At 53.3% G+C, this 54,834-nt stretch carries 51 protein-coding genes; 30 read left to right on the top strand and 21 right to left on the bottom strand.

The genetic code is table 11. The features are described 5' to 3' along the window. Positions 1–361: 361 nt before the first annotated feature. The 8 genes from JW984_03295 to JW984_03330 form a co-directional block, all read right to left on the bottom strand. Positions 362–1,546 carry an acetyl-CoA C-acetyltransferase gene (locus JW984_03295; GenBank protein MBN1572205.1) on the bottom strand — a complete coding sequence of 395 codons (1,185 nt, stop codon included), beginning with the start codon at positions 1,544–1,546 and terminating at the stop codon, positions 362–364. Between the two features lie 338 nt (positions 1,547–1,884). Beyond that, entirely contained in the window at positions 1,885–3,036 is a 1,152-nt protein-coding gene (locus JW984_03300) for an acyl-CoA dehydrogenase family protein (protein ID MBN1572206.1), read from the bottom strand. Positions 3,037–3,060: 24 nt separating this feature from the next. After that, positions 3,061–3,687 carry an OB-fold domain-containing protein gene (locus JW984_03305; GenBank protein MBN1572207.1) on the bottom strand — a complete coding sequence of 209 codons (627 nt, stop codon included), beginning with the start codon at positions 3,685–3,687 and terminating at the stop codon, positions 3,061–3,063. 18 nt (positions 3,688–3,705) lie between these two features. Further along, positions 3,706–4,917, bottom strand: a complete 1,212-nt coding sequence (locus tag JW984_03310; protein MBN1572208.1) for a thiolase domain-containing protein — start codon at positions 4,915–4,917, stop codon at positions 3,706–3,708. A 361-nt stretch (positions 4,918–5,278) separates the two neighbouring features. Further along, entirely contained in the window at positions 5,279–5,686 is a 408-nt protein-coding gene (locus tag JW984_03315) for a cobalamin B12-binding domain-containing protein (protein ID MBN1572209.1), read from the bottom strand. Between the two features lie 43 nt (positions 5,687–5,729). Then, entirely contained in the window at positions 5,730–7,430 is a 1,701-nt protein-coding gene (locus tag JW984_03320) for a methylmalonyl-CoA mutase family protein (protein MBN1572210.1), read from the bottom strand. Positions 7,431–7,641: 211 nt separating this feature from the next. After that, a complete protein-coding gene (gene cobO / locus JW984_03325) occupies positions 7,642–8,175 on the bottom strand; it encodes a cob(I)yrinic acid a,c-diamide adenosyltransferase (protein ID MBN1572211.1) in 534 nt (177 codons plus the stop codon). Further along, the gene (locus JW984_03330) at positions 8,172–8,612 is read right to left on the bottom strand and encodes a MerR family transcriptional regulator (protein MBN1572212.1); all 441 of its coding nucleotides are present in this window, start codon (positions 8,610–8,612) and stop codon (positions 8,172–8,174) included. Before JW984_03330 ends, cobO begins: the two co-directional genes overlap by 4 nt. An 802-nt stretch (positions 8,613–9,414) precedes the next feature. Between JW984_03330 and JW984_03335 the strand changes: the two genes are divergently transcribed. The 14 genes from JW984_03335 (at position 9,415) to JW984_03400 (ending at position 23,110) form a co-directional block, all read left to right on the top strand. Next, entirely contained in the window at positions 9,415–9,621 is a 207-nt protein-coding gene (locus JW984_03335) for a DUF2065 domain-containing protein (protein MBN1572213.1), read from the top strand. Positions 9,622–9,840: 219 nt separating this feature from the next. Then, entirely contained in the window at positions 9,841–10,950 is a 1,110-nt protein-coding gene (queA, locus tag JW984_03340) for a tRNA preQ1(34) S-adenosylmethionine ribosyltransferase-isomerase QueA (GenBank protein ID MBN1572214.1), read from the top strand. Between the two features lie 381 nt (positions 10,951–11,331). Then, positions 11,332–12,450: a tRNA guanosine(34) transglycosylase Tgt gene (tgt, locus tag JW984_03345; GenBank protein ID MBN1572215.1), complete on the top strand. Its 1,119-nt coding sequence runs from the start codon at positions 11,332–11,334 to the stop codon at positions 12,448–12,450. After that, positions 12,451–12,780 (top strand): preprotein translocase subunit YajC, encoded by a 330-nt coding sequence (gene yajC, locus JW984_03350; protein ID MBN1572216.1) that lies wholly within the window; start codon positions 12,451–12,453, stop codon positions 12,778–12,780. Between the two features lie 274 nt (positions 12,781–13,054). Next, positions 13,055–14,680, top strand: coding sequence for a protein translocase subunit SecD (gene secD, locus JW984_03355; GenBank protein MBN1572217.1), 1,626 nt, complete (start codon positions 13,055–13,057; stop codon positions 14,678–14,680). 12 nt (positions 14,681–14,692) lie between these two features. Further along, complete coding sequence (gene secF / locus JW984_03360; GenBank protein ID MBN1572218.1) at positions 14,693–15,631, top strand: protein translocase subunit SecF; 939 nt, start codon at positions 14,693–14,695, stop codon at positions 15,629–15,631. After that, positions 15,571–16,302, top strand: coding sequence for a glycosyltransferase family 2 protein (locus JW984_03365; protein ID MBN1572219.1), 732 nt, complete (start codon positions 15,571–15,573; stop codon positions 16,300–16,302). Before secF ends, JW984_03365 begins: the two co-directional genes overlap by 61 nt. Positions 16,303–16,398: 96 nt before the next feature. Then, entirely contained in the window at positions 16,399–17,751 is a 1,353-nt protein-coding gene (locus JW984_03370) for a radical SAM protein (GenBank protein MBN1572220.1), read from the top strand. A 327-nt stretch (positions 17,752–18,078) separates the two neighbouring features. Continuing rightward, on the top strand, positions 18,079–18,954 hold the full coding sequence (locus JW984_03375; protein MBN1572221.1) for a hypothetical protein: 876 nt from the start codon (positions 18,079–18,081) through the stop codon (positions 18,952–18,954). A gap of 288 nt (positions 18,955–19,242) precedes the next feature. Further along, a complete protein-coding gene (locus tag JW984_03380; GenBank protein ID MBN1572222.1) occupies positions 19,243–19,692 on the top strand; it encodes a hypothetical protein in 450 nt (149 codons plus the stop codon). Between the two features lie 136 nt (positions 19,693–19,828). Beyond that, positions 19,829–20,530 (top strand): polysaccharide deacetylase family protein, encoded by a 702-nt coding sequence (locus JW984_03385; protein MBN1572223.1) that lies wholly within the window; start codon positions 19,829–19,831, stop codon positions 20,528–20,530. Beyond that, positions 20,527–21,195 carry an outer membrane lipoprotein carrier protein LolA gene (locus JW984_03390; GenBank protein MBN1572224.1) on the top strand — a complete coding sequence of 223 codons (669 nt, stop codon included), beginning with the start codon at positions 20,527–20,529 and terminating at the stop codon, positions 21,193–21,195. The genes JW984_03385 and JW984_03390 overlap by 4 nt, the downstream gene beginning before the upstream one ends. 321 nt (positions 21,196–21,516) lie before the next feature. Continuing rightward, positions 21,517–22,512: a hypothetical protein gene (locus JW984_03395; protein MBN1572225.1), complete on the top strand. Its 996-nt coding sequence runs from the start codon at positions 21,517–21,519 to the stop codon at positions 22,510–22,512. 127 nt (positions 22,513–22,639) lie between these two features. Next, a complete protein-coding gene (locus tag JW984_03400; GenBank protein ID MBN1572226.1) occupies positions 22,640–23,110 on the top strand; it encodes a hypothetical protein in 471 nt (156 codons plus the stop codon). Between the two features lie 106 nt (positions 23,111–23,216). On the opposite strand, the gene JW984_03405 is transcribed toward JW984_03400, so the two are convergent. The 4 genes from JW984_03405 to JW984_03420 form a co-directional block, all read right to left on the bottom strand. Continuing rightward, positions 23,217–23,855 (bottom strand): corrinoid protein, encoded by a 639-nt coding sequence (locus JW984_03405; GenBank protein MBN1572227.1) that lies wholly within the window; start codon positions 23,853–23,855, stop codon positions 23,217–23,219. A 51-nt stretch (positions 23,856–23,906) separates the two neighbouring features. Next, positions 23,907–24,326, bottom strand: coding sequence for a cupin domain-containing protein (locus JW984_03410; GenBank protein ID MBN1572228.1), 420 nt, complete (start codon positions 24,324–24,326; stop codon positions 23,907–23,909). Between the two features lie 181 nt (positions 24,327–24,507). Then, positions 24,508–25,971 carry a trimethylamine methyltransferase family protein gene (locus JW984_03415; GenBank protein ID MBN1572229.1) on the bottom strand — a complete coding sequence of 488 codons (1,464 nt, stop codon included), beginning with the start codon at positions 25,969–25,971 and terminating at the stop codon, positions 24,508–24,510. Positions 25,972–26,089: 118 nt separating this feature from the next. After that, positions 26,090–27,601 (bottom strand): radical SAM protein, encoded by a 1,512-nt coding sequence (locus JW984_03420; protein MBN1572230.1) that lies wholly within the window; start codon positions 27,599–27,601, stop codon positions 26,090–26,092. A gap of 506 nt (positions 27,602–28,107) precedes the next feature. Here JW984_03420 and ilvB point away from each other — a divergent pair. The 4 genes from ilvB to JW984_03440 all read left to right on the top strand — a co-directional run bounded on the left by ilvB (position 28,108) and on the right by JW984_03440 (position 32,881). After that, on the top strand, positions 28,108–29,736 hold the full coding sequence (ilvB, locus tag JW984_03425; GenBank protein MBN1572231.1) for a biosynthetic-type acetolactate synthase large subunit: 1,629 nt from the start codon (positions 28,108–28,110) through the stop codon (positions 29,734–29,736). A 55-nt stretch (positions 29,737–29,791) separates the two neighbouring features. After that, entirely contained in the window at positions 29,792–30,289 is a 498-nt protein-coding gene (ilvN, locus tag JW984_03430; protein MBN1572232.1) for an acetolactate synthase small subunit, read from the top strand. Positions 30,290–30,572: 283 nt separating this feature from the next. Continuing rightward, entirely contained in the window at positions 30,573–31,127 is a 555-nt protein-coding gene (gene ilvN / locus JW984_03435; protein MBN1572233.1) for an acetolactate synthase small subunit, read from the top strand. Between the two features lie 65 nt (positions 31,128–31,192). Continuing rightward, positions 31,193–32,881, top strand: a complete 1,689-nt coding sequence (locus tag JW984_03440; protein ID MBN1572234.1) for a long-chain fatty acid--CoA ligase — start codon at positions 31,193–31,195, stop codon at positions 32,879–32,881. Between the two features lie 335 nt (positions 32,882–33,216). On the opposite strand, the gene JW984_03445 is transcribed toward JW984_03440, so the two are convergent. The 7 genes from JW984_03445 to JW984_03475 all read right to left on the bottom strand — a co-directional run bounded on the left by JW984_03445 (position 33,217) and on the right by JW984_03475 (position 44,259). Next, a complete protein-coding gene (locus JW984_03445; GenBank protein MBN1572235.1) occupies positions 33,217–34,359 on the bottom strand; it encodes an SO_0444 family Cu/Zn efflux transporter in 1,143 nt (380 codons plus the stop codon). A gap of 437 nt (positions 34,360–34,796) precedes the next feature. Further along, complete coding sequence (locus JW984_03450; GenBank protein ID MBN1572236.1) at positions 34,797–35,645, bottom strand: formate dehydrogenase accessory protein FdhE; 849 nt, start codon at positions 35,643–35,645, stop codon at positions 34,797–34,799. Between the two features lie 129 nt (positions 35,646–35,774). Continuing rightward, a complete protein-coding gene (locus JW984_03455) occupies positions 35,775–36,398 on the bottom strand; it encodes a formate dehydrogenase subunit gamma (protein ID MBN1572237.1) in 624 nt (207 codons plus the stop codon). Between the two features lies 1 nt (position 36,399). Continuing rightward, a complete protein-coding gene (locus JW984_03460) occupies positions 36,400–37,188 on the bottom strand; it encodes a 4Fe-4S dicluster domain-containing protein (GenBank protein MBN1572238.1) in 789 nt (262 codons plus the stop codon). Between the two features lie 21 nt (positions 37,189–37,209). Further along, the gene (gene fdnG, locus JW984_03465; GenBank protein MBN1572239.1) at positions 37,210–40,311 is read right to left on the bottom strand and encodes a formate dehydrogenase-N subunit alpha; all 3,102 of its coding nucleotides are present in this window, start codon (positions 40,309–40,311) and stop codon (positions 37,210–37,212) included. A 437-nt stretch (positions 40,312–40,748) separates the two neighbouring features. Continuing rightward, positions 40,749–42,713 carry an aldehyde ferredoxin oxidoreductase family protein gene (locus JW984_03470; protein MBN1572240.1) on the bottom strand — a complete coding sequence of 655 codons (1,965 nt, stop codon included), beginning with the start codon at positions 42,711–42,713 and terminating at the stop codon, positions 40,749–40,751. Between the two features lie 265 nt (positions 42,714–42,978). Further along, positions 42,979–44,259 carry a hypothetical protein gene (locus JW984_03475; protein MBN1572241.1) on the bottom strand — a complete coding sequence of 427 codons (1,281 nt, stop codon included), beginning with the start codon at positions 44,257–44,259 and terminating at the stop codon, positions 42,979–42,981. A gap of 30 nt (positions 44,260–44,289) precedes the next feature. Between JW984_03475 and JW984_03480 the strand changes: the two genes are divergently transcribed. After that, positions 44,290–44,439, top strand: coding sequence for a hypothetical protein (locus JW984_03480; GenBank protein MBN1572242.1), 150 nt, complete (start codon positions 44,290–44,292; stop codon positions 44,437–44,439). Positions 44,440–44,442: 3 nt separating this feature from the next. On the opposite strand, the gene JW984_03485 is transcribed toward JW984_03480, so the two are convergent. After that, on the bottom strand, positions 44,443–44,601 hold the full coding sequence (locus JW984_03485; GenBank protein MBN1572243.1) for a hypothetical protein: 159 nt from the start codon (positions 44,599–44,601) through the stop codon (positions 44,443–44,445). Between the two features lie 149 nt (positions 44,602–44,750). On the opposite strand from JW984_03485, the gene JW984_03490 reads away from it, so the two are divergent. The 9 genes from JW984_03490 (at position 44,751) to JW984_03530 (ending at position 52,064) form a co-directional block, all read left to right on the top strand. Then, positions 44,751–45,638, top strand: a complete 888-nt coding sequence (locus JW984_03490; protein MBN1572244.1) for a glycosyltransferase family 2 protein — start codon at positions 44,751–44,753, stop codon at positions 45,636–45,638. Next, a complete protein-coding gene (locus tag JW984_03495; GenBank protein MBN1572245.1) occupies positions 45,607–46,614 on the top strand; it encodes a ParB N-terminal domain-containing protein in 1,008 nt (335 codons plus the stop codon). The genes JW984_03490 and JW984_03495 overlap by 32 nt, the downstream gene beginning before the upstream one ends. Positions 46,615–46,616: 2 nt before the next feature. Beyond that, positions 46,617–47,717 (top strand): DNA photolyase, encoded by a 1,101-nt coding sequence (locus JW984_03500; GenBank protein ID MBN1572246.1) that lies wholly within the window; start codon positions 46,617–46,619, stop codon positions 47,715–47,717. After that, the gene (locus JW984_03505; protein ID MBN1572247.1) at positions 47,704–48,078 is read left to right on the top strand and encodes a YkgJ family cysteine cluster protein; all 375 of its coding nucleotides are present in this window, start codon (positions 47,704–47,706) and stop codon (positions 48,076–48,078) included. The genes JW984_03500 and JW984_03505 overlap by 14 nt, the downstream gene beginning before the upstream one ends. Positions 48,079–48,201: 123 nt before the next feature. Further along, positions 48,202–48,549, top strand: coding sequence for a hydrogenase maturation nickel metallochaperone HypA (hypA, locus tag JW984_03510; GenBank protein ID MBN1572248.1), 348 nt, complete (start codon positions 48,202–48,204; stop codon positions 48,547–48,549). Between the two features lie 47 nt (positions 48,550–48,596). After that, entirely contained in the window at positions 48,597–49,427 is an 831-nt protein-coding gene (locus JW984_03515) for a restriction endonuclease (protein ID MBN1572249.1), read from the top strand. Positions 49,428–49,452: 25 nt separating this feature from the next. Next, on the top strand, positions 49,453–50,121 hold the full coding sequence (gene hypB / locus JW984_03520; GenBank protein ID MBN1572250.1) for a hydrogenase nickel incorporation protein HypB: 669 nt from the start codon (positions 49,453–49,455) through the stop codon (positions 50,119–50,121). Positions 50,122–50,196: 75 nt separating this feature from the next. Further along, complete coding sequence (locus JW984_03525; protein ID MBN1572251.1) at positions 50,197–51,750, top strand: CoA-binding protein; 1,554 nt, start codon at positions 50,197–50,199, stop codon at positions 51,748–51,750. Positions 51,751–51,761: 11 nt separating this feature from the next. Beyond that, positions 51,762–52,064 carry a transcriptional regulator gene (locus tag JW984_03530; GenBank protein ID MBN1572252.1) on the top strand — a complete coding sequence of 101 codons (303 nt, stop codon included), beginning with the start codon at positions 51,762–51,764 and terminating at the stop codon, positions 52,062–52,064. Between the two features lie 180 nt (positions 52,065–52,244). Here JW984_03530 and JW984_03535 read toward each other — a convergent pair whose 3' ends face one another. Beyond that, positions 52,245–52,631, bottom strand: coding sequence for a hypothetical protein (locus JW984_03535; GenBank protein ID MBN1572253.1), 387 nt, complete (start codon positions 52,629–52,631; stop codon positions 52,245–52,247). A gap of 301 nt (positions 52,632–52,932) precedes the next feature. Here JW984_03535 and JW984_03540 point away from each other — a divergent pair, with 301 nt between their 5' ends. Together JW984_03540 and JW984_03545 are read left to right on the top strand one after the other, a co-directional pair. Continuing rightward, positions 52,933–53,391 (top strand): pyridoxamine 5'-phosphate oxidase family protein, encoded by a 459-nt coding sequence (locus JW984_03540; protein ID MBN1572254.1) that lies wholly within the window; start codon positions 52,933–52,935, stop codon positions 53,389–53,391. 29 nt (positions 53,392–53,420) lie between these two features. Continuing rightward, positions 53,421–54,284, top strand: a complete 864-nt coding sequence (locus tag JW984_03545) for an MBL fold metallo-hydrolase (GenBank protein ID MBN1572255.1) — start codon at positions 53,421–53,423, stop codon at positions 54,282–54,284. Positions 54,285–54,834 lie beyond the last annotated feature (550 nt).

A 54,834-nucleotide genomic window follows, 5' to 3' on the forward strand; every position in this document is an offset into this window, starting at 1 on the left:
AAAGAAACGAGATACCAAAGGAAGCCGCCTAAATCGGCGGCCCCGAGAGGACATACTGTACGGAAGGTGCTTGACTTTTACAGTTTAGAGAATGGTGGGCATATGAATTTCGTAATTTAAGAAATAAAATTGTACATGGAAGTATTGTAAAAAAAGTTGATTTAGTAAATCGAAAAAGAAATTATATCTTCGATTTATCTTTTGGATTTTATTTAGAATGCCTGAAGAAGACTCTAGAAAAAGAAAGAATATATAAATATAATCGAGCAGATAGAGCTTTTTGGGAAAAAACTATCGAAAAAATATAAAGAAAAAAACGGCGGGCACTAACCCACCGTTTTAAAAAATGGTTATAGCTTCTTTACATCTCCACGATAATCGCCGCGCCCTGGCCGCCGCCGATGCATAAAGTTGCAAGCCCCCTCTTAGCATTCCTCTCCTTCATGGCGTAGAGGAGTGTGGTGAGTATCCTCGCCCCGGAGGCGCCGATCGGGTGGCCCAGGGCAATGGCCCCGCCCTTAACGTTGATTATGTCCTTCATCCCCTCCATGCCGAGGTCCTTTATGACCGCCAGGGACTGGGACGCGAAGGCCTCGTTCGCCTCGATGAGGTCCATGTCCTCGATCTTGAGCCCCGCCTTCTCCAACGCCTTCCTCGTGGCCGGGATCGGGCCGGTCCCCATGATGGACGGATCCACGCCGTGGGAGGCGTACGATACGATCTTGGCCATCGGGGTGATGTTGAGCTCCTTTGCCTTTTCCGCGCTCATGACGATGAGGGCGGCCGCCCCGTCGTTTATTCCGGAGGCGTTTCCGGCCGTTACCGTGCCGTCCTTTTTGAAGGCGGGCTTTAGTTTCTGAAGTCCATCCATTGTCGAGCCAAGGCGGGGGTGTTCATCGGTGTCGAAGATTTTCGGATCGCCCTTCTTCTGGGGGATCTCCACCGGCACGATCTCGTCCTTGAACTTGCCCTCCTTTATCGCCCTTTCAGCCCTAAGCTGGCTTTCGAGGCCGAACTCGTCCTGCTCCTCTCTCGTCAGCTTCCACTGCTCCGCAATGTTCTCCGCGGTTATCCCCATGTGATAGCCGTTGAATATCTCCCAGAGCCCGTCGTGTATCATGATGTCCACAATGTCGCCGTCGCCCATGCGGTAGCCCCAGCGGGCGTTTCTCAGGGCGAAGGGGGCGTCGGTCATGTTTTCCGTTCCTCCCGCAAGGACGATCTCGGCGTCTCCCGCCTTGATTACCTGTGCGGCGAGGGATACCGAGCGAAGCCCCGAGGCGCAGACCTTGTTTATTGTCATGGCCGGGACCTCCTTCGGGATACCGCTTCCCATCGCGACCTGTCTGGCGACGTTCTGTCCCTGGCCGGCCTGCAGGACGCAGCCGAAGATCACCTCGTCGATATCGGCGGGACTTATCCCCGCCCTTTTAATAGCCTCTTTTACGACTATGATCCCGATCTTTATCGCTCCCTGATCTTTGAGGCCGCCCCCGAAAGATCCCACTGGGGTTCGGACGGCCGAGACTATTACAATATCTCTCATAAAAGACCTCCCTTTTTCAATTCAGCTCCTTGATTAAACAATTTTGTTCACTCTATACTATATCGAAATATTTTTTTGATTAAATATCAAGGTAATTTGATTAAGTCAAACTAAAAAACTATTTGCCGATATGATCCCATACTCCCCAATATTAAAATGAGGGGGAGATACACCCCCCCCTCATCTCCTCTTTTGATATGTAAGGACGATCTTCATCCCCCTTCCACGACCTTGAGCCCACTCCCGCCGTTACTATTGACCGACGGCCCCCTTACAAATTAAAACCCGTTTGCCCGTTTGATATGTTGACCGGTTGACCGAAGCAGGGTGGCCGACTATCAGAGCCCCAGGTGCCTCGATATAACTATCCTCTGAACCTCGCTTGTCCCCTCGCCGATCTCAAGGAGCTTCTGGTCACGGAAGAACCTCTCGACCGGATACTCCTTCATCAGCCCGTATCCGCCGTGAATCTGAACGGCCTCGGTGGCGACCCTTCTCATAACCTCGCTGCAGTAGAGCTTGGCCATTGCGGCGAGCTTGCTGAAGTCCTTTCCCTCTTCTCTCAGCCAGCATGCCTTGTAGAGCATGTTCCTCGCGGCCTCGATTTCCATCGCCATATCTGCAAGCTTGAAGGCGTTGATCTGGAATTTCCCAATCGGCTGGCCGAACTGCTCCCTCTCCTTTGCGTATTTAAGGGCCTCCTCGAAGGCGCCCTGGGCGCCGCCTAAGCCCATCGCGGCGATGGAGAGCCTTCCGCCGTCGAGCGTCGAGAGCATCTGCTTGAATCCCTCGCCCTTGTTTCCGAGGAGGTTTTCCTTTGGGACGGTAACGTCGTCGAAGTAGAGCTCTCCGGTGTCGGACGCCCTCCACATCATCTTGTTGGTCATCTTGACCTTTTTGAAGCCGGGCGTGTCCGATGGGACGAGGATGCAGGAGATCTCCTTTTTGCCGTGGGGCGTTGTTCCGGTAACGGTCTGGACGATGGTTACGCCGGCCATCTCGGACGTGGAGTTCGTTATGAATATCTTGGAGCCGTTGATGACCCAATTGCCGTCCTTGAGGACGGCGCTGGTCTTCGATGCCCCGGCGTCCGATCCCGCGTTAGGCTCCGTCAGTCCGAATGAAGCCAGAATCTCGCCGCCGCAGAGCTGCGGGAGCCAATCCTTTTTTTGCTTTTCGTTTCCGAAGTAGTAGATTGGGCCGATCCCGAGGGAGTTGCCCGCCGCCACGGTGGCGGCCTGTGAGCCATCCACCCGGGCGAGCTCCTCTACGGCTATGATATAGGAAATATACCCCGCATTAGAGCCGCCGTATTTCTCCGAGACGAACATCCCGAACAGCCCGAGCTCCGCCATCTGTTTTGTGATCTCTATCGAGAAATGGCCCTTTTCGTCGAGCTCCTCGGCCTTAGGCTTTATTACCTCTTGGGCAAATTCCCTGACCGTGTTTCTGAGGATATTTTGTTCTTCTGAAAGTTCGTAATTTAGCATGATTATCTATCTCAAATCTGTTTGCTATGCAGGCTCATACCACATAAGGAGCATCGGATGAATCACCGGCTCTTTAGTGTAGACCACCTTTACCGGCATCCCCGTCTTTATCTTCGTCCTTTCCGTTCCCCAGTTTCTCAGCTGGTGCGTAAAGAGGCTGTCCGCCCCGTCCATCTTGACCATGGCGAGCACGTAGGGGGTCTCGACATCCATGAAGCCCGGAACGAACTCGCTCACCGAGAAGCTGACGAGGGTTCCGGTGCCGGGAAGCTCCTTCCATTTGCATATCTCGAGACAATCGGGACACACGGGCCTGGGGATTGCCCAGACAAAGCCGCACTTGGGGCACTCGGTCGCGAAAAACTTCTTGTTTTCCAGCTCGATGAAGAACTTGGAGTACTTGCCCAGGCTGTGTCTGTAGGTTATTTCCATATTCCACTCGATCCGCATGATCTCGCGGAAGTCCTTCCACGGGTCCTGATCCTCCCTGTTGATCGGATTGTAGCTCAGTTTTGGGCCGATAGGATCGTCCGCCGTGAAGACCTGTAGTTTGGTTTTGACCATCCCCCTATCCTTCGGATCGATGTCTTCTATCTTTGGAAGCTTAGGGTAAAGGGTCTTTTCGGGATCTTGAAAAACGTTCTTTGCCATCTTATTATCTCCTCTCTTTTAGTCGACACGACGGAAAATGTTGACCGCCACGTAAGTTCCCGTGCCGCCGTGGGAGTCCATCCCCCCCTGGCCGTTGGTGAGCTTGACCTGACGCTGGGGGTGGGCCTCTTCCCTTAACTGGGTGAGTACTTCTATGCCCTGATTTATCCCCGTGGCGCCCACCGGGTGTCCCATGCCGATAAGGCCACCGGAGGTGTTTATCGGAATCTCGCCGCCGATGTCGAAGTAGCCCTCCTCGTAGAGCTTTCCGCTCTGACCGTATCCGCAGAGTCTCAAATCCTCACAGCTTACAAGCTCAACGCCGGAGTAGGCGTCGTGGACCTCGAAGCAGTCAAGCTCCTTGGCCGGGTTTTTGATGCCCGCCATCTTGTAGGCCTGCTCGGAGGCGAACTTCTTCGCCCTGAAGTGGGTGATGCCTGGATACGGGAACGGCCTGTCGGCAAGGCGCATGTAGTCGGTCCCGGAGCCGGTGCCCACAAGCTCGATCCTCGGCTTTCTGTACCACGATGTGGAGTGCGTCTTTGCCCATTCCTCGGTGGCAAAGATAAGACAGGACGCGCCATCCGAGAGGAGACAGTTGTCCAGAATCTTATAGGGTGAAGTGATAAGGGGCGAGTTCATCACGTCGTCCACAGTGATCTTCATGGGGCTCTGGGCGTACTCGTTGTACATCGCGTTTCTGTGGTTCTTTACGCTGGCCAGCGCAAACTGCTCCTCCTTGGTGCCGTACTTTTCCATATGGGAAAGCATCATCAGCGCGTAGTATGCGATGTAGAATCCCGCCACCTGAACCTCCCAGTCGGTGTCGGACGCCAGGGCGATGAACTGCTGGGCAACGTCCGACGGGACGTGGCGTCCCATGTTCTCCGACCCGTACACTATCATGGAATCGCAGAGGCCCGCCTTGATGTAGGCGTAGGCGTTCCTGATGGCGAGTCCCCCCGTGCCGCCGCCGCCCTCGACCCTGACGTTCGGCTTCGGGCACATGCCGATGCAGTCGTGAAAGATCGCCCCCTGTTTCAACTGCTTGTCGAAGTGGTCGGAGAAGTAGCTCGTGGTTGCGTGTTCGATGTCGGCTATCTCTACTCCCGCGTCTTTAACGGCTTCCATGGCCGCCTCGACAACCCAGTCCCTGATATTGCCGTCCGGGCGCTCGGCGGCCATCTTGGAAATACCGCCGCCCAGAACGAAAACCCTTCTGTCGCTCATAAAAATCCTCCTCTAATAGAACTTCTGTTTTTCCTAATCATCTTATAACTGTATCTCTCAGTCATTTCGAGTTGCGCGATGAGAAATAATTCAGCGTTGAAAAAGACCAAAGCATTACTCGCCTCGCCCTAAACGACTGGGAAACCGTCTTAAGGCCCGGTTCCCCTCCCTCCCCCCTTCCTTTCCCCATTCCCCACTCCCGGCCCTTAATTTCCGCATATTAACAAATTCCGGGATCGACCTCATACTGTGGATTTCAAGGCCCCAATATATTGAGCAAGTATTTTATCAGTGCCCATAACTAAATGATATAACTATAACTGTCCAATTGACGCCCTTTTGTCTTTGGGGCCTTCAGGTTTCATCCCCTGGGCCTTACGTTTCCCCTTATCCACTCGACTATCTTGTCCGTATCGTCGCCGGGTGTGAAGATCGCGCCGACACCCATCTCCTTCAGCTTCATAATATCGTCGTCCGGGATTATCCCGCCGCCGAAGACCGTGATGTCGTCGGCGCCCTCCTCCTTCAAGAGCCTGATCACCTCGGAAAAGAGGTGATTGTGTGCGCCGGAGAGGATCGAGAGCCCCACGCCGTCCACGTCCTCCTGCACTGCGGCGGAGACTATCATCTCCGGGGTCTGGTGAAGGCCGGTGTAGATCACCTCCATCCCGGCGTCCCGAAGGGCCCTGGCGACCACCTTGACGCCCCTGTCGTGCCCGTCGAGGCCCGGTTTCCCTATTAATATCCTGAGTTTTCTATCATCTTTCAATTACATGACCTCCTGAAAAAAACGGCGGATTTTTCTCCACCGTTTATATATACCCCGGATCTTTGTACTCCCCGAAGACCTCCTTTAGGGTGCCGGTCATCTCCTGAAGGGTGGCGTAGGCCTTTACGGATTCGAGGATGTGGGGCATGACGTTTTCCGTTCCCTCGGCGGCCTTCTTGAGCTTTGCCAGCTCCTCCTTTACCTTTGCGTTGTCCCGCTTTTTTATAACCTCGTTCAGGCGCTGTTTCTGCTCCCTCTCCACCGATTCGTCTATCACGAGGGTGTCTATCTCGCTATCTTCTTCCATGACGTATTTGTTGACGCCCACCATGATCTTTTCTCCCCTCTCCAGCTGCCTCTGATAGTGGTATGCGGCGTCCGCTATCTCTCTTTGGGGGAAACCGTTCTCTATGGCGGAGATTATCCCGCCCATCTCGTCGATCTTGTTTATGTAGTCAAAGGCCTGCTCTTCCATCCTGTTGGTCAGCGCCTCTACAAAGTACGAACCGCCGAGGGGATCGGTGGTGTTTGTGACTCCGCTCTCGTCGGCTATTATCTGCTGCGTTCTCAGGGCGATGGTTACGGCTTCCTCGGTGGGGAGAGAGAGGGTCTCGTCAAGCGAGTTTGTATGTAGCGACTGGGTTCCCCCCATGACCGCCGCCAGGGCCTGGATCGTTGTCCTGATTATATTATTCATCGGCTGCTGAGCGGCCAGCGAGCATCCTGCGGTCTGGGTGTGGAAGCGAAGCATCATCGACCTGGGGTCTTTTGGATTGAAGCGCTCCTTCATGATCTTCGCCCACATCCTCCTGGCAGCCCTGAACTTTGCCACCTCCTCGAAGAAGTCGTTGTGGGAGTTGAAGAAGTATGAGAGCCTTGGGGCGAACTCGTCGACGGTAAGGCCGGCCTTGAGGGCGGCGTTGACGTAGCCTATCCCGTCGGCCAGGGTGAAGGCCAGTTCCTGGACGGCGGTGGAGCCCGCCTCCCGGATGTGGTAGCCGGAGATCGATATCGTGTTCCAGCGGGGCACCTTGTCCTTGGCAAAGGCCAACAGGTCGGTTATGATCCTCATCGACTCCCTGGGCGGGAATATCCAAGATTTCTGGGCGATGTACTCCTTCAGGATGTCGTTCTGTATCGTCCCCCCGATCTTGCTTGACGAGATCCCCTGCTTTTCCGCCACGGCGATATACATGCAAAGGAGAATAGAGGCGGGGGCGTTTGTGGTCATGGACGTTGTGACCTTGTCCAGAGGGATGCCGTTAAAGAGATCTTCCATGTCGGCCAGGGTATCTATCGCGACGCCGCACTTTCCCACCTCCCCCATCGAGCGGGTGTCCGAGGAGCATATCCCCATGATTGTGGGCATATGAAATGCGACGGACAGCCCCGTGGTTCCGTGGGAGAGGAGGTATTTGTACCGTTCGTTGGTCTCCTTTGCCGTGGAGAAGCCGGCAAATTGGCGCATCGTCCAGAGGCGCCCCCTGTACATCGTCGGATACACCCCCCTCGTGAAGGGGTACTCCCCCGGGAATCCGAGGTCCCGCAGGTAGTCGAAATCGGGAAGGTCCCAGGGGCCGTAGAGCCGATCTATCTCGGCGTCGCTTACCGTTGTGAATCTTTCGGGCCTTTCGGGATTTTTTTGAACGAATTTGTTCAAGACTTCCTCTTCCCAGCGGGCCTTCTCCCGGGCGATTACATTGGGATCGCCCTTTTCCTTGTCCTCTTTTTTGTTTACCGCCATAATGTCCTCCCGACCAACAGAAGGTGATATTTATTGGATACCGTTAATTTTACCCCTATATTTTAAAACGCCATAATATATATTGTATATTGTGTTCCCTATATGCCGTCCACCAACAATTTGCACGACCCCCGGCCATCCACTTGTCCCCCGGCCGTTCACTATAAACGAATCCCGATCTTCCCCCCTGACATCTTTCCCGGCCCCGAGACTATCTCTCTATCCCCACTCTCGCCTCGACCCCGGCGTTATAGGGGTGTTTTACCTCTACCATCTCGGTTACGAGGTCGGCCATCTCGATTATCTCTTTCGGGGCGTATCTCCCCGTGAGGATAAGCTCGACTTCGGGGGGCTTTTTATTGATAAGCTCCAAGACATCATCGAGCCTTATCAGGCCGAAGTCGAGGGCGACGTTGATCTCGTCTAGGACAACGAGGTCATAGTCGCCGCTCGTTATCAGCTCTTTCGCGAGCTTCAACGCCTTCTCCGCCATCTCTATGTCGATTTGGGCGGGATTCTTCTTATCGACGAAGTCGGGTCGTCCCATCTGCCTTATGGTGATCGTCTCCGGCATCTTTTCGGCCGCTCCGAGCTCGCCGTAGTAGATATCGCCCTTCATAAACTGCACTATATAGGTCTTCAGGCCGTGGCCGCTTGCCCGAAACGCAAGGCCCAGCGCCGCCGTTGTCTTTCCCTTTCCGTTACCGGTGTATACCTGGACAAGCCCACGCCTTGGCTTTTTCATTCCCCTTCCTTTTCGAGCTTCTCGCGCATTCTCTGCTGGAATTCCTCGACCTCGGTTTTTAAGAGCTTCAATTCTTCTATCCTGTGATCGATCTCCCTACTGTGGTAGTCGAAGAGCTCGATGATGCGGGGGAACACCTTGGAGTTCTTCCTGTGGATCTTGTAGATGGCGTTGAGCTCCTGCATCTCGGCGAGGGTCAGGCCCAGCAGCTTGAGTTTTTTGATGAACCTCAGCCTCCTGAAGTCGCTCTCCGAGTAGATCCTTTTTCCTCCCTCCTTCCTCTTTACCTGATCCATGAGGCCGATCTCCTCGTAGTAGCGAATAGTCCTGGGGGAGATGTCGAGCCTCTCGGAGAGCTCGCTTATCGACATGTGGTTGTTTTTCGACTCCTCGTCGCCGCCCTCTTTTATAACACCGGCCGCAGATTTTTCGGCCATCTATAAGGTCCCCTTTCTGATCCTTTAATGCTAAAAACTCTCTTATTGTTCCGCGGGGATTTTTTAAAATTAGTAAAACTTGGGCAATCCGTCCATCGCCCGTTATCACTGTAGATACCGCCCCCCTCTTTTAACGGCCTCTTCCCTTATACAGGCACGCTTTCCCGTCCCCCTCCCAAATAGTGTTTGTCCCACTTTACCGGCAGCGTTCACCCCCCCTCGGCCCCCCCCTTTTACAGCCTCTTCCGTGTGCGGGAGTAATTTCCCGACCCCCTCTTCCCAAAGTTCGCGCGAAAGTATTTTCGCCCCCTTCTTGTGTGGGAGAAATTTCCCTGCCAACCTTGACCTAATCCGTGCGAAAATCTTGCCTCCCTCTTTGCCCCTGCTCCCCCCCGCCCCGCAGTTAATTATTTCCCCGATCCCCCACTTCCCAATCATCGCGAAGATCTTTTCGCTCCCCCTTTGTGCAAGGATATTTTCCCGATCCCCCCGTTCCGCAGTTAATTATTTTCCGACCCCCTCTCCTTGTGCGGGAACAATTTCCCGACCCCCCCTCCCTGCCACGTTACGTAAACTGGCAAACACATGTAAGGTATTTATCAAGAAAGGGTGGTGTTGTCAAGAAAAAAGTTGATTGACTCTTCAATCAACTTCCTTTTTTGTAGGCGACGGGGTGTTGTTTTTTCGATTTATGAGCCGCATCCGACGGACAAAATCCTTTATATTATTTGTGATCGGTGATATGGTGTTGGGAGAGGATGATGTTTTCTTTGGCCATAGATATTTATTTGAAAGGCTGTATATGGATTTGGATTACAAGCTGATCATAGTCGCCCTGGGCCTTATGTTCATCATTGAGGGGATTCCCTATTTTGCCTTTCCCCATCTCGTAAAGCGTTTGATGATTGAGGCGCTGAAGCTCCCCGACAGGGTGCTTCGGATATTCGGATTTATCGCCCTCGTATTGGGCCTTTTATTTATCTATTTGGGCAGCAGGGTGCTGGGTTAGGGGGCGATATTGCAGTATTTGGTTTGTCATGATTGATGGATGCCACAAATATCAAACAATCACCTTGACATTTCCTTGAAAATGTGCTTTTATCAATAAGTTTACTGTATTATCGTCGGATTTTTAAGGGTAAGCGTTGAGGGGACGGGGAAGAGGGCGGTTTGGAGAGTTCTGACTTTGACTTCTGCCTTTGAATATGGATATGATCTTCCCGATGGGATGATAGCCCAGGTGCCCGCCGAGACTAGGGGGGGATCGAGGCTGATGGTGCTGGACAGGCAAGGGAGGAGCGGGGTGGGTCATTATTCGTTTTCGGATATAGGGAAGTTTCTTAAGAAAGGGGACCTCGTTGTCGTCAACGACAGCCGGGTCGTGCCGGCGGTTGTTCACGGCCGGAAGGTCACGGGGGGTAGGGTGAGGCTGTTGTTTCTCGGCGATGGGGGTAACGGTCTGGGGAAGGGTGAGAAGAGTTATCGTGGCTACCGCTGTTTGATCTACGGGAAGAGGGTGAGGAGAGGGACTAAGCTGCTGCTGCCGGGCGGGGCCGAGGTGGTCGTGCTGGGTAGGGGGGAGGAAGAGGGAGGGGACGGCTTTGGCGGGGGGTATTGGGTGTCTCTTGCGGGGGGGGTCGGGGAGGACAGGGGGGCTTTGTTTGAATATCTCGAAAGGTGGGGGAGGACGCCCCTGCCGCCCTATATAAAGCGATCCGGCAACGGAGCGGGAGGTGAGGGGAAAGTTGGGAGCGATGATATAGAGGAGCTGGACCGCAGGCGTTACCAGACGGTGTACGCCGGGCCGCCCGGATCGGTGGCGGCGCCCACGGCGGGGCTCCACTTCGACGAGGGGGCCATCGCGGAATTGGAGGGGCAAGGGGTCGAGTTTGCGAAGATCACCCTCCACGTGGGCCTGGGGACGTTTCTCCCCATAAGGTCTTCAAGGCTGGAAGACCACGTCATGCACGGGGAGGAATACGAGATAAGCTGCGGGACGGCCGAGGCCGTAAACAGGGCGAGGGCGGAGGGGCGGAGGGTCGTCGCCGTAGGCACGACGACCGTAAGGGGGCTGGAGAGTGCTGTTAATGAGAATGGGGAGGTTAAGGCAGGGAGGGATGTGACGTCGCTGTTCATAACGCCGGGTTACAGGTTCAGGGTCGTGGACGTTCTTCTGACTAATTTTCACCTACCCCGGTCGACCTTGGTCGTTCTGGTCTCCGTATTTTGCGAGGCCCCTGGAGTCTCGGGAAGCGAGATGATCCTAAGGGCCTACAGGGAAGCGATAGAGAAAGGGTACAGGTTCTACAGCTACGGCGACGCGATGCTGATCATCTAACGTGGGGTTGGTCAATAATTTTAGGGGGGGCCGGATGTTTATCGGGGGAGGGGTGCTGGATGTTTTCAGGGGGGGTGGCGGGCAGGATATTTTGAAATGCTCAATATATTAACTGAACAATATTAAAGATCAGTCGGATTAATATTTTAGACACCTGATCGGGGTTGTGGGAAACAGGCGATTTTTTTGGGGGGGTGGCGGATATTTTGGCTGGGGTCGGGCGGAGTATTTTTGGCGAATGAAGTGTTTTTTTGTTGGGCCGTTTTTTAATTAATAGAGTTATATAGTAAGGTGGTTATTTGGGGTGGAGGGGGAGAGAGAATAGAGGATTTTAAATATAGATATGTGTCGGGGTGCGGCGAGATACGGCAAGTGGGGCCGATGTTCTCTTACAGGATAACTCATAGGAGCGGCGAGTGCGGCGCCCGCATCGGGGAGCTTGAGACGCCCCACGGCCTAGTCAAGACGCCGGTCTTTATGCCTGTCGGCACCCAGGCGACGGTCAAGGGGATGAGTCCCGACCGCCTCCGTGAACTGGGGGCCGAGATAGTTCTTTCAAATACGTATCACCTTTACCTGAGGCCGGGGCACGAAGTGATAGAGAGGCTCGGGGGGCTTCACAGGTTCATGGGCTGGGACCGGCCGATCTTGACCGACAGCGGGGGATTTCAGGTCTACAGCCTGGGGGAGCTGAGGAAGCTCTCTGAGGAGGGGGTAAAGTTCCAGTCGCACCTTGACGGCTCGACCCACGTCCTCACCCCGGAGGGAGCGGTCTCGATACAGGAGTCGCTCGGGGCGGACATCATAATGTGCCTCGACGAGTGCACCTCCTACCCATCCTCCTACGAGGACACGAGGAGGTCTATGGAGTTGACGTTGAGGTGGGCCGAGAGGTCGAAGGGGGCGAAGGACGGGAATAAAGACAGGCAGGCGCTCTTCGGCATCGTTCAGGGGGGGATGTACGAGGATTTGAGGCGGGAGTCGGCTGCGGGGACCGTGGATATCGGCTTTCCCGGATACGCCGTGGGGGGGCTCTCGGTGGGGGAGTCGAAGGGGCTGATGTACGAGATGGTGGAAATAGCCCTGTCGCTTCTGCCCGAGGAAAAGCCCCGCTACATCATGGGCGTGGGCACGCCGGAAGATTTGGTCAATTTGTCTGGAATGGGCGCGGACATGTTCGACTGTGTGATGCCCACGAGAAACGCCAGAAACGGCACCCTCTTCACGTCGAAGGGGAAGGTTATAATAAAAAACGAAAGGTACAAGGATGACGGTGCCCCAGTGGACGACGACTGCACGTGTTACACCTGCAGGAATTTCTCCCGGGCGTACCTCAGGCATCTTTTCATGGCGGGGGAGATTCTCTCGTCAATATTGAACACCCTGCATAACCTCCACTTCTACTTCTCCGTCATAAGGGGAATCAGGGAGGCTATTTATGGTGATAGGTTTTTGTCATTTAAGAGGGATTTTTTTAACAGAATAGAGGGAGATTTGTAAATGGTACCCTTGGAAATTTTTTTCGCCCTTGCACAGAAGGAGGGGGCTGAGGGCGGGAACGCCCTTATCCAGTTCGCGCCGATAATACTCATCTTTGTTGTCTTCTATTTCCTCCTCATCAGGCCGCAGCAGAAACGCCAGAAGGAGCATCAGGGCATGGTAAACGAGCTGAAAAAGGGAGACAACGTCATCACCGCGGGGGGAATCCACGGAACCGTAACTGGGGTTGCTGATAATATCGCCACGGTCGAGATCGCCAACAACATCAGGATAAAGGTCACGAAGTCGTCGATAGCGGCGGTAAAGAAGGAGGGGCAGCCCATAAACTGATAGGCCGATTTCAGCGGCGGGGGCGTCATGGGCCGAGGGAGAAAGGGAATTATTTCATTCCGCCGTCTGTTTCGTCCAACTCGTCGCTTGGTATATAGGAAGCAACTGGAAAGGTCAAACCTCTTCAGCAATGGAAAAAGGAGATATCTATTTGCTGAATGTTGATGTCACCAAAATATTAGTATTGTAATATCGCGGGTGATATTAGGGGCAATTTTTCAAATCGATAATCGGGACTGATCTGTCGATGGAAGATTCCCCTCAGGAGTAAAAGATGATAAAGGATTTGAATATCAGGATTGCGATTATTGTCGTGGTGGTCTTGGTATCCGTCGTGTACCTGACCCCCACCTTCTTCTTTGATGGGGGCGGGAAGGTGCCCGATTTCTGGAAGAAGGCCAAGATACTCCCCACGAAGACCCTGAACCGGGGGCTCGACCTCGAGGGGGGGATGCACATGCTTCTCGGCGTCGACCTGGAGGAATCGCTGATCAACACGATGGACAGGATGACCGTCGAGATAAAGACTTATCTCGACAAGGAAGAGATCCCGTACCGTCACGTGGAGAGACACGGAACGGACGGCATCCGCATCGTGCTGACAGACCCGGAAAAACAGGACGACCTGAAGGCGTATATCAACAAGACCTACAGGTTCTTCGAGATTGTCGAGACCTCCACGCTGGGGGGTGAATTCGAGGTAACCTATAAATACAGGGAGAAGGATCTTCTGGCCTTCAAGGACAGGACGGTGGACCAGACCCTGGAGACTATCAGAAACAGGGTGGACGAGCTGGGCCTGGCCGAACCGGAGATCGTGCGGCAGGGTGACTACGACATCCTCGTTCAGCTTCCGGGCCTGGCCGACGCCGAAAAGGCCAAGTCCCTTATCAAGAAGGTGGCGCTTCTGGAGTTCAAGCTGGTGGATGATAAGAACGACCTCGCCGAAGCCTTGAAGGGAAACGTGCCGGAGGGATCGGAGATCTTGTATCAAAAGATAAAAGACAGGGACACGGGGGAGCTGCTGGAGACCAAACCCTACCTAATCGAAAAGAAGACCCTTATGACCGGAGAGGTGATCACCGACGCGAACATCAGCATAAGCTCATCGGGGAGGGGGTATCCCCACGTGGCGATGAATTTCGATTCGAGGGGGGAGGCACTCTTTGAGAAAATATCCGGCGACAACGTGGGGAGGAACCTCGCCATCATCCTGGACAACTCCGTCTATTCCGCCCCGGTAATTAAGACGAAGATCTCGGGCGGTTCCGCCATCATCGAAGGGAGCTTCACCAAAGAGGAGGCGAGCGAGCTGGCGATTGTCTTGAGGGCCGGCGCCCTCCCCGCAAAGATCACAGTACACGAGGAGAGGACCGTGGGTCCCTCCCTGGGGGAGGACTCGATAAGAAAGGGCTTTATGGCGACTTTGATCGGCAGCGCCCTCGTTATCATAGCCATGGTCCTCTACTACGGGGCCTCCGGGCTTGTGGCCGACCTGGCGCTGTTTTTAAACATGATAATAATCCTGGCCGTTATGAGCGCCCTCCAGGCGACGCTGACCCTTCCCGGAATCGCGGGAATTGCCCTTACCATCGGCATGGCAGTGGACGCAAACGTACTCGTCTTCGAGAGGGTCAGGGAGGAGCTGAGGCTCGGAAAGACCCCGAGGGCCGCGCTGGAGGGGGGCTATTCCAAGGCCTTCCTCACGATTATGGACGCCAACGTGACGACCCTCATCGCGGCGCTGGTCCTGTTTCAGTTCGGGACGGGGCCGGTAAAGGGGTTTGCGGTAACCTTGAGCATCGGTATCCTTACAAGCCTCTTTACCGCCATATTCGTTTCGAGAACCATATTCGATTTGGTAACTTCCCGCTTCAGGATTAAGAGACTGAGCGTATAGAGGAGGAACAAAATGGAACTGATAAAGCCGGGAACCAAGATAGATTTCATCGGAAAAAGAAGATATGCGTACCTCTTCTCTCTGATCCTGATTGCTGTCAGCGTAGGCTCCCTAATTCTTCACGGAGGGCCGAACTACGGAATAGATTTCGCCGGAGGAAGCCTCATTCAAGTCAAATTCAACAAGGCGGTGGGCATTAAGGATGTGAAGAACGTCCTTTTAAAGATGGGGCTTAAAGAAGCCATAGTCCAGAACTTCAAGGAAGGGGAGGAAAACGAGTATATCATTCGCGTCGTGAGGACCGAGATGGATATCACCACCCTCTCTGAAAAGGTGAAGGAGAATATGGACAAAAAATTCGGGTTCGGCTCAGTGGATCTGCGCCGGGTGGAGATGGTCGGCCCCAAGGTGGGGGAAGACCTGAAGAAGAAGGGGCTCTACGCCGTCCTTCTCGCCGTTGTCGGGATACTCATATACGTTTCGGTGAGATTTGAGTTTAGATACGCCCTGGGGGCCGTCATTGCGTTGGTCCACGATGCCACTATCACCCTGGGGGCGTTCTCCATCCTCAACCTCGAAGTCTCCCTTCCCATTGTGGCGGCGATCCTCACGGTAATAGGGTATTCGATCAACGACACGATCGTCGTCTTCGACAGGGTCAGGGAAAACATGAGAAAGGCGAGGAAGACACCGGAGGACGAGGTGATGAATGAGAGCATAAACGAGACCCTCTCTAGGACCATCATGACTTCGGGCATGACTCTCCTAGCGGTCTTGGCCCTCTACTTTTTTGGCGGCGGCGTTATTCACGATTTTGCCTTTGCCCTGATCGTGGGAATCGTAATAGGTACTTACTCAACAATATACATTGCATCCCCGGTGGTCTTGATATGGAACAAACTGTTTCCGCAGAAAAGCCCGCTCCAAAAAGGGAGGCGAAAGAGGAGATAGCGGCTCTTATTCCGGCCTACAACTCGGAGGACACCGTTGGAAGGGTCGTTGACGGAATAAAAGAATATGTTCCTCACGTCGTTGTCGTGAACGACGGCTCGACGGACAAGACCGAAGAGGCCGCCGCAGAATCCGGCGCCGTTGTGGTAAATCACAAGGCCCGCCGGGGAAAGGGGGAGGCTCTAAAGACGGGATTCGCAGCGCTGATGGAGGGGGGTTACGGGGCGATCCTCACCATGGACGCCGACCTCCAGCACGATCCAGGGGATATTCCCCCATTGATCGAAAAATATCGGGAGGGAGGCTTCGGGATCGTCATCGGATCGAGGATGGCGTCGAAAAAGGATATCCCGAGATACCGCCTTGTTCCTAACCTCGTCGGAAACTTTTTCCTCTCGAACGCCTCGGGAAGAGATATCGAGGACAGCCAATCCGGAATGCGCATATATTCGGCGAGGCTCTTGAAGGCGATAAATCTCACCACCTCCAAATACGATACCGAGGCCGAGGCGATAATAAAGGGAGGAAAGGCGGGTTTCGACTTCGCCTTCGTGCCGATCAAGGCAATCTACGCCGAGGACCAAAAAACCTATTTCAGGCCCGTTGTTGACACATACCTCATATCCATAGTTTATCTCAGAAGTCTTTTTTGGAAGCGTGGAACGGCCTAAAATATAATAATAATTGTTCTTAAATAAGTATTTTTCCTTGACCGTAGTCCCAAATCGTAATAAAATCGGGAATAACTACAGAGGTTGATTTCTGACATGTCAATTTACGATGAAATAAGAAGGTTCGTTCTCGTTCAGACCATCCACCACGGGATAGGTGTTCTGTCCAAGTTCTCCGACAGGGGTCTTATAAACACCACCTACTGGATGGAGAAGATCACGAAGAGGGATCACTATAAAAGGGCCATAAGGAGGATAAGGGAGCTTTTCGAGAGCGGTCATCCGAGCTTTATCGTCTTAAAGAAGGTCCTTAAGGAGACGCACCCCCGCCACAGGAAGCGTCTGGTCAAGGCCTTCATAATAAACCAGCTCTTGATCGGGAGCAACCGCAGAAAGGAGTTTTCCGAGACCCCAGGGGGCTTCTATCCCCCCGGCCTTATGGTCCTCTCCCCCACGATGAGGTGCAATCTCAACTGCTTCGGCTGTTACGCCGGCAGTTACGACAGGAGCGAGGAGCTGTCTTTCAAGACCCTCGACCGGATCCTCAACGAGGGGAAGGAGATCGGAATGTTCTTCGCCGTTGTGTCGGGCGGGGAGCCTTTCTTCAGAAAGGACCTGATGGACCTCTTTGAAAAGCACCACGACGTCGCCTTTCAGGTCTACACCCACGGGGGGCTCCTTGATAAGGACCTCGTCAAGAGGATAGCGAGGGCGGGAAACATCCTTCCCGCCATAAGCATCGAGGGCTTCGAGGAGGAGACCGACAAAAGAAGGGGGAAGGGACACTACAAAAAGGTCATGGAAGCGATGAGGCTCTTGAGGGAGGAGGGGGTCCTGTTCGGCTTTTCCTCGACCCAGACCAGGCTAAACGCCTCCTTCATAACGAGCGAGCCCTTCATAGACCACATGATCGATGTGGGATGTACCGTGGGGTGGTACTTCTCTTACATCCCGATCGGGAGGGAGCCGAACCTCGAGCTCGTCCCCACCCCAGAGCAGAGGGACAACCTAAGGAGGTGGGTGCTCCACGTAAGGAACACCAAGCCGATCCTCGCGGCCGACTTCTGGAACGACGGGCCGGTCGTGGGGGGTTGTATCGCCGCCGGCAGAAAATACTTCCACATAAACTCCAAGGGGGACGTGGAGCCCTGTGTCTTCGCCCACATCGCCAGCCACAACATTAACAACACGACCCTGAAGGAGGCCCTGAACTGCGACCTCTTCAAGTTCATCAGGGAAACCCAGAGAAATAACCCAAACCTCTTAAGACCCTGCATGATTATAGACCATCCCGAGGTATTAAGGGAGGCCTCTTCAATGGACGGGGTATACTTTACGCACAAGGGTGCCGATAATATCGTATCGGAGATAGCTGATTTTCTGGACAGCTACGCCCTGGAATACGCCGAATTCGCCGAGAAGGCATGGGAGGGGTATGATCACCCATAAATCACTGGGCAAGGTGGGGGTTGGGAATGATTGTTGGGGGAGTTGGGTGATAATTGGGGGGCTGGGCGATAATTATGATTTGGGGGTCAGGGGGAGGATGATGGTTGGAGGATTGGGAGGTGGCAAGGAGAGATGATTGGGGGATGACGTTTTAGGGAGTGAAGATTGGGGGGCGGGGGGGATGGGAGTTGATGGGAGTCGCTGTTTAGGTATAGCGGGAATGAAATTAAATTTTAACCGATAAACCATACAACTTTTCTAAATATGCTAAAGGGGGATCGTCTCCTCCTATTTATTTTGTTCTTTTAACGGAGATATTTTCTAAATATGAGCATTTTTTCTGAGTCGGGCCTTGGGCCCGTCGAGTTGTCTTTGATAAAGGGCGGTGAAAGAAAGGCCCGGGGTTTTCGGGCTTTTATTTTATTTACAGTACTCGCCCTCTTTTTCACCTCGTGCACCCTCAAGGTGGCTAAACCCACATCCGATATTCCGCCGTATCTGAGCGCGGAGGAGATGCTTGAGGCCCTGAAAACCGCCGGGGCAAAGGTCGAAAATATAAAGGGTGTAATGACAATCCGTGTCCTGAACGCGGAGGGCAAATCGGAAAACAGCATGAGCGGGTATGTGGCCTTCGCCCCTCCGGACAAGATGAGCTTTTCATACGTGGGCCCTCTGGGGATGATATTTTTTGCGGCAGTCAGAAACGGGGACAAGGTGATCTTCTATCTCCCCCAGCAGGGAAGGGCCTATGTGGGGAGTGTAAGCGAGATGAAGGCGGGGCCGCTGAACAACACCCTTCTTATAACACCGTTTTCGATCCCAAAGGGCGAGATCTTTTTCGTCGAGCACCAGGGTGCCGTAAGCACTATCTACGGGCTCGAGAGGGTTGAGGAGAGGTGGGAGATCTCCGAGAAGCTGGTTGTGGACAGGGAAAAGATGAGACCCATGGAGAGGCTGTTTTTCATGGACGGGGTGGAGGCGGTTCGGATCACATATCTCGAATATGCCGAGATCGACGGTGTTCCCGTCCCAACCCTCGTTTCCATAAAAAATACGGGAGGGAGTGAAAAGGAGGGCGAGATCAAGATCGGCCTAAAGAATGTCGAGCTGAACAAGACGCTGAACCCAGAGGTCTTTGACACAGAGGTCGGAGAGGGGTGGATTGTGGACGGGATCGGCAATTTTGTCATCCCGAAATTTTAAGAAGCATCTAAACGGGTACGTCGGGGGATGAAATTAGCCTCTCTTCTTCTGCCGTGGCCGCAAAAATCCAAGGGTTGGGAGGCCGCTCTTTACCATCGGCGGTTAAAAAATACCAAAATGTGTAACCAAGAAGGCCGCACATCTTTTCCATTTACGATACGGCGCGGGTAAGCACGCACGGAACGACGGCGGCCTACTTTTTAAAGTTTTTGGCTTGAATTTTTTATAAAAATCCATTATTTTGACACTAATATAGGAATTTCAAAACTTTGGATCAGGAGAGATATTATGAAATTAAAGAAGATTTTGCTTTTACTGTTTATACTGTCGATCGCCCTCGTTACGGCCGTTAACGCTTATGCGCAGCGGACGGCGTCCCAGACCCATACCTTCGCTCTGGAGAAGTGGATTACGATCAATCTGAGCGTTGAGGGCATTTCGGTAAAGGAGCTCAGGTTTTTCAACGATACCAAGACCACCGGGGGCACCTTCGGGATAAACCCGACAAGCGGGCCTTACATGAATTTCGTTGTCTACAACGATGCGTACCACGAGGTGGACTACGGTATAGCCGTTGCGCTCTTCGACAAAAAGAACAATCTGATTACGGCCGAGTCGTATACGCACCCCGGCGAAATCGACGCCGGAGAGAGACATGAGGGGACAATCATCTTCGGCCCCGTCAACAGGAGATACCACGAGGCTTCCTATTTTAAAATAGCCCTGGAGATCTACTGATTTTTAGGTTGAGAAACCACTATTTAAATTAGTTCCTATCTTGTTTTATATAGCTATTCTCATAATAGGGACGGCGGCATTTGTCCTGTTTGTCTTGCTCCCGGCCCCAATGACCCTTTTCCATGTCGTTGGGGCTGTGTTCCTTTTCATCCTCCTTGCCTGGTTTTCCCTGTCGATATTTGTGGTTCAGGTCCCATTCTTTTATCGGGCCTTGACCGGGGGAGACAGGGGCCGGCCCCGTGTAGCGCTCACGTTCGACGACGGCCCCCACCCGAAATTCACGCCGATGGTCCTTGATGTCTTGAAAGAGTACAATGTGAGGGCGACCTTCTTCCTGGTGGGGGAAAAGGTCATAGAAAATCCGGATACGGTTAAGAGAATAGTCGGCGAGGGCCATTGTATCGGGAATCACTCGATGTCCCACGTACATCTTCTGGGCCTTATGAGGACGGCAAGGCAGATGAAGGAAATCGAGGGGTGCCGGAGGGCGATTACGGACACGGCGGGGACTTCGTTCCCTTGGTACCGTCCGCCAATGGGATACAAGACGCCGTCCACCTTCTGGGCGGCGAAGAGACTCGGCCTTGCCGTCGTGGGATGGCACATCAAGGGTTGGGACACGTTCTACACCGACCCGGAGAAGATCGCCTCTTCCGTGCTTAAAAGGGTCAGAAACGGATCGATCATCCTCCTCCACGACTCTTCCACTCTGAGAGAAAGGCCCATCGATCGATCGCCGACCGTCGACGCCCTTCCCGATATTCTGTCGGGATTGAAGGAGAGGGGTCTCAGGCCGGTGACTCTGGACGGGCTCTTCGATACGGGAGAAGAAAAATGAAGAAGATCTTGGTTTCTGTCCTTTTGCTCCTTTTCGCAGCCGCTCCCGCGGCCGCGGGCAATACCGATGAGGTCGACGACCTCTTAAAGGGGATGGAGGCGTTCTGGGCTGAGGTGGATACGATGGTCTGCAATTTCACCCAGAAAAAGAGGCTCCCCCTCTTCGATGCCGAGATAGTATCAAAGGGGAGTTTCGCCTACAAGAGGCCGGGGACGATGATATGGCGCTACGATCCCCCCGAGGAGACCGTGATGGCCGTAAAGCCGGGGGTCGTTACGATCTACTTCAAGGAAAACAACAGGGCAAAGGTAATTCACCTGGGTAAGGACGAGAATTACCCCCAGGCTATGACCTTCGGCCTCGGCGGGACGGCGGATCAAAAGGGACTTAAGGAGAAGTTTGACGTGGCCTTGACGAAGGCGGGGGACAAAAGAACGCTAACGCTGATTCCCAAGGAAAGAGGGGGGGGCGATCGATTTGAAAAGATCGTCATTACCATAAGGAAGGACTTTACCCCCATATCCACTGTAATCCACTTCTCCGCCGAAGATGTTACAGCCTTCGATTTTAAGAACGTTGTGATAAACGGCCCTGTGGATAAAAAGACCTTCAAACTGGTGCTCCCGAAGGGGGTTGTGGTCGAGGAGGTCGGCTCGGGCAAGTGAGATGTAAATGGTTCTACAGGATATTCGATATTGAACTCCTCCATGCGTTGATTCCCCTTCACTTTTTTAGTGAAAGCCTCTTTCTTCGCCTCCCTTAAAACCTGTTCCGATCATATTTAGATTGTTTGAGTAGAGAAAGCCCCGTCTTTTCGTTTTTTTTTGCCCGATTTCACTTTTTCTGTTCACGTTTACCCCCTTTTTTTCGGAAATGAGACTTTTTTAGACAGGTTTTGCCCAAAAAGGTGTTGACATAATTGGATATTTTATATATAATTCTATAAAATTTATGTATAAATTTTACGTAAAATAAAGGGAGGAGGAATGATGAGGGTAAAAACATTTCTGATCGCTGTCGCTGTCTTGATTATTTTTGCCCCGATTTCTTACGCCTGGGACAACGAGGTGCACACGCAGATGGTAAAAGACGCTATAGCGCTGTGTCCCAAGGAGCTGAAAACTTTCCTCAAGCAGCATATAGACTCTGCGATATACGGCTCCCTGGAACTGAACATCACCCTTTCAAGTCCCACCGCCTATGGGTACAATTACAGGAAGAGCTACTACGTTCCGGAAGGGGAGAGGGGAACGGCCCCAGACGAGGCGAAGCTCGTATCTAATTCGGTTATTGAGCTTCTGTCAAAAAGGTCTCCCGATGAAGACCTCGTAGCCCGTCGTATGGGCCTGGCATCTTCCTATATAGCGGACTCCATTCAGCCGAAGAGGTACATCGGGGTCGCCCCCGATTACCCCCTCGATTATATCGTCAACGAGAAGAGGCTGACCGTTACCTACAACGGACACAACGCGGTCGAAGATTTCTCCGAGGATCTGAAAACTCTCGTAAGGGGCACCTGGGACAAGGAGCTTACGGACGAGCAATATTACGACCTCGCGGTCAATTACATCGTGGACGCATGGGTGACGATCTGGGAAAAGGCCGGCCTTCCCCCCGGCGAGATTGTCGCCACGGGGTCACAAATAAGGCCGATTCCGAAAGAGGTCAGGGAGGCGAATAAGGAGCCTTTGAAACCGGCCACATATTTCGACCTCAAGAATCTCGAAAAGGCAAATATTTACAAAGATACTGATTTGAAGAAGTATGAGAAGGAGGAGGGATTTAAGGTCGATATGGAGGGTGAGGGGAAGGTAGAGGGGGAGGAGGAGACGGTAATGAAGCCTCCTGAAAAGACAGTAGGAGAGGAGGAAGGGACGGGCGAAACCGGGACCAGTGAAGAAACCGTGGAAACCGAGACCGATACGGGAACAGAGACCGAGACGGAAACGGAGACCGGCACGGAAACGGAGCCCGTCGACTGATACATGTCAATGCTAGAAAGCCTTAAATAGATTTACCCGGTATCGGATCAGCCGGAAGAGGGACGGGATTTTTTATTGTGCGTCCTGAAAATCCCGATTATTCCAAAACTTAAAAGGGATATTCGATATGCGTAAAATAGCCTCGATCATTTTTGCCCTATCCATACTTTTATCCTCATTGACCTTTTCAGCGGCCGAGGAAGGGACGAAGGGGACCGGCGACAAAACCTATTACGACGAGGTCGTGAGGATATTGGGAGTTCTCAGCGATACCTACGAGAGGGAGGACATTTCCTCCTTTATGAACAAGGTTTCCAAGGATTACGATGGAGACTATCTCGCTTTAGAGGAGGATGTCACCAACGAATTCGACAAATACGACAATTTCACAATAAACATCAAAGTGGACAGGGTTTCTTCAAGCGAGGATAAGGGCCTTGTTTTCGCCGATACCCATTGGGACAAGCGTCGGGTAGGAGTCGATGAAGGCAAGGAGTCTGTCAGTCACGGAACAACGCAGTTCATTTTCAAGAAGGATCCGGAAGGGAAATTTCTCCTCAACGGGATGACGGGGAGGGCCGTTTTCGGAGAGCATTAAGGCCGAACTTGAGGGCTATAAACAAAAAAGCCGCCCTTTATGACGGGGGCGGCTTTTGTTGCTTTCGGGACTGAATTCCGAGGCATCAAGCGATTGTCGTCTCTCGCTATTTCAGAAGCGACTTCACCAATTCAACTCCAGACTGGGCGTCCTCCCCGTAGCCGTCCGCGCCTATCTCATCCGAGTATTTTTTGTTCAACGGGGCGCCGCCCACGATTATCTTGTACTTGTCCCTCACTCCCCCCTCGGAAAAGACGTCGATGACCTCCTTCATGGCGGGCATCGTGGTGGTGAGCATGGCCGACATCCCGATGATGTCAGGATTGACCTCCTCCGCCTTTTCGAGAAACTTTTCCGGGCTCACGTCCACCCCGAGATCGACTATGTCAAAGCCATTCCCCTGGAGGAGTGCGGCGAGGATCTTCTTGCCTATGTCGTGGATGTCCCCGGCAACGGTCCCCAGCATTATCTTTCCCCTGGTGCTGTATTCCCCCTCCTTCAGGTTCGGCTCCAGCAGCCTGTAGGAGTTCTCGTAGGCCTTGACGCAGAGGAGCACGTCCGGGAGGAAATACTCCCCCTCGCTGAAGAGCTCTCCCACCTCGTCGAGGGCCGGGACAAGGGAGTTATTTAAAATATCGACAGCGGCTATCTCCAAATCGAGCGCCCTTTTCGTCAACACCTCCGTGTCGTCGAAGTTCATCTCAATTACCGCATCTTTCAACTGATCAAGGATTTTGTCTTTCATCTGAAGCTCCCTATAATATCTTAACTCTAAAGTTGAGTGATTTGTTATGCACTATTCCTCGAATTCTTCGCATTCCAATTTAAAACTTGGTGTATGCACTAAAATCAATATAGCTTCGCTCGAATTCGTATTCATGTAACTAAAACGTTTCCCTTTCGGGATGATGCATACATCACCGGAAGAAAGGTTATTGGACTCTTCATTTACGGTGAAATTCACCTTTCCTTTAACAACATAATAGTACTTGTCTGACCGATTCGACCAGGAAAGTTTGTGACTGACACCGGTAGGAACAGTAATCTCAGCAAAAGAGGAGCTATTCTCTTGTCCTGCTGTATAATCAATTATCTTGAGCTTGTCGAATTCGATCGGTTTTATTGCTTCGTGTTTAATAATCATATCCTTTCCATTGTAAAACATTGCGAATCGCCTCATTCTCATCCCCGTCTGAACCTTCCCTCCTCTTCTCATGTTGACCTGGAGACAGAAAAACCTTTCAAGTCCTTTGTTACGATTTCTCTCGGCCCGGCTTTCTTAAAAAAAGGTTCTCAAGCGACCGCGACCGTCTTCACCGATACGGCGACAAACTCAAAGCCGCCCTTTTACCATCCTCCCCTTTCAACCTGACAAGCTCTTCGGGAGTTGTGAGCCTTTAGACTTCCCACTCGGCGGCGTAGAATTCATCCAGCGACCGGTTCTTTACCATCTCGCAGTAGTCATCGAGCTCCTTTTTGAGCTTCGGGTCGATGTCCCTCGGCTTATGCTTTTCGAGGATATTGAGCGCCTTTTCCCTGGCCATGTCGATCATATTGACCTTCCCCTCCTTCTCCCAGATGTCCCTCTTCTCTATGCTCGCGAGCTTCGGGATGAAGTGCTCCTTCCTGAAGTTCTGCTGGGTGTGTCTCTCGGAGATGTAATTTCCGTCCGGCCCGACACTCCTGATTACGTCCATGGCAAGGGTGTTGTCGTCGACGTCGATCCCCCTTAATGCCCTCTTCACCGTCCCTATAAGCTCGTCGTCGACCACCGAGATTTCGTGGGAGCCGCCGGTGGTCGATTCGATGGTGCCCACGCACGTGATGTAGTTCGCGCCCGACATCGCCGCGAGCATGATCGACCTGACCCTCTCGACCCCGCACTGGATGTCGAGGGTCTTCGATTCGGTGGCTCCCGCCACCACCCTGCACGGGATGTCGAGGTGATGGGCGAGCTGGGCGCTGGCGGCGCTGATCATGCCGGTCTCGACGGCGCCCAAATAGACGGTGCCCCGCCTCATCTCCGCAATCGTCGAGACGCTCCCGTAGAGGACCGGATTTCCGGGATTGACGACCTGCGTCATGACGATGTGGGAGAGAATCTCGGCGTTGTGCTGGGTCAGAAGCCCCGCAAGGCTTGCGGGCGCCGTGGTTCCGGCCATCGCCTCGGGAGACGGGATTACCGGCTGGCCGTGCTCCGCGAGTATCATCATCCCCTCGACCTGGATCTGGGAGGTGGAAAGGGGGCTTTGGATGCTCACGATGGAGATGAAGGGATGCTTCTTCTTGATCGCCTCCTTTCCCCCCATGACGATTGCCGTCATCTCCATCATGTCGGTGGTGGGCATCACGCCGTATGCCCCCATCCCGAAGGACTTGGTGCAGTTTTCGGCCCATCCCCTTATCGTCTCCGAGTGGATTGTCTGCATAGGAATGTCGTGGGGCCAGTAGTCCATCTGATTGGAGACTATGTTGTCGAGATAGTCGAAGAGTATGACGTGATCGATGGTGTCCTTAAGGGTGGTCGGGCGGTACTCCCCGGTCTTGAGGTCGTACATCCCTATGGCCGTGCCGAGCCCGCCGAATATCTGGGTGTCGGGATTCACCACCCACTCGTTATCGGGGTCCGCCCCGCAGACCACAAACTCCCTTGGCACCTTCTTCAGGTAGTCCTCCACAACGCCCTGGGGAAACTTTACAATCTTTGTGGCCTCGTCGACCTTGCAGCCCGCGTCGGCGAGCATCTGCCTCATCTTCTTGACCTCGACCTTGATTCCCACCTCCTCCATCAATTCAAAGGAGAGTCCGTGAATCCGCTTGACCTCGTCCTCGCTGAGGACCTGAAATTTCGTGCTCTTCATATATTGACTCCATGGCTTTCTATATATTGAACCGTTTTATGCCGTCTTTTTCCCGTTTGCCTCAATATAGTGACCCGATATAGGATGTCATTGCCCCCTTTTTTTACAGCATGATACATCATAAATCGAATTTGTCTAATCCTTTTTTCCTCAGAAGCGCCTTTTTTGCGACGTACCGGATGTGTCCCAGGGTGGCCTTGAGGAGCCGCAGCCGATCGAACCGGTTTTCTTTCAGCATCACTTTGAACGTCTTCCACTGTTTCGGATTCTTGTAAAAGCTCTTCAAGAGATCGTTGTATCCCTTGACAAGGCTCTCCCTGTCGATCGTATCGGGCCAGAACACGAAGTTCATGGCGTTCATCTTCTCCCAGTCCTCGTCGAAAGCCCCGTATTTCTCGATATCCTCGTAGGCCTCGCACCCCGGATAGGGGGTGTACTTCGAGGCGTTTATGAGGGCAAACGGGAGGTCGGATATAAAATCCTTGGTTCGCTCTATACTCTCTCTCGTCTCCCCCGGGGCGCCCACGATGAAGAGCCCCTTTACATATATCCCGGCCTCCGTGGTCATCGAGACCGCGCGGGCGGCCGTCTCGGGCGACAGCGTCTTCTCCATCGATTCAAGGAGGGTCGGGTCGGCCGTCTCGATCCCGTAGTTTATCATAAAGGCCCCGGCCCTCTTCATCAGCCTTAATAGCTCTGGCGTTACGAGGTCTGTCCTTGCGTCGGAGTTCCAGGTGATCGGAAACGGAAGCCTCAAGATCTCCTCTAAAAGCCCAGTCAGATGATCCCTGTCCACGGTGAAGTTGTCGTCGTAGAAAATGATGTGATCTATCCCGTGATCGACCTTAAGGCGCCTTATCATATCTATGATGTACTCGACGCTGTGATGGCGGTACCTGTTCCCGAAGACGGCGCGGTCGCAGAAGGTGCACGAAAAGGGGCATCCCCGGGACGTCACGAGGGTTGCCGCGAGTCTCCTCGGCGAGTGAAATATCGGCGGAGAGTAGAGTCGGGGAAAGCCCGGAAGGAGCTCGAAGGGTGGCGGAGGGATGGTGTCGAGGTCTTTGATCAGCGGCGGTCGCTCGTTGATCCTTATATCTTTTCCGTCCCTGTAGATTACTCCGGCGATTTTCTTCGCCTCGGCGTTCAACCCCCCGTTGACGAGCGATTTGAAGAGGGACGCTATGGAGTCCTCCCCCTCCCCCATAAGGGCGCAGTCGAAGGCCGGAAACCGGGTGAGGGTCTTTTCCGGGACGGCGGTGACGTGGGGCCCGCCCAAGACCGTGACCAGGTCGGGAAAGGTTTTCTTCAACCCCTTTGCGACCTCGTGGGCGAGGCCTACCGTGGAGGTGTATCCGGTAAGGCCGAGGACCTTGGGCGACCAGCGGCGGACACGATCGACGGTCTCGGCGGCGTCGAGTCCCAACGCCTGGGCATCCAGAACCCTAACGTCTATCCCCTCTTTCAGGAGGACGCCGGCGATATAGAGTATCCCGAGCTGGGGAAGTGAGTTCAGGATCGGGAGGCGGTACCTCGTCTCCTTGTTGACGACCCCGGCCGGGGGATTTACGAGGACCACCCTTTCCCTCCGGTCGGGACTTTCAGCGCTTTTTCCTGCTCGACCGCCCATTTTGTTTCTGCCTAAACCTCTTTATAAAAACGGTTGTTGAGCTTTTGATGGAAGGAGGATGGCTCGAGTGTTAAATGAAAAACCCCCACCTCCTCCCCCGCCCCGATTACCCTATTACCGCCGCCCCCTTCAGCGTTGCGGATGCCGTTAACGGCCTACCTTCTGCCGCCTCGATGGAATCCCCCGCCTCCGCACTGCCAAAACGATCTCTTTTCTCCCGGCCTCTTTCCGTTTACAAGCTTCCCTTCCGTATGCAGGAGGGATTTTGTGATCCTTTCCTCCAATCGTAATAAAACAAGGCCTTCGGGATTTTATCGGAGGGTCTTGGTGTCTCTGGGAGTATAACACATTTGTGACATTTTTAGAACATATTCGATTCTTTTTATCCCGAATGAAAAAAATGGAACCGGAAAAAATACCTTGAATATTGAGGGTGTATACTATAAAATCATAAAAATGTTGTTTGGATGTAAAGTATTTTTAGGATTTGGTGGGATATGGCTAAGATGAAGGGGGCGGACATTCTCCTTAAAGGGCTGTTGGACCAGGGGGTAAGGGTTCTTTTCGGTTATCCGGGAGCGGCGACTCTCCCCATTTACGACAGGATGGACGACTATCCCATCCGCCACATACTAGTGCGCCACGAGCAGGCGGCGGCCCACATGGCCGACGGCTACGCCCGGGCGTCCGGGGAGGTGGGGGTGTGCCTGGCAACGAGCGGCCCAGGGGCAACAAACCTCGTCACGGGAATAGCCACGGCCTATCTCGATTCCTCCCCGATAGTCGCCATCACCGGGCAGGTGGAGAGGCGCTTTATCGGCACCGACGCCTTCCAGGAGGTGGACATCGTCGGAATAACCATCCCCATAACAAAGCACAACCAGCATATTCTGACGGCGGCCGAGATCACCCCGGCGCTGAAGACGGCGTTTCTCCTGGCCAAGAGCGGGAGACCCGGCCCGGTCCTCCTCGATATACCGAAGGACGTCATGCTGGAGGAGGCGGAATACGACCCCGACGTCGACGTTACGCTGGAGGGATACAACCCCATTATCGCCGGCCACGGCGGCCAGATCAAAAAAGCGGCAACCCTTCTGGCATCGGCCAAGAATCCGGTAATCGTGGCGGGGGGCGGGGTTATCCGCTCCGGGGCGACAGACCAGCTCATTGAGCTTGCCGAACTCCTCGGCGCGCCGGTCATGACCACCCTCATGGGAAAGTCGGCCGTGCCCCAGTCCTTCAAATACCACCTTGGGATGATAGGGATGCATGGCGCCAAGGTAGCGGTGGATACCCTTAAATCGGCGGATGTCATCTTTGCCGTGGGCGCCCGATTCGGGGACAGGGCGGTCTTGTCATATGAGAAATTCACCGACCTCGCCAAGTTCATCCAAATAGATATCGACCCCGCCGAGATAGAAAAGACCGTTAAGGTGGATATCCCGATAGTGGGCGACGCAAAGAACGTGCTCACGGAGCTGATCAAAAGGCTTAAGGAGGACGGGTCGGTTACGGAGAGAAAGAAGAAAAAGCCGGTGAGAAATCTTGAGACATACGACAGCGACAACGGCATGAGCATCCCCGCAATAGTCGAGATCCTCTCGGAGATGGGGGGCGATTTCATCGTGGCCACTGACGTAGGCAGACACCAGATCTGGGCCGCCAAGTACTACAACAGTCCAGGGCTCGACAGGGGGGGGTTCATCACGTCCGGTGGTTTGGGGACGATGGGCTTCGGCTTTCCCGCCTCCATGGGGGCCAAGATGGCGCGCCCGGAAAAGAAGGTCGTCCTCATCACGGGGGACGGGAGCTTTATGATGAACATTCAGGAGCTCGCCACCTCCTCCCACTACAACATCCCGGTGGTCGTAATAATAATGAACGATCATCACCTGGGGATGATCCGCCAGGTTCAGGACATCTTCTACGACGGGAAGTATATGGAGTGCGAGTTCCCCCCCAACGTGGAGTTCGTCGATGTGGCCAGGGGCATGGGACTTGACGGGGTGAAGGTTACCGATATTAAGGACGTCAGGGGGGCGATAGAAAAGGGGCTTGAGTCGGACTCGACGTTTGTGATAGATTGTATAATCGAGTCCCAGGAGAACATCCCCTATCAGTCTTACGACAACTGATCGGGCTTAATCGTTTGGTTCTTTTAGGTTTTTTTAGGGGCATAAGGGCAACGCCGTGCAGAAGATAATCTCGATATTGGTGGAGGACAAGCCGGGCGTTTTGATGCGCATCGCCGGACTCTTCTTCAGGAGGGGCTTCAACATCGAGGCCCTCTCAGTGGGGAGCACCGAGATACCCGGCAAGAGCCGCTTTACCATCACCGTGGACGGCGACGAAGCCGTCCTGGAACAGGTGAGAAAGCAGGTGCAGAAGCTTCTCAACGTCCACAGGACGGCGGAGCACGACCACAAGAACTCCCAGCTTCGGGAGTACGCCCTTATCAAGATAAACTTCTCAAAGAAGATAAAGACGGAGGTACTGCACCTCGTCGAGTTCTTCGGGGGGAGGGTGATAGACATCTACGACGATGTGGCGATCATCGAGATAGCGGAGGAGGAGTCGAGGATCGACATGCTCTTCGAGCGGCTGGAGCCCTACGAGATAATCGAGTCCCTGCGCACGGGGAAGGTCAGCATGTTCAGGGGAAAGAGGTCGATTAATCCCCAGAGGTAAGGGGGGATCTCGGCGGGTGGGGGTTGGGAAGATTTTTTATGCAGGGGGGGTTGGGGGGTTGGGGGGTTGGGGGGTCGGGGGGTCGGGCATTTTTTATGTAGGAAGGGTCGGGTATTTTTTATATAGGGGGGGTTGGGCATTTTTGTGGATGAGGCAGATCGAGCAGGGAGGTAGATTGGATGAGGAGGCGGATCGAAGGGGAGGGAGGGGGATGTCGGATTTTTTATAAGTTTGTTTAAAGCGTAAACACAAAAATACAAACAATATTTCCAGGTCTTAAGTCATGGAGAAGAAACTTGAGAGGGTTTTGAGGATATATCCGAAGGAGGAGGAGCAGGAGTTTACCATCTTCATCATCTGCGAGAATAAGCCCGGGGTGACCGCAAACGTCAGCAACCTCATCAGCAGGAGGGGATTCAACATCACCTCATTTATCGGCGCCAGCACCCAGACCGAGGACGTCTACAAGATCATCATCAAGCTTATGGCCACCCCCACGGGACTCAAGGGAATCGTAAAGCAGATAGCGAAATTGATCAACATCATAGAGGTAAGGGACTCCCTGAAGGAGGAGTTTCTGGAGTACGAGATGCTTCTTGTGAAGCTCAAGTACTCGGTCGAAAAGCACGGGGACATCCTACAGGTCGTCAACCATTACCACGGCGAGATAGTCGACCTTCACGACGACAAGATAACCATCGCCTTTAACGGCACACCCGAGAAGGTGGAGACGATCTTCGCCCTGATCAAGCCCTTCGGTTGTCTCGATGTGGTCAAGTCGGGGATAGCGGTGATGAGGAAATACGAAAATAACGAGTCAAGTATTCACTCCGACTGATTTATTAGGCCTTTGTTCGGTTAAAATATTGGTTTGATTTATTAACTTTTTTAAGAGGGGATTGAATGGAAACAAAAATGTGGCACAAGTCTTATGCAGAGGGCGTTCAAAAGAGCATCAAGTACGAAAAACTCACTATATCGCAGGCCCTGACGAGATCTGCCGAGAATTATCCAAATGTGGTGGCCCTGAACTACATGGGCAACAAGATTACTTACAAGAAGCTGAACGCCATGGTAAATCAGTTTGCCAGGGCGCTGTTGGACCTTGGAGTCAAAAAGGGTGACAAGATCGCAGTTTGTCTTCCGAACCTTCCCCAGACGGTCATAACCAACATGGCAATCTGGCGGGTCGGGGCAGTGGCGGTTCAGAACAACCCCCTCTACACGGAGAGGGAACTCACCTATCAGCTCAACGACTCCGACTCCAGGATGATAATCACGATGGCCCTTCTGGTTCCCAGGATTGAAAAGATAAAGGGGGACACCAAGATCGAGAAGACTATAGCCTGTCATATAAACTCATATCTGCCGTTTCCCAAAAAGCAGCTCTTTCCCTACGTCAGAAAGGCTATGTACAGAAAGATCACGCCCACCGACGACCTCCTGGTCTTCAAGGACGTGATAAAGAAATACTCCCCGGCGCCCCTCGAGGACAAGAGCAAGTGGGAAGAGCTGTCGACGCTCCTATACACTGGAGGTACCACCGGGGTAAGCAAGGGGGTCATGCTCTCTCACGAGAACATAAGCGTAAACGTCCAGCAGCTTCTCGGGTGGTTTCCAGATATAGGCCCAGGCGATGTAAAAATGGTGGGTACGTTCCCGATCTTTCACACGGCTGGTTTCACGGCGATCCAGAACCTGAACATATGGCAGGCATGGGAGCATATTATGATCCCAAGGCCGGAACCTAAGGCGATTATCGATCTTCTGAAATCGGAGAAGCCGAACTGGCTCCCCGGCGTGCCTACGATCTTCGTGGGTCTCCTGAACGAGCCGGAATTCAGGAATATGGACCTCACCTTTATCGACGGATTCATATCCGGAGCGGCGCCCCTGGCGACGGATACCATAAACGACCTCAAGGCGCTGACCGGAGCGACAATCTGCGAGGTCTACGGCCTTACGGAGACGGCGCCGCTGGCCACGGCCGGCCCCTGGGGCGGGAAGCTCAAACCCGGCACCGTGGGAGTCCCCGTCGCCGACACGGACATCAAGGTCGTCGATATCGAGAAGGGGAAGAAGGAGATGAAGATAGGGGAGCCGGGGGAGGTCATCATCAAGGGACCGCAGGTCATGATGGGATATTACAAGAAGCCCAAGGAGACGGCTGAGGTCATGAAGGACGGCTGGTTTTACAGCGGAGATATCGGAACCTTCGACGAAGACGGATACCTCACAATAGTGGACAGGAAGAAGGACATGATAATCGCCGGCGGATACAATATCTACCCGCTGGAGATCGACGATATACTCTTCGACCACCCAAAGATCATGGAGGCGTGCACGGTGGGCGTTCCCCACGGATACCGCGGCGAGACAGTAAAGGCCTTCATCGTGGTTAAGGGGGGCGAGACCCTGACGGAGGAGGAAGTAACGAAATATTGCAAGGAAAAGATGGCCGCCTACAAGGTCCCGAAGATAATCGAGTTTGTCGATGCCCTTCCCAAATCCGCGGTGGGCAAAATCCTGAGAAAGGAGCTGAGGGCACGGGAGCTTGAGAAGGCAAAGAAGGAGAAGGAAGGGGGAAAATAGTCCCATCTTAATACGATTTTGAGTGCGGGGCGGCTGGTTGTAAGGCTGGTGAATTGGTAGGCCGGCTGGAGGATTGTTGTGAAGGCTCTCACGATTTGTAATTGTTAGAGCGGCCGGTCGGGTGGTTGGTTGATAGCGTGTCGAAACAACCGATGAGGGTGAGAGGGGCCGGTTGAAGGATTGGTGTTTATAAGGGGTAAGGGAGTGGGGGGGGTCCTTAAATCCTCATCCTATTAAAAATGATAGAAACAGTTAAGGGAGACGGCGTCTTATAACAAGGGCCGTCCCCCATTTTTTTGTCGACAAGGGCTAAATTTCAATTCCGGTCTTTTTCATCAATGGTGGTGGTGGTCGTGGTCACCCTCACAGTGGATATGCTCAACGGAGCAGGTGGAGTCGCAGCTTCCCTTCCTCCTCGCGTACTTGTTATATACGGCGATAATGAGGAGGATGGCCGAGACGGCGGCAAGCACGGCCTTGACCGGCTCGCCGATGAACTCCGACGCCTTCCCGGCGTAGGCCCCGGGAGTCACGCCCAGGGCGGAGTATAGCCGGTCGGTCAAGAGCCCCATCGACACCGCCACGACCGATATAGTCGCAAGGTAGATAGCGGCGGAGCGCTTCCCCAGCGTCCCCGCCACCACCGACAGGGAGGCGAGGTTCGTGGCCGGCCCGGCGAGGAGAAACACCAGCGCCGCCCCCGGGCTTACGCCGGAGAGGATCAGGGCCGCCGCAATGGGGGTCGAGGCCGTGGCGCAGATATACATCGGAATCCCCGCAAGGAGCATTATCAGCATAGAGTGCAATCCCCCGCCAAGGTATCTCTCCATCAGCCGCTCCGGGGCGAGGTAGGTTATCGCCCCGGCAAGAACCACGCCGATGACAAACCAGAGGGCAAAGTCCTCGAACAGCTCGCCGAAGGAGTATTTTACCGCAGCGGTGAGCTTCTCGAAGAGGGTGTGGTGGCTCCTGTGGATTTCTATGGGACAGTTTATCCCGTCGCAGCAGCCGTCCACCTTGCATGTGATGTCGATCTTTTTCGGATCGGTCTCGGGTTCCTCTCCCGAGGTCAGGTTGTCGGCGATCCCGGCTATGGTTGCGGATATGAAGGCCGAGATCGGCCTTATTACCGTCATCAGGGGATCGATCAGGGCGTAGGTCACCGCGATCGAGTCGACCCCAGACTCAGGAGTGGAGATTAGAAAAGATAAGGTGGCCCCACGGGTGGCCCCCTGCTTTCTCAACGATACGGCCGCCGGCAGCACCCCGCAGGAGCATAGGGGTACCGGGATTCCGAATATCGAAGCCAGAAGGACCGACCTCACCTTGCCCTTCCCGAAGTGCCTGTAGATCGTCTCGGGATTCAGGAAGATGTAGATCAGTCCCGCAAAGAGGGAGCCGAAAAGGACGTAGGGGGCGGCCTCCTTCAGTATCCACCAGGAGGCCTTCATGATTCCCGACAACATTTCTACAATCATAATATTCCCCCCATCTTTTAGCCCCCCGAATTAGGCACAATTCTTTTTTGGATATTGTGTAAATACAATATGCTAAACATTAGGCGTATCTAAAATTGTTAGCTAATATTCTATAAGTCTAATATATATAGTTTAGCCTAACTTCGTTGACATGTCAAGACTTTTTTAGAAGAGGGATAAAAAATCGGTTTTTGGAATTTCCTTTGAAGTTTAATCTTATAGGAGATTTCCTGTAAATCTTGCTTGAGATGCAGGCTTCTCTTCTACTTGGATAGGATTGAGCGCTCGGTCGGGTGGAAATCGGTTAAGATTCTTTTTCCTCAACCGGACGACATTGAAAAATAAGATCGATTAGGTCAATTGGTCAATTCCCGGACAAATCGGAAAACCGTTCTCAAATAGCCGGATCAAATTTCCAGCTTTTTGCCGGTCTCTTTTTAATCTCCCTTTTTTACCTCGTAGTCCGTCAATATGAGCCCGACAAAATCGACACTCTCGCGCTTGTACCCCTCCTTCTTTGCAACTATGTCGAGCCCCATTGTCGTTAGATCTTCCAGCTGGGGAAAGACGACCGTTTTTTCCCTCTTGTCCACCGATTTTATGTAGTGTTTGCAGGAGTCGCAGACGTAGACACGGTGTATCTCGTCGTTTTTTGCAAAGAAGTATTGGAGTTTTTTCTGGTCTTCCTCGCCGCAGTGGACGCAGACCAGCCGGGGGAAGTTCCAGCTCTGGGAACAGCGGCCGCAGTACAGGAAAAGCCTGTTTTCTTCCCCCTCGATCGCAGAGATGTTGGGGGGCGCGCCGCATATGGGGCAGTAGGATTTGCCCCAGGAGTCGAGTGCTTTTTTTGGCGGATCGGCCAGCTTGACGCCGTTGATCAGCGGCAGAAGAGTCTCGCCGGCGGCGAAAAGTATCACGGGCCTAAGGTGCGAAAAATCTTTGGGGAAGTCGTATTGACCCATCAACACCCCCTCGAGGAGCTCTCTGAACAATTCCTCTCTCTCGAACAGGGCGTTGACTGCAGACGCAAAATCGCTGTTCCTCGTCAAGAGGATTTCCACTATATTTTTAAACCTCTTAAACAATGTGCCGAGGTCTTTGGGGAGAGTCCTTTTATCGATGGCCGGAAAGCCCTCCTTGAGTTTGTCCCAGCTTATGCTTTTTCCGTTTACCGGTATGGTGTCACAAGAGAGCTCCGAGAGCTTCAAAAACAGATCCAGAACCTCGACTATCTCCGGGTGTTTCTCCTTCGACTTTTCTATGGCTCTCCTTTCCTCTCTATTCATATTCATTTTCTCTTTGCTGTTTGTGTCTTTTTCCTTCATGATTGATTGTGTCCGTTTTTTATCTGCTTTATAGAATAAAATAGAGGGCGGCAAAAAAACCGCCCTCTATTTGTGTTGTTGTTTTTTTACCTAAACAGTCTTGCTCTTTCCCTTCTTTTTATACCAGCCCGTCATGTGGGTCTTTGCCCATGCTTCCGTCACCTTGCCGTCGAGCATGGCGTCGACCGATCCCGTGGTCCCGATGGTTCCCAGGTAGATATGAGTCATGGCAAAGCCTCCAATAACCATGACACCGAAGGCGTGGAAAACCATCACCCAGCGCAGGAAGGCGGAGCTCAAGTGTCCCGCTCCCAGCCAGAGGATGAATCCCGTAACGACCATTACGAGGCCGTAGACCGCAACGGTGATGAAGAAGAGTTTCTGACCCGCGTTGTACTTGTAGGGCTCGGGGATCTTGGCGTCCCAGAGGTACCCGCCGGCGGCCTTGAGCCAGACGATGTCGTCGCTGTTCAGCGAGCCGGCGTCCTTCTTCCAGATGGTTATCGCCCAGATGAGGGAGACGGTGAAAAACAATCCTAAAATCCCGTGGATGGCGATGACCGCTCTGTATCCGCCGAAGATAGATGCCAGGGGCTCGAAAGACCTGAAGGCCATCATCAGCCCCGTCGCAACCAGCAGGAGACATGAAACGGCAAGCACCCAGTGAACGACCCTTTCTGTGGGTGTTGTAACTATTACTTTTTTTCCAGCCATGCTAACCCTCCTCTCCTTTGGGCCGCTTCGGGCCTTTGATTACGTAATGGAGCAGAGCCGCGCCGATTACCGCGCCCATTGTGAAGAGTCCGAGGGGCTTGGCGACGTTCTTCCACAGCTTGACGGAGAGGGGCACGCTCGGCGATTTGACCAGTCTGTCGTAGTGCCCTTCCTTTTCCGTAAGGACGTACATGACATGGGTTCCCCCGACGTACTTGTCGCCGTAAAGGGATGCGTCTTCGTATCCCATCGCCACAAGCTCCTTCACCCTCTCGTTGCCCTTCTTGATCATCTCCTCTTTGGTGCCCCAGGAAAGGGTGCCGGTGGGACAGGCCTTTACGCAGGCCGGAACGAGGTTGTTCGTTATCCTGTCCTCGCAGAGGGTACACTTATAGGTCTTCTCGGATTCCCTGTCGTACCTCGGGATGTTGAAGGGACACGCGATGGTGCAGTATTTACATCCTATGCAGAGGTCCTGGTTGAGCCTCACGGCGCCCATCTCCCCGTAACTCAGGGCGCCCGTGGGGCAGACCCTTACGCAGGAGGCGTCGGTGCAGTGCATGCAGCCGTCTTTTCTGAAAATCCACTCTAAATCGCCGTTTTCCTTTACCCCTTCCTGAAAGCGGATAAGGGTCCACGTGTTGTGCTGGAGGTCCTGGGGGTTCTGGTAGCTTCCCACGTTTTTCGTCTGGACCGCGGGCTGGGAGTTCCAGTTTTTACAGGCCACCTGACAGCTCCTGCACCCCGTGCACTTCGAGAGGTCAATGAGCTTTGCCATCTCGTCTCGCATTATTGATTTTGTCGCTGCCATTTACGCCCCACCTCCTTTCGCCTTTTCTACGTTGACAAGAAACGCCTTGGTCTCCGGTATCCCCGTGTTCGGATCACCGATTCCCGCCGTTAACAGGTTTGCCGCATCGCCGAAGGTGAAGACCTCCGGCACCGGCGCATATGAATCGCCGTTCTGACCTTTTTCCGTGGTTCTCCACCCGAAGTGCCAGGGAATGCCGACCTGATGGAGTTCGTTGCCCTGAACCTTCATCGGCTTGAATCTCTTCGTAACGATCGCCACCGCCGTAAGCTCGCCCCTGGCGGACGATACCTTTACAAGGTCTCCGTTTTTGATCCTCTTGAGCTTTGCCAGCTCCTCCGACATCTCCACGAAATTAGAGGGCTGCATCTCCGCGAGCCACGGCTGCCAGCGCGTCATGACGCCCGTCTGCCAATGCTCCGAAACCCTGTACGTTGTGGCGATTATGGGGTAGTTCGGATCACAGACTTTGGCGTATACATCCTTGTCGGAGTCGTAGATGTGAACCGTGGGATTCATAAGCTGATCAGGATTTATCAAGTTCTTCTCCACCGGGCACTCCAGCGGCTCGTAGTGGGTCGGGAAAGGACCCTCCGCCAGGCCGGGGCCGAATATCGATGCAACTCCGTCAGGCTTCATGATGAAGGGGAGCTTTGTTCCCTCCGAATTCATCGGAGGCCATCCGCCGTCCGGAACGTCCCCCACCCACTTGGTGATAGGGCCGGTCCACCTGATGACCGGTTTTAAGGGCGCCCACGGGTTGCCGTTCAGGTCAACGGATGCGCGGTTGTAGATGATCCTGCGGTTGACGGGCCAGCACCAGGCCCATTCTGAGTAAAGCCCGATGCCCGATTTGTCGACGCCGTTTCGCCTTGCGGCCATGTTCCCCTTGACGGTGTACGAGTTGCAGTAGAGCCAATTTCCGCTGGAGGTGGAGCCGTCGTCCTGTAAAAATGCGAAGGACGGGACGAGGTCCCCCTTCTTGAATATGGTGCCGTCTATTACCTTGTCCTTAAGGAAGTAGCCGTTAATCTCTTTTGCGACTTCGTGGATGTCGACTTCCTTGATCTTGCCGTCGATCCCCTTCTTGCCGTAATCCCATGTCAGCAGGGTGAAGGCCTCCTTGAGAACGGAGTTGCTTGCCTCCATCTTCTCCTTGATCTTGTAGTAGAGCTCCGTAATGATCTCGCTGTCGGGAAGCGCTATTCCGGGGGGATTTACCGCCTTGTAGCGCCACTGCATCCAGCGGCCGGAGTTGGTGATGCTTCCCTCCTTCTCAACGGAGCCTGCGCAGGGAAGCATGAAGACCTCGGTGTTGATTTTAGCGGGGTCCATCCCCGGGCCCTTCCAGAAGGAGCCGGTCTCGTTGTCGAAGATGTTGACGTTGACAAGCCAGTCCAGCTTGGCAAGCGCGGCACGAACCTTGTTGGAGTCGGCGCCGGAGCAGGCGGGGTTCATACCCCAGGCTAATAGTCCCTTGATATTATCCTTGTAGATCTGATCCCATATTTCCAGCCACGAGTAGTTGGCGCCGGGATCGAGCTTCGGAAGATAGAGATAGGCCTGTTCCGGGGTGACGTTGAGTCCGTAGTGGGCCGTCATCAGGCTTGTGATATACTTCGGATAGTTGGTCCACCAGCTTGCGCTAAGCGGGTCATTAGAGGTTACGCTTGCCACCTTTGCCTTCTTGTAGTCGTCAAGGGTGGGCCAGCCGGTATTCGGCGTTGTCAAATATCCGGGAAGGATGTGAAACAACAGACATTGGTCGGTGGAGCCCTGCACGTTCGACTCCCCGCGCAGCGCATTCACGCCTCCGCCGGCGATTCCCATGTTGCCCAGGAGGAGCTGGATTATCGCCATGGTCCTGATGTTCTGAACGCCCACGGTATGCTGGGTCCAGCCCATCGCGTACATGATGGTTCCCGCCTTGTCCTTGACGCCCGTCTCCGAGTAGATCTCGTAGATCTCCTTGAGCTTTTCCACTGGGGTTCCTGTAATCGAGGATACGGTCTCCATGTCGTAGCGGTCATACTCCTTTTTTAGAAGCTGAAACACGCACATCGGATTGGATAGGGTCTTGTCCCTGACCGGTACGCCGCGGCCGTCCTTAACGAAGCTCCACGTGGACTTGTCGTACTTGTTTCCGTTGAGTCCTGAAAACACGCCCTTGTTTTCCGCCGGAAGCTTAAAATCCGAATTCACGATAAAAGCGGCGTTTGTGTACTCGGAAAGATACTCGACGAAGTGCTTCTTGTTTTCGATGATGTACTTGATCATCCCGCCCAAAAAGGCGATGTCGGTGCCCGACCTTAACGGCGCATAGTTGTCGGCCTTCGCCGAAGTCCTCGTGAATCTCGGGTCAACGGAAAGGATGGTCGCACCCTTCTCCTTTGCGCGGGTTACCCACTTGAAGGAGATGGGGTGGTTTTCGGCAGCGTTGCTGCCCATAATTAAGATACAATCACTGTTTCCGATGTCGATCCAGTGATTTGTCATTGCGCCTCTTCCAAACGACTCTGCCAGAGCCGCTACCGTGGCGCTGTGTCAGATACGAGCCTGATGCTCTATATACACCAGGCCCAATCCCCTAAGAAATTTTTGGTAAAGGTAACACTCTTCATTGTCCATGGCGGCGCTGCCGATCGAAGCGATCCCGAGGGTGCGGTTCACGGTCTGGCCCGATTCGTTTTTCTCGGTGAATGTCTTCTCGCGGGTCTTGACCACCCTCTCGGCGATCATGTCGATGGCGTCCTCCCAGGACAGCTCCTTCCACTCCTTTGCCCCGGGCGCGCGATAAAGGGGCACCTTCAGGCGGGCTTCGTTCACGGCCATCTGGTACAATGCGGAGCCCTTTGAGCAAAGGGAACCTTCATTGATGGGATGATCCGGATCGCCCTCGGTGTATACGACCTTACCGTTCCTTACGTGAACGATAATTCCGCAGCCCACCGCGCAATAGGGGCAGATGGTGGTTGTCTCCCGGGCGTACTGTATCTTGAGAGGGGTGGCTAATGCTTCAACACCGGAGATGTTGATGCCGAGACCCGTTCCCAAGGCAGTCGCCCCGGAGAGCTTAAGAAAAGTTCTTCTGGTAACTTCCATAGCTCTCCTTTCTCCCTATTGGGTGTTTAGGGTAAACAGGTTTTTTTACAAAAAAAACTAAATGAAAATCTTAAGCTGTGTCCTTAAAAATCCTCTTTGAAAAATTCACCCCAAAAAAAAAGGAAGAAACGTCTCTTCTTCCCATCCGGTGAGCATCAAGGATATAATCCTTGACGCCCCCTGATGATCAAGAGGACATCTCTTCCTTTGCACAATGGCGGGGTGATCGATTGCTCGGTCACCCTCAAGCGGCCCATTCATCCCCGGGGGACGATTGGACTCGGAAGTGAATATTTCAAACTATTCTAAAAATATATACGAGAGGGGTCTCATTGTCAAGCTTTTTTATCCAAAAAAACTTTGGGTAATCGGGCCGAAAAAAACCCCGGGATCACCGGGGCCTTTTTTAAAATTCACTTTTTAGAAACGATTTTTCTCTACAGGCTCAGCTCATCGAGGCCGAGCTCCTTGATCTTGTCCTTGGTCGGTCCTCCCGTAACGTCGTCCCAGCTCATAACCTCGAACAGCCCCTTTTGGAGCGCGTCCATATCGAGGGTGACGTTCTTGTGGGGGCCCTTTTTCATCGGTGGATTCCCGAAGCCTCGGCCGTGCATCTTTGTGTCCTTGGCCTTGATTCCCTCCCTGACGTTGAACGCCTTTCTGAGGCTCAATATCCTCTCTCCGATCTTGAAATACTCGTTCGGGGAGAACTTCCAGCCCGTGGCGGCATTGATGTAATCGATCACAGGGACGGGGCCGGTCAGGGGGCCGAACTCGCAGACTCCGGCGCCGTTGATTATCTGCATGTAGAACGTTGTGGCAGCATAGAGGTTTACACCCTTCATATCCTTTCCCTTGGCCTCCTTTATCATCCTTTTGGCTTCAGGGAAGATCTTCTTGACGCCCCAGAGCTGTCCGTAGAGGAAGCTGGAGATGGTGTGGCGGCCCGGTGTGGGCTCGCACTGGTACGCCATGGCGTATCCCTTGTCGAGGCGCCCGTCGTGCATCGGGAGCTCCTGCCCGCCGGCGTGGACGGCGTACTTGTAGGAATCGCCCCCAATCTCTTCGGAGGCTTTCTTTACGCCGTCGGCGAGAAGATCTCCGATATTTTTACGCTCTATTATCATCTCGACGAGCTTTTTGATCTCTTCACTCTTCCCCCAGCCGAGCTTCAATCCGCCGGTCATCTTCTCGTCGATTATTCCGTTCTCGAAGCACTCGATGGCGAAGGCCACCGCCCCGCCCGTCGAGATCGTATCGATCCCGGCGCGGTTGCACATCTCGTTTATCTCGACGATCGATTCGAGATCGTCGTTTAGAATCAGGCTCCCGAAGGCGGAGAGGGTCTCGTATTCCGGCTTGTGTCCCTCCGTCCCCTTGAACTTGCCGAAGTCGATGTCGAATATCCCGCCGCAGCCCAGGGGGCACGCCTGACAGTGATACTTCTTCTTTTCGTACTTGATTACTTCTTCCTCGGAGAGCTTGGAGCTCTTGGAGTCAAGCGGAAAGTCGGAGTAGCCGACGCCCCCCCAGTTCTTGACGGGGCTGTCCCCCACCTCGGAAGAATAGGCGGTAAGGGCGGAGGTGCCGTACTTTTTAAACATGAGCCTTACCGTGGAGGGCTGGGTCGGAACATGCAATCCCGTCCTTCCGATGAGCTTTCCGAAGGGCTGAAGGAACTTGACCGAGATCTTATCGGGCGGGCCCACCCTCTTGAATTTCTTCATGAATTTTTCCGTGATCTTCTTCATCGCGGCCGGGTCGGCGACAGGAATCTTTCCCGTTCCCTTTACCGAGAAGGCCTTCAGCTTCTTGGAGCCCATGACCGATCCGAGGCCCGAGCGGGCGGCTATCCTGCCGGAGTCGTTGACGATGCCGGAGATAAGAGACACCTTTTCGCCCGCCATCCCGATGGAGGCTATCTGGACCTTTTTGTCGTTTAGATCCTTCTTGATGGCCTCTTCGGTCTCAACCGTGTCCTTTCCCCAGAGGTGCTTTGCGCTCTTGAACTCCACTCCGTCGTTTGTAAGGTGAACCCATACCGGCTCTTTTGAGCTTCCCGTAAAGAAGACGGCGTCGTAGCCCGCCTTTTTGATCTCGTGGGAAAAGAAGCCCCCGGAGTTTGCGTCGCCCCAGCCGCCGGTCAAGGGGGATTTCCCCACGACCATGTATCGGCCCGAGAACATCGCGCCGGTTCCCGTGAGCAACCCGGAGCAAAAGCCGAGATGGGCCTCCGGTGAGAGGGGATCCGTCCCGGGCTTCTGCCTCTGGGTGATCACCGCCGCCCCGAGTCCGTAGCCCGAGAGATACTTCTTGTAAAAGGCATCTCCCGGCTCGACCGTTTCATATGTCTTCTTGCTCAGGTCGCAAACGAGATACCTTCCTATATATCCACCTGGCATAATTTCCTCCCTTATTAACTTAATATTTAATTGGACCGTAGTTAAAACAAAAACATTCTATAACCACTGGTGTTTGAATTGCAATACTTTTTTACACATTGGTCGATGCGTAATACGTTTTTCAGTAAAAAATACTATTACAATATATTATCGGGAGCCAACCGAGAAATAAATTTGAAAAGACTTTCCCGACCCCCCGAACCCCCGACCCCCCGCTCCCTCCTTTGCCTGTCTCAATTTGACCAACGGCGACCGTCACTTACGGCTACCGCTTCTCCTTAGGGCATTTTATTGTCTTCATATCCGTCGAGTAGACGAAATTGTCGTCGTTCTCGATGTCGTGGCACGTGACGCAGTCCTTTTCGGTCGGCGTCTTCTTCATATTAACCTTTGTGTCAAGGACGTGGCGGCTTCCGGGGCCGTGACACGCCTCGCACTGGACGCCAATGAGCTCCCCTGCGGTGTAGAGGTTGGTGAATCCCCCCGGCATTCTGTAACCGGTGGTGTGGCAAGAGAAGCACTCCGGCTCGAACTGTCTTTTATTCTCCCTCAAGGTATCGAACGCACCGGGGTGCCGGGTCTTTTTGACGAAATCGGCGATGGAAGGATGACAGGTGCCGCACATTTTGGCCCCAACGTAGTGGGGATCCTGGGCGAGGTCCGTCGGGCTCCTCTTTCCCTTCTTCAGCATATCTTCCTGAAATTTCCCCTTCTCTTCGATCAATTTATCCTTGTATTCGTTGTCGATCTTCTTTACTTCGGGGTCGTCGGCAAGGTTATCCCCGAGGCTGACGAGGGAGGCCTTTACGGTATTTTTGTGATCCTTTTTGTTTTCCTTCTCAAGCTCCTTGATCTTCTCTTTTATGTCGTCGAGCTCATCCTTTATGATTTTCAGCCCATCATCGACGTTCTTCCCCTCCTCCTTTTTCTTTTTAAAGTCTTTGTACACGTTTTCGAGCTGCTGCCTCCTCATGGTCAGCTTCTGGTATTGGAAGTTTGTTATTTCGCTCTTCCCCTCCAAGTAGAGATCGTAGGGCAGGGAAGAATCGTTGATCTGGATGTCGAGACGACCCACGTATTTGCCCCTGGAGTATATCTGGGAGATAAGGGTGCCGCCGACCTTAATAGGCTGGTAGAGATTTGTCACAGGGTTATGGCCCGTCAATATAAGATCTATCTCGTCGAACCTTCCCGCAATCTCTTTTGCCCTCTCGAATCCGGTGGGACAGAGGACTATTATGAAATCCGACTTCCTCTTGAGCTCCTTGATGACCCCCTTCAGGGCGACGAACTCGTTGTCGACGTAGATCCCCATCTGTTTCTGTTTTTCGCTGGTGAGTATATCCCTGCCGATAACTGACGTTATCCCCACGTTGAAGCCGGAGAGCTTGACGACGGTATAGGGAGTGAAGACGGGTTTACCCCCCTCTTTGTTCAAGATGTTTGCGGAAAGGAATGGGAAGTCCGCCATCGATTCGAGCTCCTTTAGATAATCGACTCCGAAGGAGAGATCGAACTCCCCTATCGACAATGCGGTCCAGTCCATCGCATTGTAGATCTCGATGATATTTTTCCCATGAAGGGAGAGCCTGTAATCGGGACCCTTGCCGTAATACTTCTGTCTGAAGAGGAGGTTGCCGGCGTCCAGGAGCAGGAGATCGGTTGCCTCTCTCCTTACCTGCTTTATGTATGTCGCTTTCCTGGCAAGACCGCCAATCTGGTTTGACCGTCACCCGCAGGGCTCGGTCTCTCCCAGGACGTCGTTGGAGTAGACGATGGTGAAATTGGCCTCGTGTTTTGTCAACTTTGAGCAGTGGGTTACGCCGAAAAGGGCCAGAAGAATTGCGACGACAACGATAACGTCTTTTCTGATGGCGGCAAGATTCATATAAATATTTATCCTCCTTAAATAGATTATTTTTTACATAATATAAGACATTATCGGTTCTGTCAACGATAAAGAAAATTCCATCCTTAAAATCTGCCGGTTTGAACCGATTCCTTGACAGGTGGAGAGATCAAAAGTAAAATCTTAAGATGAATATAGACAATGGAGAAAAGGACAAAGGTTCGCCGATTGCCGTCAGCGTAATAATCCCGACGTACAATCGAATCCGTTCTCTCGAAGATGCGATAAAGAGCGTCCACTCCCAGACGTACGGAGATTTCGAGCTGATCATCGTAGACGACGGCTCCACGGACGGGACGGATCGATTAATCGAGAAATCGGCTCCCGATGCGGTCTACATAAGGCAGGAAAACCGGGGGGTGAGCTCCGCGAGAAACCGTGGAATTTTGGCCTCCCGGGGAAAATACATCGCGTTTCTCGATTCCGACGACAGGTGGCTTGACGAAAAGCTCTCCTTGCAGGTTAAGGCGATGGATGAGGGGCATCTCGTCTCCCATACCGAGGAGATATGGATAAGAAACGGGGTCAGGGTAAATCCAGGGGCAAGACACAGGAAGCACTCGGGAAACGTCTTTGTAAAATCGCTCCCCCTGGTAATCATCAGTCTCTCTTCCGTAATTATAAGGAGGGAGGTCTTCGACGACGTGGGCCTCTTCGACGAGAAGCTCCTGGCCGCGGAAGACTACGACATGTGGCTCAGGATTACGGCGCGCTACCCGGTTCACTTCATTGAAAGGCCCCTGATCGTAAAGACGGGTGGACACAGGGATCAGCTGTCGCGGAGGTACTGGGGGCTCGACATGCTGAGGATCTACGCCCTCGAGAAGATCCTTCGATCCGGCGTCCTCGACGGGGATGAAAGGCAGGGGGACAGGATCGCCGTCATGGAGGAGATCGTCAAGAAGGCGAAGATAGTGGGCGGGGGGGCGAAAAAGAGGGGGAACATCGAGGGAGAGATCTATTTCAAGAACAAGGCGAGGGAATATGAAGAGAAGATCCAATCAAGCCCTAAATAGTGCGGTGGTTGTAGACGTTTCGATTAAGAAGATTGACCTCGGCGACAGGCGCTACGCCGTTTCTTTCGACCCGGATTCGCTCGATCAAATGCCTGCCCTTGTCGATTCGATCGCGGCCTTCGGGATCGTAAGCCCGGCGAGGCTCATCAAAGAGGAGGACGGTCGTTGCGTCCCCGTCTCCGGGTGGAGGAGGCTCTTCGCGGCGGAGAGGCTTGGTCTTGAGACTGTCCCGGCGCTGGTATACGACCGAGGGCTTTCCGACGCCGATGCGATGATCCTTGCCCTTATGGACAACTTCCCGGCAAGGGAGTACACGGCTGCCGAGGCCTCGACAATCGTCTCCCGGCTGATCAACGATTTCGGTTTGGGGGAGGAGGAAGTTCTCGAGGAGTTCTTCGACCTGATTCACCTTCCGAAGTCGAGAAACGTGCTCAGAGACCTCCTTGCAATAAATGACCTCTCACGCGAAATAAAGGGGCTCTGCCACGCGAGGCGCTACCCCTTAAAGCCGATTGTGAGCTGGTGCGGGTTTGACGAGGGCGATAGGGGTGCTCTCTTGACGCTGGTCTCGGCCGCTCCGTTCGGCTCCGGGGTGGTCACGGAGCTTCTGGGCTCTGTCACGGATATCGTGAAGCGGGATCGAATCACGGTCGATGAAATTTTAGAGGATACCGCGATAAAAAAGGTAATTGCGGACGAGGGTGTGCCGTCGGGCATGAGGGGGGAGAGGATAAGGGAGAGGATTCGCGAAATAAGGTACCCCATACACTCCGGACTCAACAGGAGATTCGATGACGCCGTGACGAGACTGGGCCTTCCCTGCGGGGCCGGTATATCCCACCCCCCCCACTTCGAGGCGGATTACCTCGAGCTTAAGTTTCGCTTCAAAGACAGCCGGGATATAAAGAGGCTGGGGGAGTTCCTGACGTCAGAATCGGAGTCGGAGGAGATTAAAGATCTCCTCGAAATGGTGTAGTCTTGTACGGGTTTGAAAATATCTACGTAGAGGAGGGGGCGAGGGGGTTCCCCCTGACGGAGAGGGTATTGGGCCGGCTCGGCAGTGAGGCTGTGGTCGTCTCCGATTTTCGCGACATCCCCAAGGCGGGGGAGGGGAAAAAGAGCCTCGTCCTCGCACTGCATAAGGGGCGGATCGTCAAGAACTGCCCCGGTACCGTTAACCACATCTGCTGCGGCTACCACGTGATAAACCAGGTCCTGGGGTGCGACGTAGACTGCACCTACTGCATTTTGAATTGTTACATCAACGCCCCGGGCGTCGTTATCAACGTGAACCTCGACGACACGATTTCCGAGCTCGACAGGGTCCTCGATGGTAAAAGGAAATATATCTATCGGGTCGGGACTGGGGAGCTGACCGACAGCTTCTACCTCGAAGACCTCACTGGGCTGGCGGCCGGATTCGTCCAATATTTCGCCGATAAAAAAAACGTCCTCTTCGAGCTCAAGACGAAGAAGACCGATATAGATGGAGTCCTTGACCTTGACCACAGAGGGAGGACGATCATCTCCTGGTCTCTCAACGCCGGTCCCGTGGCCGGGTCGGAGGAGGCGGGGGCGGCCCCGATCATGGAGAGGCTTAAGGCCGCCGGGCGCGCCCAAAGGAGGGGCTACTACATCGGGTTTCACTTCGACCCGATCGTTCACTACGACGGCTGGGAGTCCGGGTACGATGAGACGGCCCGGGCGATCTTCGACTTCGTCGATCCCAAAAAGATATTGTGGATAAGCCTCGGCACCTTTCGCTCGCCGCCCCACCTCTTCGAGATCATCAGGAGACGCCACCCTAAAAGCGCCATAGTCACCGGGGAGTCCTTCCCGGGGGACGACGGCAAGCTGCGATACATAAAGCCTTTGAGGGTCGAGATGTACCGGAGGCTCCTGAAATCCCTCAAGAGATACGGCGGGGACGACCTCTTCGTCTACCTCTGCATGGAGAGGAGGGACGTCTGGGAGAAGGTCTACGGCGGAGCATTTGAGATTCCCAAAAATAGCGGCGATCTGGACAGGATGTTTCACGAAAACCTGAAGAGTAAGTGGATTGCAGATGGCGAGAGTTAAAATCACCTTCAAGGGCAAGGGAGCCGAAAGTGCCGGGAATATCGAGTCGGTAAAGGTCAAGAGGTCCCTCGTGACCGACATCTCCCCCGACTCGGAGGAGTGGGAGGCGATATGCAACCGCTGCGGGAAATGCTGCTTCGACAAGCTGGTGGACGAGGACGACAACCTGGTCGCCACATCCCCCTGCGCATATCTCGACGGCGAGACGGGGCTCTGCACCGTGTACGAAAAGCGCTTTGAAATGGAGGCGGACTGCCTGAAACTGACGCCGGACAACATACTGGAGTTCGACTGGCTCCCGGACGATTGCGGCTATATAAAGCATTTCAAGCTCCGGGAGAAAAAAGAGGCAAAAAGGTGATATTATTTGAGACGACCCACCCCTTTTCTGGTATAATTCCCCTTCGGATATTTGTGTCGAAAGACGGACAACGGCGGGATATTGAGTTTCGATCAAATCTCTCAATATATGCTGGAGCATAGAATGCACGAGCTCCCCGTTACAGAGGAGATACTTAAGATCGCGGTGAGGCACGCCGAGAGGAACGGCGCGAGAAGGATCATCAGCATCAACCTCGCCATCGGCGACCTGTCGGACCTGATAGACGATTGGGTCCAGCGCTATTTCGATTATCTCTCCAAGGACTCCATAGCGGACGGGGCGAAGCTCGATATCGAGCGGGTGCCGATCACGGTCATGTGCGGTAAATGCGACAAGCCCTTCGAGGTGGACAAGAAGGAGATGAACTTCAACTGCCCCGTCTGCGGCGAGAAAGGGACGGAGCTGCTCAAGGGGCGCGAGTTCACGGTGAAGAGTATTGAGATTGAGTGAGGAACTATATAAACCTATTTTAGTAAAAAGAATTTGAGGTTTTTATTATGTCCGTTCCACTATATCATGAAATGTTCAATCCATTGTTACAGGCACTTCACGAACTTGGAGGCTCCGCCACGATTTCAGAGCTCGAAGAAAAGACTGTAGAGATAATGAACCTGTCTGAAGATGATATTAGTGAGATACACAGCGAAAGCAGAACTGAATTCAGCTATCGATTGGCATGGGCCAGATCATATCTTAAAAAGTACAATCTAATTGAAAATTCATCGAGAGGTGTTTGGTCTTTAACGACTGAAGGGTGGAGAATTAAGAGTGTAGATAGCGATAAAGTTATAAAAGCATATAGGTACTATCTTAGAAAAGATAAAGTAGATATTAAAGAAGAGATTGATGAAGAGATTGAAACTACATGGCAGAACGAGTTAATAGATATAGTAAAAAAAATGAAACCGGAAGCTTTTGAAAGATTGTGCCAAAGGCTGTTAAGAGAGTCTGGTTTTACAAACGTAGAGGTCACTAAAAGGAGCGGAGATGGTGGTATAGATGGTCAGGGGGTTTTAAAAATTGGAGGCCTGCTTTCATTTAATGTTATTTTTCAGTCCAAAAGATATAAAGGAAGTGTGCCACCTTCCGTGGTTAGGGATTTTAGAGGGGCAATGGTTGGGCGAGCCGATAAAGGTCTTATAATTACTACGGGGACGTTTACAAGAGAAGCCAAACTTGAGGCTAAAAGAGATGGTGCTCCTCTTATTGACCTAATAGATGGAGAGGAGTTGGTAGAGAAACTGAAAGAACTTTCCATTGGGGTAAAGGTAGAGGAAAGAATCGAGGAAGATGTAATTATTAACAAAGAATGGTTTAAAAATCTATAGAATTTCCGTTCAAAAGGAGAACAATATGGCGGTCAAGCTGGTAGTTATCAAGGAGGACATCTTAAAGGACAACAACGAGATGTCCGCGATGCTGAGAGACAAGTTCAAGAAAAACAAGACCCTTGTAATGAACCTCATGTCGTCGCCCGGCGCGGGGAAGACCTCGGTCATCCTGGAGACGCTCGGGCGCCTCGGCGAAGAGATCAAATCCGCGGTGATCGAGGGTGACGTGACATCCACCGTGGACGCCGAAAAGCTGGACGCCGTGGGCGTCCCGACGCTCCAGATAAACACGGGCGGGTCGTGCCACATCGACTCGGCCATGATAGAGCAGGCCATCGTGGACTTCGACGTAGACCCCTACGATTTCATCATCGTGGAGAACGTGGGAAACCTCGTCTGCCCCGCCGAGTTCGAGGTGGGAGAGGACATCCGGGTGATGATTCTCTCGGTGCCTGAAGGTCACGACAAGCCTAAGAAATACCCCCTCATGTTCACCGAGACGGAGGCCTGCCTCCTGAACAAGATCGACCTCCTCCCCTACACCGATTTCGACATGGACGAGTTCAAGGACACGGTAAAGAGCCTGAACCCGAAAAGCACGATATTTCCCGTCTCGATGAAGACAAAGGAGGGGATCGACGATTGGGTAAAGTGGCTCAAGGGGAAGATCGAGGAGAAGATGGGCGGCTGATCCCCGCGGATTGACGATTTGTTTAGTTTTGATAATCAGCAGTATTGGACCTGTTTTTATTAAATAGTGGAGCGGATGAAGGATAATATAGAACAGAAGGGCGGGGGAAGGGGAATCAAGGAAAAGGGGGAGCGTTTTAAGCGGCTTGACAGGATAATCCACCCGAAGTCGTTGGCGATAATCGGCGCCACGCCGAATCCCGGAAAATACGGCTGGCTCTACCAGTCGGCCATAACGGCCATCGGCTTTAAGGGAAACCTGTATCCGATAAGCGACAAGGCGGACGAGATACTGGGCGTCAAGGCCTACCGGTCGCTGTCCGACCTGCCGGAGGTCCCCGACCTCGCAGTCATAGTGATCCCGGCCCCATACGTTCCGGAGGCGCTTAAGGAAGCGCTTGATGCCGGGATTGCCGGCGCCGTGATAATGTCGGCGGGCTTCAGCGAGGAGGGGGAGGAAGGGGCGGCGCTGGAGGATGAGATAAGGTCGATCGCCGACGGGAGAATCCGGGTGATCGGACCCAACTGCTTCGGCACCTATTCCCCGAAGGTTGGGGTCACCATCATCCCGGGGTCGGGATTTTCCACCGAGCCCGGGCCGGTCGGTTTTTTCGCCCAGAGCGGAGGACTCACCGCCGACCTCTGCCAGCTCGCCAAAGGAAGCGGTGTTCGGTTTTCCGCCGCGGTAAGCTACGGAAACGGAGTCGACGTAAACGAGGTCGACCTCCTCGAATATTTCGCCGAGGACAAAGACACCAAGGTCATCGCGGCGTACCTCGAGGGGGTGCTTGACGGGGAGAGGTTCTTCGAGCTCCTGAGAGATGTGACCCCCAAAAAGCCGGTGATAATCTGGAAGGGGGGAATGACGGAGGCGGGAGGCAGGGCGGTCATGAGCCACACGGCCTCGATGGGGGGAAGCAGGATGGTTTGGGACGCGATCTTCAGGCAGACCGGCGCGGTCAGGGCCTCGGGACTAGAGGACATGGTCGATGCGATGTCCGCCTTCTGCAATATTTATCCCCGAAGTTATCCCATGAGCAACTCCGGTGGGGGAGGCAACATCGCCATGATGGGGGGCGGCGGGGCGTTATGCGTCGAGGCGGCCGACCTCGCCGAGGATATGGGCCTTGACATACCGACTTTCCCGGCCAATGTCCAGGATGAGATCAGGAAAAATCTCCCGCCAAAGGGAAGCAATCCCAAAAATCCGGTCGACACGGGAAATCCGATGATACCGCCTGCTGTAATGACCGGTTTTCTCGAAACGGCGGCAAGAGTGGATGGAATCGACTACCTTATTCTCATCCAGATACTATTTCACATTCAGATGCTGTTCAAGAAGCTGTCCGGAGACGACTCCACCCCCCTCTCTAACTTCGCCTTCTACCCGGAGCTCTCCAAGGGGGTGAAAGGGGTCATCGAGAAATACGGAAAGCCGGTGGTCTGCGTTCTCCCCAGGACGAGCACGACCGAAAGCGACGAGGATATGGAGCTCGAGCTGGAGTGGAGAAGGGCAAGGAGTGCGTTTATCGACGCCGGCGCCGCGGTCTTCCCGACGATGGAGAGGGCCATGACAGCAATATCGAGGGTGGCCCGATACAGGAGCTGCCTCGGGGCGAAGGGGAGATAGGGAACCTGTAAATGGCAAAGGAGCCGAAAGAGAGGGAGGAAACAATAAGGCGCGACATAATCCGTCTTATGATGGAGGGGCCGGTCACCCCCTACGACATCTCCGGCGAGCTTCGGATCTCGGAGCGGGAGGCGGTCGATCACCTTTCTCACGCCCTCGTAAGCGCAAAGAGGAAGTACAGGGTAGAGGTGACCCCGGCATTCTGCAAGTCGTGCGGATTTGAGTTCAGCGACAGGAAAAAGGTGAAGAGGCCCTCCAGGTGCCCAAAATGCAAGGAGGGGAGGGTGGAATCCGCCCGCTATCATATCAAATGAAGACGCAAATGAAGACGCAAATGAACACGCAAATGAACACGCAAATGAATACGCAAATGAACACGCAAATGAACACGCAAATGAACACGCAAGGGAACACGAAAGGGGGAGTGACGTTGTGACATGGGTCTCAGCCCGGTTCGTCCTCTCCCCGGCGGGCCGACGTTGAGTTTCTTTGTATCAAACTTTGCCGTTCTTGAACCAGCCGCCGACAGCGATGAAATTCAATATCAGGCCGAAGAGGTTGATCCCGACCGCCGCTCCCCATGCCCAGATCGAGCTGTAGAGGGAGGGATCGCTTATCAGGTTGAGGATATGTTTAACCACGCCGCCGTAGCCGAAGACGAGTAGGGCGATCAGCATGAGAACCCGGTACGTCTTTAGCCACCTCAGGGCGCCGGGAATAAGAAATAGGCCATATACCGCCATGGAGACGGCGCCGGCGACAGGCTCCGTCGCCGAGAGCCTGGGCCTGCCGGTCAAGACGGCACCGTAGCTTACGGCGTTGTAGCCGATCCCGAGGATCATATAGACGAGCTGAAGCGTGAGGAGTCCTTTAAGTCTCATGGGTAAAGCTCCTATTACCATTTTAATATTGAGAAATCCAAGTAACCCAAATCTATCCTTTTTGCCCCGAATGTCAAGGGAAAAGGGATGCTGTTTTACCGCCCCTGTTTTTTATTGAAATTTCTTCTTGACAACTCCTTCCGGTTTATATATAAGGATGTTGTTAGCCCTGCCTAATATTGTTATATATGTCGAATATAGGGTTTTAGGACGGGCCGACTAGGGTAATATTGAGGACTGAGGGAGCGGGAAAAGTCTTCAGTTGAGTCTTTTGGTAACGGTCAATAAAAACTTGGTGACCATGAGAAAAAGAGAGAAGCTTGTCTCCGACGTGGGTGAGATCGAGCGGATATTGACGGGGGCGAAGGTCCTGAGGGTGGCGTTCAGCAAGGATGACAGGCCCTACATAGTCCCCGTGAACTTCGGCTACGAGTCGGGGAGGCTCTTCTTCCACACCGGCTACAGGGGAAAGAAGATGGAGTTTCTGATGGCGAACCCGGAGGTCTGCTTCGAGGTGGATTCAAAAGTCGAGGTCGTCCCGTCCGATGAGGCGTGCGGATTTTCGTGCAGATACATGAGCATTGTCGGCTACGGCACAGCGAGGCTCGTAGAGGACGTTGAGGAGAAGATACGGTCTCTCGACATCATCATGGCCCACTACTCGGACAAAAAATTCGAGTACAAACCTGAGGTTTTAAAGATCACGGCGGTCGTGGAGATTACAATATCCTACATGACCGGAAGGCGCTCGGGATATTGATAGTGATATTGATAGGAGGGAGGCAAATCATGTATAAAAAAGATGAAAAACTTGTGAAATCCCTTGCGGGAAAAATCGGCCGAAGGGAGTTCGTCAAGAAGGGCGCCCTTATCGGCGCGTCATCCGCCGCGGCGCTTCGCATCGCGGGGCGAATCGCACCGGGGGAGGCGCTGGCGGTGGAGACCCCGGAGCTCGACCGCATGAATGTAAAGTGCCTGAAGGTGGGCTTCACGAACTGCTTTTTTATCCCATGCGACGGCGGCTACATGCAGATCGACGTGGGCTATCCCAATGATTATAAGAAGTATTTGAAGGGGCTTGGCAGTCTCGGCATCGACATATCGGAGATAAAGTACCTCCTTCTGACCCACCACCACGACGACCACGTCGGGTTTGCCGCCGAGCTCGTGAAGAACTGCGGAGCGAAGATCATCGTCCACGAGAGGGCGCTGGAGCCGCTGGCCAGGGGCGCCTCCGAGGAGGACATCCGGCCGGTCAACGGGTGTGTGACGCTCATCTTTCTGATCTTCTCCTCCTTCCACAAGTTCGTCTTTCCGCCTGTGATTACCACCCCGAAGGATTTCATCGTGAAGGGTGACGACGGCGAACTGTTGAGGAAGATCGGGGTGGACGCCGACATCCTGTACACGCCGGGGCACACCGACGACTCGATCTCTGTGGTGATGAAGAACGACGGCGGAGACGAGATCGCCTTTGCGGGGGATGTGGCGATGGACCTGTTCAACTTCTGCTGCTGCAAACACAGGCCGATATTCGTGAAGGACATAGAGGAGGTGTACCGAAGCTGGGATCGGTTCAGGGAGCGGGGCGTGAGGACGATCTACCCGGCCCACGGGGACCCGTTTTCGATGGAGGAGCTTGTGCGGGTGTAGGGGGAGTTAAAATACTCATAGATATTTATTATTTAATCGGGTAGATTTATATAAATCTTATCCAATATCCTTTTATTGACTATTTTATCTGATCCCTTGTATTTTGACACCTTTTAATGGTTTTTCTTGTCGACTAATAAAGTCATGAAGGTCAGTGTAAAAAAAATGGTCTAATGTTTTTATTTGCTCTGACAATAATATGTCTTCAACCATATTAGGACGGATATCACAATAATAAACACCATCAAGAGGATTCAATTTAATTGAATATCCTTTAAAATGCCCCGGTAAAAAAGTTGAGTTAATTCCATATCTATTTTCTTGTTTTGTATTCTTTCTCTGAACATCATTTAAAAAAACAGCAATATGTGGCAAGGCAGTACCAGTTAATTTACTATACAGGAATTTGTCTATAAAGATTTTATCAATTCTGTCTTTGCTTGATGTTTTTACTGAACCTATTAATTTTAGGGAATTATAAACGATTTTCCACCAAATTAGTTAGATAAGAAACTACAATTTCGAATATATCATCATTATAACGGTTATT

The organism is Candidatus Zymogenus saltonus (genome assembly GCA_016929395.1).
Classification (GTDB): domain Bacteria; phylum Desulfobacterota; class Zymogenia; order Zymogenales; family Zymogenaceae; genus Zymogenus; species Zymogenus saltonus.

Excerpts from the sequence above, each read along its gene's own strand:
- JW984_03295 (MBN1572205.1), bottom strand. The coding sequence starts at position 1,546 with ATGAGAGATATTGTAATAGTCTCGGCCGTCCGAACCCCAGTGGGATCT.
- JW984_03300 (MBN1572206.1), bottom strand. The coding sequence starts at position 3,036 with ATGCTAAATTACGAACTTTCAGAAGAACAAAATATCCTCAGAAACACG.
- JW984_03305 (MBN1572207.1), bottom strand. The coding sequence starts at position 3,687 with ATGGCAAAGAACGTTTTTCAAGATCCCGAAAAGACCCTTTACCCTAAG.
- JW984_03310 (MBN1572208.1), bottom strand. The coding sequence starts at position 4,917 with ATGAGCGACAGAAGGGTTTTCGTTCTGGGCGGCGGTATTTCCAAGATG.
- JW984_03320 (MBN1572210.1), bottom strand. The coding sequence starts at position 7,430 with ATGGCGGTAAACAAAAAAGAGGACAAGGAAAAGGGCGATCCCAATGTA.
- cobO (MBN1572211.1), bottom strand. The coding sequence starts at position 8,175 with ATGAAAAAGCCAAGGCGTGGGCTTGTCCAGGTATACACCGGTAACGGA.
- JW984_03330 (MBN1572212.1), bottom strand. The coding sequence starts at position 8,612 with ATGGCCGAAAAATCTGCGGCCGGTGTTATAAAAGAGGGCGGCGACGAG.
- JW984_03335 (MBN1572213.1), top strand. The coding sequence starts at position 9,415 with ATGGATTTGGATTACAAGCTGATCATAGTCGCCCTGGGCCTTATGTTC.
- queA (MBN1572214.1), top strand. The coding sequence starts at position 9,841 with ATGATAGCCCAGGTGCCCGCCGAGACTAGGGGGGGATCGAGGCTGATG.
- tgt (MBN1572215.1), top strand. The coding sequence starts at position 11,332 with ATGTTCTCTTACAGGATAACTCATAGGAGCGGCGAGTGCGGCGCCCGC.
- yajC (MBN1572216.1), top strand. The coding sequence starts at position 12,451 with ATGGTACCCTTGGAAATTTTTTTCGCCCTTGCACAGAAGGAGGGGGCT.
- secD (MBN1572217.1), top strand. The coding sequence starts at position 13,055 with ATGATAAAGGATTTGAATATCAGGATTGCGATTATTGTCGTGGTGGTC.
- secF (MBN1572218.1), top strand. The coding sequence starts at position 14,693 with ATGGAACTGATAAAGCCGGGAACCAAGATAGATTTCATCGGAAAAAGA.
- JW984_03365 (MBN1572219.1), top strand. The coding sequence starts at position 15,571 with ATGGAACAAACTGTTTCCGCAGAAAAGCCCGCTCCAAAAAGGGAGGCG.
- JW984_03370 (MBN1572220.1), top strand. The coding sequence starts at position 16,399 with ATGTCAATTTACGATGAAATAAGAAGGTTCGTTCTCGTTCAGACCATC.
- JW984_03375 (MBN1572221.1), top strand. The coding sequence starts at position 18,079 with ATGAGCATTTTTTCTGAGTCGGGCCTTGGGCCCGTCGAGTTGTCTTTG.
- JW984_03380 (MBN1572222.1), top strand. The coding sequence starts at position 19,243 with ATGAAATTAAAGAAGATTTTGCTTTTACTGTTTATACTGTCGATCGCC.
- JW984_03390 (MBN1572224.1), top strand. The coding sequence starts at position 20,527 with ATGAAGAAGATCTTGGTTTCTGTCCTTTTGCTCCTTTTCGCAGCCGCT.
- JW984_03395 (MBN1572225.1), top strand. The coding sequence starts at position 21,517 with ATGATGAGGGTAAAAACATTTCTGATCGCTGTCGCTGTCTTGATTATT.
- JW984_03400 (MBN1572226.1), top strand. The coding sequence starts at position 22,640 with ATGCGTAAAATAGCCTCGATCATTTTTGCCCTATCCATACTTTTATCC.
- JW984_03405 (MBN1572227.1), bottom strand. The coding sequence starts at position 23,855 with ATGAAAGACAAAATCCTTGATCAGTTGAAAGATGCGGTAATTGAGATG.
- JW984_03410 (MBN1572228.1), bottom strand. The coding sequence starts at position 24,326 with ATGAGAAGAGGAGGGAAGGTTCAGACGGGGATGAGAATGAGGCGATTC.
- JW984_03415 (MBN1572229.1), bottom strand. The coding sequence starts at position 25,971 with ATGAAGAGCACGAAATTTCAGGTCCTCAGCGAGGACGAGGTCAAGCGG.
- JW984_03420 (MBN1572230.1), bottom strand. The coding sequence starts at position 27,601 with ATGGGCGGTCGAGCAGGAAAAAGCGCTGAAAGTCCCGACCGGAGGGAA.
- ilvB (MBN1572231.1), top strand. The coding sequence starts at position 28,108 with ATGAAGGGGGCGGACATTCTCCTTAAAGGGCTGTTGGACCAGGGGGTA.
- ilvN (MBN1572233.1), top strand. The coding sequence starts at position 30,573 with ATGGAGAAGAAACTTGAGAGGGTTTTGAGGATATATCCGAAGGAGGAG.
- JW984_03440 (MBN1572234.1), top strand. The coding sequence starts at position 31,193 with ATGGAAACAAAAATGTGGCACAAGTCTTATGCAGAGGGCGTTCAAAAG.
- JW984_03445 (MBN1572235.1), bottom strand. The coding sequence starts at position 34,359 with ATGATTGTAGAAATGTTGTCGGGAATCATGAAGGCCTCCTGGTGGATA.
- JW984_03450 (MBN1572236.1), bottom strand. The coding sequence starts at position 35,645 with ATGAATAGAGAGGAAAGGAGAGCCATAGAAAAGTCGAAGGAGAAACAC.
- JW984_03455 (MBN1572237.1), bottom strand. The coding sequence starts at position 36,398 with ATGGCTGGAAAAAAAGTAATAGTTACAACACCCACAGAAAGGGTCGTT.
- JW984_03460 (MBN1572238.1), bottom strand. The coding sequence starts at position 37,188 with ATGCGAGACGAGATGGCAAAGCTCATTGACCTCTCGAAGTGCACGGGG.
- JW984_03470 (MBN1572240.1), bottom strand. The coding sequence starts at position 42,713 with ATGCCAGGTGGATATATAGGAAGGTATCTCGTTTGCGACCTGAGCAAG.
- JW984_03475 (MBN1572241.1), bottom strand. The coding sequence starts at position 44,259 with ATGGACTGGACCGCATTGTCGATAGGGGAGTTCGATCTCTCCTTCGGA.
- JW984_03480 (MBN1572242.1), top strand. The coding sequence starts at position 44,290 with ATGAAGGGAGAGCCTGTAATCGGGACCCTTGCCGTAATACTTCTGTCT.
- JW984_03485 (MBN1572243.1), bottom strand. The coding sequence starts at position 44,601 with ATGAATCTTGCCGCCATCAGAAAAGACGTTATCGTTGTCGTCGCAATT.
- JW984_03490 (MBN1572244.1), top strand. The coding sequence starts at position 44,751 with ATGAATATAGACAATGGAGAAAAGGACAAAGGTTCGCCGATTGCCGTC.
- JW984_03495 (MBN1572245.1), top strand. The coding sequence starts at position 45,607 with ATGAAGAGAAGATCCAATCAAGCCCTAAATAGTGCGGTGGTTGTAGAC.
- JW984_03505 (MBN1572247.1), top strand. The coding sequence starts at position 47,704 with ATGGCGAGAGTTAAAATCACCTTCAAGGGCAAGGGAGCCGAAAGTGCC.
- hypA (MBN1572248.1), top strand. The coding sequence starts at position 48,202 with ATGCACGAGCTCCCCGTTACAGAGGAGATACTTAAGATCGCGGTGAGG.
- JW984_03515 (MBN1572249.1), top strand. The coding sequence starts at position 48,597 with ATGTCCGTTCCACTATATCATGAAATGTTCAATCCATTGTTACAGGCA.
- hypB (MBN1572250.1), top strand. The coding sequence starts at position 49,453 with ATGGCGGTCAAGCTGGTAGTTATCAAGGAGGACATCTTAAAGGACAAC.
- JW984_03525 (MBN1572251.1), top strand. The coding sequence starts at position 50,197 with ATGAAGGATAATATAGAACAGAAGGGCGGGGGAAGGGGAATCAAGGAA.
- JW984_03530 (MBN1572252.1), top strand. The coding sequence starts at position 51,762 with ATGGCAAAGGAGCCGAAAGAGAGGGAGGAAACAATAAGGCGCGACATA.
- JW984_03535 (MBN1572253.1), bottom strand. The coding sequence starts at position 52,631 with ATGAGACTTAAAGGACTCCTCACGCTTCAGCTCGTCTATATGATCCTC.
- JW984_03540 (MBN1572254.1), top strand. The coding sequence starts at position 52,933 with ATGAGAAAAAGAGAGAAGCTTGTCTCCGACGTGGGTGAGATCGAGCGG.
- JW984_03545 (MBN1572255.1), top strand. The coding sequence starts at position 53,421 with ATGTATAAAAAAGATGAAAAACTTGTGAAATCCCTTGCGGGAAAAATC.